This window comes from Calothrix anomala FACHB-343 (assembly GCF_014696435.1).
Taxonomy (GTDB): Bacteria; Cyanobacteriota; Cyanobacteriia; order Cyanobacteriales; family Nostocaceae; genus Aulosira; species Aulosira anomala_A.
In genome coordinates this window covers 1-48,286 of the sequence record NZ_JACJQG010000074.1, presented here as the reverse complement: position 1 = coordinate 48,286, position 48,286 = coordinate 1, and the positions used below count along the sequence as shown (strand labels likewise).

Annotated in this window: 41 protein-coding genes; 18 read left to right on the top strand and 23 right to left on the bottom strand. The window is 39.5% G+C overall.

The genetic code is table 11. The annotated features are described in order from the left end of the window. Positions 1-449: 449 nt before the first annotated feature. The 3 genes from H6G08_RS30560 to H6G08_RS30550 all read right to left on the bottom strand — a co-directional run bounded on the left by H6G08_RS30560 (position 450) and on the right by H6G08_RS30550 (position 4,209). Positions 450-830 (bottom strand): nuclear transport factor 2 family protein, encoded by a 381-nt coding sequence (locus H6G08_RS30560; RefSeq protein WP_190550007.1) that lies wholly within the window; start codon positions 828-830, stop codon positions 450-452. A 12-nt stretch (positions 831-842) separates the two neighbouring features. After that, positions 843-3,662 (bottom strand): hybrid sensor histidine kinase/response regulator, encoded by a 2,820-nt coding sequence (locus H6G08_RS30555; RefSeq protein ID WP_190550005.1) that lies wholly within the window; start codon positions 3,660-3,662, stop codon positions 843-845. A 367-nt stretch (positions 3,663-4,029) separates the two neighbouring features. Then, positions 4,030-4,209: a hypothetical protein gene (locus H6G08_RS30550; RefSeq protein ID WP_190550003.1), complete on the bottom strand. Its 180-nt coding sequence runs from the start codon at positions 4,207-4,209 to the stop codon at positions 4,030-4,032. Between the two features lie 57 nt (positions 4,210-4,266). Between H6G08_RS30550 and H6G08_RS30545 the strand changes: the two genes are divergently transcribed. The 6 genes from H6G08_RS30545 (at position 4,267) to H6G08_RS30520 (ending at position 13,001) form a co-directional block, all read left to right on the top strand. Next, positions 4,267-4,752 carry a molybdenum cofactor biosynthesis protein MoaE gene (locus H6G08_RS30545; protein WP_199322800.1) on the top strand — a complete coding sequence of 162 codons (486 nt, stop codon included), beginning with the start codon at positions 4,267-4,269 and terminating at the stop codon, positions 4,750-4,752. Between the two features lie 349 nt (positions 4,753-5,101). Beyond that, entirely contained in the window at positions 5,102-5,836 is a 735-nt protein-coding gene (locus tag H6G08_RS30540; protein ID WP_190549999.1) for a hypothetical protein, read from the top strand. Between the two features lie 34 nt (positions 5,837-5,870). Then, a complete protein-coding gene (locus tag H6G08_RS30535) occupies positions 5,871-7,097 on the top strand; it encodes a DUF1822 family protein (RefSeq protein ID WP_190549997.1) in 1,227 nt (408 codons plus the stop codon). A gap of 36 nt (positions 7,098-7,133) precedes the next feature. Beyond that, positions 7,134-10,019 carry a CHAT domain-containing tetratricopeptide repeat protein gene (locus tag H6G08_RS30530; protein WP_190549995.1) on the top strand — a complete coding sequence of 962 codons (2,886 nt, stop codon included), beginning with the start codon at positions 7,134-7,136 and terminating at the stop codon, positions 10,017-10,019. A gap of 50 nt (positions 10,020-10,069) precedes the next feature. Next, complete coding sequence (locus H6G08_RS30525) at positions 10,070-11,191, top strand: PIN domain-containing protein (RefSeq protein WP_190549993.1); 1,122 nt, start codon at positions 10,070-10,072, stop codon at positions 11,189-11,191. A 238-nt stretch (positions 11,192-11,429) separates the two neighbouring features. Beyond that, positions 11,430-13,001 carry a serine/threonine protein kinase gene (locus H6G08_RS30520; RefSeq protein WP_190549991.1) on the top strand — a complete coding sequence of 524 codons (1,572 nt, stop codon included), beginning with the start codon at positions 11,430-11,432 and terminating at the stop codon, positions 12,999-13,001. Positions 13,002-13,652: 651 nt separating this feature from the next. Here H6G08_RS30520 and H6G08_RS30515 read toward each other — a convergent pair. From H6G08_RS30515 to H6G08_RS30485, 7 genes are all read right to left on the bottom strand, one after another. Further along, positions 13,653-13,850: an NblA/ycf18 family protein gene (locus H6G08_RS30515; protein ID WP_190549989.1), complete on the bottom strand. Its 198-nt coding sequence runs from the start codon at positions 13,848-13,850 to the stop codon at positions 13,653-13,655. 660 nt (positions 13,851-14,510) lie between these two features. Continuing rightward, complete coding sequence (locus H6G08_RS30510) at positions 14,511-15,239, bottom strand: Stp1/IreP family PP2C-type Ser/Thr phosphatase (RefSeq protein ID WP_190549987.1); 729 nt, start codon at positions 15,237-15,239, stop codon at positions 14,511-14,513. Positions 15,240-15,269: 30 nt separating this feature from the next. Continuing rightward, complete coding sequence (locus H6G08_RS30505) at positions 15,270-16,955, bottom strand: ABC1 kinase family protein (protein WP_190549985.1); 1,686 nt, start codon at positions 16,953-16,955, stop codon at positions 15,270-15,272. 178 nt (positions 16,956-17,133) lie between these two features. After that, complete coding sequence (locus tag H6G08_RS30500; protein WP_096642677.1) at positions 17,134-17,460, bottom strand: DUF6825 family protein; 327 nt, start codon at positions 17,458-17,460, stop codon at positions 17,134-17,136. A gap of 281 nt (positions 17,461-17,741) precedes the next feature. Next, positions 17,742-19,352 (bottom strand): ribosomal protection-like ABC-F family protein, encoded by a 1,611-nt coding sequence (gene abc-f / locus H6G08_RS30495; RefSeq protein ID WP_242046339.1) that lies wholly within the window; start codon positions 19,350-19,352, stop codon positions 17,742-17,744. 649 nt (positions 19,353-20,001) lie between these two features. Further along, positions 20,002-20,466, bottom strand: coding sequence for an EVE domain-containing protein (locus H6G08_RS30490; protein WP_190549983.1), 465 nt, complete (start codon positions 20,464-20,466; stop codon positions 20,002-20,004). 125 nt (positions 20,467-20,591) lie between these two features. Beyond that, positions 20,592-22,244, bottom strand: coding sequence for a Ppx/GppA phosphatase family protein (locus H6G08_RS30485; RefSeq protein ID WP_190549974.1), 1,653 nt, complete (start codon positions 22,242-22,244; stop codon positions 20,592-20,594). A 251-nt stretch (positions 22,245-22,495) separates the two neighbouring features. Between H6G08_RS30485 and H6G08_RS30480 the strand changes: the two genes are divergently transcribed. From H6G08_RS30480 to H6G08_RS30470, 3 genes are all read left to right on the top strand, one after another. Beyond that, a complete protein-coding gene (locus tag H6G08_RS30480) occupies positions 22,496-23,377 on the top strand; it encodes a 4-hydroxybenzoate solanesyltransferase (protein WP_190549972.1) in 882 nt (293 codons plus the stop codon). A 489-nt stretch (positions 23,378-23,866) separates the two neighbouring features. Further along, positions 23,867-24,460: a hypothetical protein gene (locus tag H6G08_RS30475; protein WP_190549971.1), complete on the top strand. Its 594-nt coding sequence runs from the start codon at positions 23,867-23,869 to the stop codon at positions 24,458-24,460. Between the two features lie 77 nt (positions 24,461-24,537). Beyond that, positions 24,538-25,026, top strand: a complete 489-nt coding sequence (locus H6G08_RS30470) for a TIGR00725 family protein (RefSeq protein ID WP_190549969.1) — start codon at positions 24,538-24,540, stop codon at positions 25,024-25,026. A 230-nt stretch (positions 25,027-25,256) separates the two neighbouring features. Here the strand turns inward: H6G08_RS30470 and H6G08_RS30465 are convergent, their stop codons facing one another. From H6G08_RS30465 to H6G08_RS30455, 3 genes are all read right to left on the bottom strand, one after another. Next, positions 25,257-26,552, bottom strand: coding sequence for a methyl-accepting chemotaxis protein (locus H6G08_RS30465; protein ID WP_190549966.1), 1,296 nt, complete (start codon positions 26,550-26,552; stop codon positions 25,257-25,259). A gap of 128 nt (positions 26,553-26,680) precedes the next feature. After that, positions 26,681-27,154, bottom strand: a complete 474-nt coding sequence (locus H6G08_RS30460; RefSeq protein ID WP_190549964.1) for a chemotaxis protein CheW — start codon at positions 27,152-27,154, stop codon at positions 26,681-26,683. Continuing rightward, positions 27,144-29,279: a chemotaxis protein CheA gene (locus tag H6G08_RS30455; protein WP_190549962.1), complete on the bottom strand. Its 2,136-nt coding sequence runs from the start codon at positions 29,277-29,279 to the stop codon at positions 27,144-27,146. The genes H6G08_RS30460 and H6G08_RS30455 overlap by 11 nt, the downstream gene beginning before the upstream one ends. Positions 29,280-30,043: 764 nt before the next feature. Here H6G08_RS30455 and H6G08_RS30450 point away from each other — a divergent pair. The 4 genes from H6G08_RS30450 (at position 30,044) to H6G08_RS30435 (ending at position 34,080) form a co-directional block, all read left to right on the top strand. After that, positions 30,044-30,418 carry a response regulator gene (locus H6G08_RS30450; protein WP_190549961.1) on the top strand — a complete coding sequence of 125 codons (375 nt, stop codon included), beginning with the start codon at positions 30,044-30,046 and terminating at the stop codon, positions 30,416-30,418. Beyond that, entirely contained in the window at positions 30,415-31,023 is a 609-nt protein-coding gene (locus H6G08_RS30445; RefSeq protein WP_199322798.1) for a chemotaxis protein CheC, read from the top strand. Before H6G08_RS30450 ends, H6G08_RS30445 begins: the two co-directional genes overlap by 4 nt. A 61-nt stretch (positions 31,024-31,084) precedes the next feature. After that, positions 31,085-32,698 (top strand): hybrid sensor histidine kinase/response regulator, encoded by a 1,614-nt coding sequence (locus H6G08_RS30440; protein WP_190549959.1) that lies wholly within the window; start codon positions 31,085-31,087, stop codon positions 32,696-32,698. A 185-nt stretch (positions 32,699-32,883) separates the two neighbouring features. Continuing rightward, on the top strand, positions 32,884-34,080 hold the full coding sequence (locus tag H6G08_RS30435; RefSeq protein ID WP_242046338.1) for a M48 family peptidase: 1,197 nt from the start codon (positions 32,884-32,886) through the stop codon (positions 34,078-34,080). Between the two features lie 150 nt (positions 34,081-34,230). On the opposite strand, the gene H6G08_RS30430 is transcribed toward H6G08_RS30435, so the two are convergent. The 3 genes from H6G08_RS30430 to H6G08_RS30420 form a co-directional block, all read right to left on the bottom strand. Beyond that, the gene (locus tag H6G08_RS30430; RefSeq protein WP_190549957.1) at positions 34,231-36,267 is read right to left on the bottom strand and encodes an FAD-dependent oxidoreductase; all 2,037 of its coding nucleotides are present in this window, start codon (positions 36,265-36,267) and stop codon (positions 34,231-34,233) included. Positions 36,268-36,455: 188 nt separating this feature from the next. Beyond that, positions 36,456-36,674 carry a hypothetical protein gene (locus H6G08_RS30425; protein WP_190549955.1) on the bottom strand — a complete coding sequence of 73 codons (219 nt, stop codon included), beginning with the start codon at positions 36,672-36,674 and terminating at the stop codon, positions 36,456-36,458. A 294-nt stretch (positions 36,675-36,968) separates the two neighbouring features. Then, entirely contained in the window at positions 36,969-37,859 is an 891-nt protein-coding gene (locus H6G08_RS30420) for a 2OG-Fe(II) oxygenase (protein WP_190549953.1), read from the bottom strand. 1,206 nt (positions 37,860-39,065) lie between these two features. On the opposite strand from H6G08_RS30420, the gene H6G08_RS30415 reads away from it, so the two are divergent. From H6G08_RS30415 to H6G08_RS30395, 5 genes are all read left to right on the top strand, one after another. Continuing rightward, positions 39,066-40,769: a fasciclin domain-containing protein gene (locus H6G08_RS30415; RefSeq protein WP_190549951.1), complete on the top strand. Its 1,704-nt coding sequence runs from the start codon at positions 39,066-39,068 to the stop codon at positions 40,767-40,769. A 523-nt stretch (positions 40,770-41,292) separates the two neighbouring features. After that, positions 41,293-41,682 (top strand): hypothetical protein, encoded by a 390-nt coding sequence (locus tag H6G08_RS30410; RefSeq protein ID WP_190550011.1) that lies wholly within the window; start codon positions 41,293-41,295, stop codon positions 41,680-41,682. A gap of 206 nt (positions 41,683-41,888) precedes the next feature. Further along, entirely contained in the window at positions 41,889-42,662 is a 774-nt protein-coding gene (locus H6G08_RS30405; protein WP_190549949.1) for a hypothetical protein, read from the top strand. 134 nt (positions 42,663-42,796) lie between these two features. Then, the gene (locus tag H6G08_RS30400; protein WP_190549947.1) at positions 42,797-43,402 is read left to right on the top strand and encodes a hypothetical protein; all 606 of its coding nucleotides are present in this window, start codon (positions 42,797-42,799) and stop codon (positions 43,400-43,402) included. A gap of 273 nt (positions 43,403-43,675) precedes the next feature. Further along, positions 43,676-44,161, top strand: coding sequence for a hypothetical protein (locus tag H6G08_RS30395; RefSeq protein ID WP_242046337.1), 486 nt, complete (start codon positions 43,676-43,678; stop codon positions 44,159-44,161). 125 nt (positions 44,162-44,286) lie between these two features. On the opposite strand, the gene H6G08_RS30390 is transcribed toward H6G08_RS30395, so the two are convergent. The 7 genes from H6G08_RS30390 to H6G08_RS30360 all read right to left on the bottom strand — a co-directional run bounded on the left by H6G08_RS30390 (position 44,287) and on the right by H6G08_RS30360 (position 48,218). After that, positions 44,287-44,865, bottom strand: a complete 579-nt coding sequence (locus H6G08_RS30390; RefSeq protein ID WP_190549945.1) for a hypothetical protein — start codon at positions 44,863-44,865, stop codon at positions 44,287-44,289. A gap of 418 nt (positions 44,866-45,283) precedes the next feature. Next, positions 45,284-45,961 (bottom strand): dual OB domain-containing protein, encoded by a 678-nt coding sequence (locus H6G08_RS30385; protein ID WP_190549943.1) that lies wholly within the window; start codon positions 45,959-45,961, stop codon positions 45,284-45,286. A gap of 9 nt (positions 45,962-45,970) precedes the next feature. Beyond that, positions 45,971-46,417, bottom strand: a complete 447-nt coding sequence (locus H6G08_RS30380; protein WP_190549941.1) for a DUF488 domain-containing protein — start codon at positions 46,415-46,417, stop codon at positions 45,971-45,973. Beyond that, complete coding sequence (locus H6G08_RS30375; protein WP_190549939.1) at positions 46,410-47,063, bottom strand: DUF488 domain-containing protein; 654 nt, start codon at positions 47,061-47,063, stop codon at positions 46,410-46,412. Before H6G08_RS30375 ends, H6G08_RS30380 begins: the two co-directional genes overlap by 8 nt. 228 nt (positions 47,064-47,291) lie before the next feature. Further along, entirely contained in the window at positions 47,292-47,678 is a 387-nt protein-coding gene (locus H6G08_RS30370) for a type II toxin-antitoxin system VapC family toxin (RefSeq protein WP_190549937.1), read from the bottom strand. Next, a complete protein-coding gene (locus tag H6G08_RS30365; protein ID WP_190549935.1) occupies positions 47,675-47,911 on the bottom strand; it encodes a type II toxin-antitoxin system Phd/YefM family antitoxin in 237 nt (78 codons plus the stop codon). The genes H6G08_RS30370 and H6G08_RS30365 overlap by 4 nt, the downstream gene beginning before the upstream one ends. 76 nt (positions 47,912-47,987) lie before the next feature. Beyond that, entirely contained in the window at positions 47,988-48,218 is a 231-nt protein-coding gene (locus H6G08_RS30360; protein ID WP_190549933.1) for an alpha-2-macroglobulin family protein, read from the bottom strand. Between the last annotated feature and the right edge of the window lie 68 nt (positions 48,219-48,286).

Sequence of the window (48,286 nt, the reverse complement as noted above, 5' to 3'; positions counted from 1 at the left end):
CTGCCCGGTTGGCAGACCTTATGGCGAGGCTGGTTGCGATTACAGGATATGTGTTGGGCTGCTGATTTGATTACCCAATCACTTTAAAAGATGTTGGTAATGACAAGCCCTATAAGGGTGGGGCTAGAAATACGAAGCCTGCCTTCGCAGGCTAAAAGTTTGATAGCCTGCGAAGGCAGGCTTTGTTGGTATAGCAATACCCTTCTAGGGTATTGCGTCAAAATTGGGATGCTCCCTTTTATTTTAAATTACAAAATTCAATAAAATATGTCTTTTGACAAATGATACCAATTTCAATAATGTTTGCGACACATCAATATATTCTAGAGGGCATGGCATTGCCATGCCCCTACCATTTGTCGTATTCTTTTTTTAATTGGTAAGACAAATGACCATTGACCATTGACTATTGACCATTGACTATTGACCATTCACTTCCAAAACAACAGTTAACGCATAATCGGACTACCATGATGATGCACTAAATACCATTTTCCCCCAAACAGTTGAAATACATTTGTTGCTATTGATTGCGCTTCTAACCTTCTACCATTCACCACTTGCAAAATATTTTCTACCAGCACCACATAAGCGATATTATCAGCTACTTCTGTAGCCATAATATCTAGGTTAATTTCGATGTAGGCAGTACTTCTAAATATCTGTTCCCAAGAGATGCGAACTTGTTTCCAACCCCTTAGTATACTGCGTCCGGGATGAACGCAAGTACTACCAATTCCTTGTGACCAAACTGCGCTCATGGCGTCAATGTCTTTTTTTTCAAAAGCTCGGTAAAATGCTGTATTAACGGCTAAAATTTCAGATGTCATGGGGAGGGTAAATTATTTTTGTGTCAACAGTAGGTGCAGAGTTTTTAATAGTTCCTGCACTGTATATGGTTTAGACAAAAATGCTGTATGCTGGAGTGTTTTATTGATCGGTACTTGTTCGCTTGTTGCTAATCCACTGACAGCTATCATAGGTAATTCTGGATTTATGCCATGCAAAGTTGCAATGGTGGTTGCACCATCCATTTTTGGCATCATCATATCGATAATTGCCACTTTAATTTTATCTTGATTGCGCGCATAAAGTGCGATCGCATCAATGCCATCGCTAGCAGAGATAATTTTGTAATTATAGCTTTCTAAAGATGCTTTTGTTACTTCGCGAATTGCTGCTTCATCATCCACTACTAACAGCCATTCTCCATTGCCGTTAGGCATTTCGCTATCTTCTGGTATGGGAATTTCTACTGTATTTACCGCAGGTAAGTACACTTTAAATGTTGTCCCTTTTCCTAGCGAACTGGATACGTTAATAAATCCACCATGTCCTTTAATAATACCGATCGCTGTAGATAAACCTAATCCTGTACCGTAACCAAATTCTTTCGTGGTAAAAAATGGTTCAAAGATTTTATCTAATAGTTCGCTAGGTATACCAAATCCAGTATCCGTAATTGTTAAAACTAGGTAATGACCTACTTGGGCTTCAAAATGTACCTGACTATAGATTTCATCAATGTAAATATTATTCGCGGCTATTGTAATTGTCCCGCCATCTGGCATGGCATCGCGGGCATTTAAACATAAATTAATCAAGACTTGATGTAATTGGGTGCTATCACCATAAACTGGGAATAAATCTGCGGCTAATTCTGTAGTTAAGGTAATGGTTTTGGGGAATGTTTCTTGAATAATTTGTTGCAGTTCATCGATAATCTGCTTAATTTGCAGTACGCGGCGATCGCCTTCAATTCCCCGGACAAAAGATAGGACTTGTTTAACTAAATTTGCGCCTCGTTTGACGTTGGTTTCTACTATCGATAACATTTGCTCAATTTGCTGTCCAGAGGCTTTCATTTTCAGCAGCTGTACTGACATTAATATCGGCGATAATACATTATTTAAATCATGGGCGATTCCACTGGCGAGAGTGCCGATACTTTCCATTCTTTGGGCACGTAAAAATTTCTTTTCTAGTTGTTTTTTTTTGGTAATATCAGTATCTACAATCAAAATTGATTTCGGTTCTAAATGCTCGTCTCGGACTAACATCCAGCGACTAGCAACGATGATTTCTCTGCCGAATTTACTAATTTTTTCTAATTCTCCTTCCCAAGAACCTTGTTGAATTACAGTCTGACAAATTTCTAAATATTGTGCTAAAGGTTCATTGCTAAAAATTTCATGGGCAGTTTTATCGATCGCTTCTGCTGCTGTCCAACCATAAAGCTTTTCGGCGCTTTTATTCCAGAGCAGAATATTATTAGATAAATCTCGCAGAACAATTGCATCTGTAGAGATATCTAACAATGCAGCTTGTTCGCGTATTTGTTGTTCTACTTGTTTGCGCGTGGTAATATCTTCAAAAATATATAACCGCCCAAAATATTGATCTAAGCGATCGCGAACTTGACTAGAGAATCGCCGAATCGTCCTGCCATCGTTAAATGCAATCTCATCTTCGATGACGCAACGGTATTCTTCGCTTTGTAAGGGAGTGCAGGAAGCAGCAAAAGCGGGTATATCTTGAATTAATTGCAGACAATCGGGGATAATATCCTGATTCTTCAATTTTCGCTCTGTCATCTGCGATTGAAGATGTTCAATCCCCCAAATTTCACAAAAGCGATCGTTAAAATACAGTATCTCATCAGTGCGGTTATCTACCACATAAAATGCTAAAGGGGAAACACTAGTCATAGAACGTAACAGTGCTTCTGTCCAGCGTAATTCGTCTTCGGCTTGTTTGCGATTGCTGATATCTTCAATTACATAGGCAAATTGTAGCGGCTTGGTGTGACTGTGAGCGATCGCGCTCACTGTTGCAGATAACCATGTTTTACCTTGGGGAGTATCTACAGCATATTCAAACTTCACAGGTGATTGACTAACTGCTGCTTGCTGATAATAATCCAGCCACTTGACTATCTGCTCATCTGCTACACCCATTTCTCGCTCGCGGCGATTTTGCATAGCATTGGGGGTGAGTCCTAAAAATTTCGCTGCGGCTAGGTTGTCAGAAATATGGCGGATATCATTATCTAACAATTCCACAATTCCCATCATCATCGGTGCGCTATCAAAAAAACTGCGCAGAGTGCTTTCACTTTGATATTGTGCTTGCTGTGCTTGTTTAAATTCTGCTTTAATACTGGCTAATTCCAACAAGTTCCGTCGTAGTTCTAGTTCTCTAATTGCCAATTGGCTCAAAGCTTGTAATGATGCAATTTGGCGATCGCTAATTTGACGGGGTACGCGATCGACTACACAGATAGTCCCAATTGCTTCTCCTCCCGGTGCAATTAAAGGTACACCAGCGTAAAATCTGACATAAGGTTCAGCGATAACAACTAAAGAATTAGCATACTGTTCATCTACCAAAGTATCAGGAATAATCAGAGGTTGAGATTGCTGGATACATATCGGACAAAAACCTAATTCTCTGGGCATTTGTTCGATATTTAACCCTACTTTCGCCTTAAACCGCTGTCGATGACTATCAATCAAATTAATTACGGCGATGGGTGTCTGACAAATCTCTGCTGCTAAAAACGCTAGATCGTCAAATGCTTTTTCTGGAACAGTGTCGAGAATTTGATATTTAAACAGAGCCTCAAGTCTTTGTCTTTCAGGGTTACACAATGCAAAGTTCATTCAACTTTCCTACTACTATTGAATTACATAACTTCGTGCGATTCACGATTTGCTCAATTCATCCAGCAGAGAAAACGTCAATCTGACGGTATTTGACTAATGCTTACTATGATTCTGCTTGTTAGTAAAATCTATACATTTGTTAATTTTTAGGATTAATTAGTAAATTTTTTGTGCAAAACATTAATCAAGCTGACATTGACTCGCAATACAGCCGTTGAATCTGAGATTGTCTAATCAATTTTGTCACAAACTATAATTACCCTTAATTATAGTAATGTATCTAAAGAAAGATGACTGAGAACTGTAAATTTGACATAAATTTACTTTAATCATCCTATTGCTTTTCTATTAGTAATCCCCTAGATTAAGACAAATTTAAACAATGGTGGCAAAAGTATGGATTAGCGCCAAAAACATCCAGCAGGCTATGTCCTGGGAATGACTGTTGACTGTTGACTGTTGACTGTTGACTCTTCAGAGAGATTTTTATGTTTGGGTGTGCAATTTTCTCGTGAATGGCTAATTTGTAGAAGTCATGAGTCATTGGTGATGGTTCAAGCGATAGGATGAACAAAGTATATAGATGTATATGAACTTTTTTATGACAAATACAATAAACTTGCGTATTCCCCAAAGAACTGAAGATAGCTTTGCTATTACTTTTGCACCATTGTCTATAGAAGAAATCTATAGTAAGGCAGACGATCCAGCTAATGGTGCGATTGTCGTGATGAGTGGGATGGTTCGCAATCAAACTGATGGTAAACCTGTAGTTGCTTTAGAATATCAAGCCTATGAACCGATGGCGTTACGGGTATTTGCACAAATCGCTGCTGAGATTCGTTCTTTGTGGAATGATGTGAATCGAGTAGTCATCCACCATCGCATTGGACGTTTACAAGTAGGGGAAATTAGCGTGTTAGTTGCTGTAGGTTGCCCCCATCGCAGCGAAGCTTTTGAAGCTTGTCGCTATGCTATTGATACCTTAAAACATAATGCCCCAATTTGGAAGAAAGAACACTGGCAAGATGGTTCTAGTAGTTGGGTGAGTATTGGTGCTTGCGAACAGTCACCAGACAACTGTTAAAATTTCTTCATTGCAGAATCTGCGATCGCACTTTTGATTCGTTTTGCGATCGCCTCCACCACCATCATCTTATAAGTCTGCGCCTGTGATTTTCAATCAAACTGAATACTTGTAAATAAATATACCCACCATTCCGTAAATAAATTTTAACCTTTCGTATATATAGAAATCCGTAATCATTTATGAGAGAATAGTAAAAATCAGTAAATCTACTGCCAAATTAGGCTGTAATTAGCGATTATACCCTAACCGCTAACTTAATTTTATCTATGCATTTATATGCTAAATTCCTGTGACTCAGTAGGTTGGAGTTATAAATTATAGCCCTTGCCAATAATCATAGATAATTATGACACAAACTCATTCAGAAGCTGATAAATTAAAACAAAAACTTCAGGAATTAATCGCCATAGCCTCTCAGGTAGAAATCAAACTAGCAGATAGATTAAAAGCTATTGCCAGTCCTTTAGAAAAGATGCCAAGTGGGACAATGATGAGTCGCAAGCATCTTCTACTTGGTTTAAAAGAGATTCTTGCAGATGCAGAATTTTGGCTATGTTATCGTCTAGCTAATCCAGAGGAAAAACAGCAGATAAAAGACGCTATATTACAAATTCATAGATATTGGCATTTAGAGATATTCCCCACTTGGTTCAACAAACACGATAAAGATTTTCCCAGGTGGAAGGAAAGTTTAATCAAGAATGAACCACCACCTGATGATGCCAAGATAATTAACGAAATTAGTAGAAGTATTAGAAGTCAACAAAGGCAAAAAAAAGATTATCAAACTGCTAAATTTATTAGTAAATTGATTGCCGATAAAGCTATAGATACAGATTTAATCGCGACTGCTAACCAAGATAATCCCTTGTGCGTACAATTAACCCAAAGCGCCAAGGAACATACAGATAATAAAATCAGAGAATGGAAAGAGACTTACAATTATTATGCAATAAAACGAGGGTTATTTGCTGGCTATAATCCGCAACATCCACAATATATCACCTGGCTGACAAAACATATAGTATCAGGTGCTGATGACATTCCCAAAGAAGACTATAAAGACGTATTTCTTAAATAAAAAAGCATAAATATTTTGATATAATTAATTATATATGAGTCCAGTTGAAGAAAATTCACATCAAAATAGTATTGTTGCCAAAGCAATGAATGCATTGTTAGTGGCTCAGAGATTGCAGAGAAATAAATTATCTCTGGGTGCAGATTATGTGAATCTTGATTCTCAAAATGCAGATGATGAATGGTTCCAAAATGGACTGAGTGAAGCAGATGTACCAGCAGAATCAGACAATCAATCCTCACCAATAACCAGCGAAGGTATTATTCTCACACCACAACAGCAACAAACAGCGATCGCCAGAATTGCGAATTTACTGCAAACCCAGCCAGACAGCGCCGGAATTCGCGTACAGTACCTCACCTTAGTAGCAGATCGAGGTACTTTAGAACAGCAACAAACAGCAATTCAGCAAACAGCTACATGGCTACAATCCCATATTGAAGCAGCAGCAGTTTGGGAAAAATACCTCATCTTAGTCAGTAGAGTAGGAACAACTCAACAACAGCAAGCAGCACTAGTAGAAACCCTACAGTGGTTAGCATCCCATCCTGAAGATATATATGTACGGGAACAATACTTAGTACTGATGGAAATTGCGGGAACCACTCAACAGCAGCAAGCAGCCATAACTCAAACTTCTGCTTGGTTAAAAACTCACACAGAAGATAGATATGTGCGCCAGCAATACCTATATTTAGTAGCTACAGTAGGAAGCCAACAACAGCAACAGCAAGCTGTAGGTGACACCACAACTTGGTTGCGATCGCATCCCCAAGATCAATATGTCCGCGAACAGTATTTAGAATTAATCAATAGCGAACCCACAAACCGGATCAATCTCCGGCGATTACATCAAATTTTAAACTTACTCGGCGATAGTTTTGATAACTTATTAGCTAATACAACAGAACCAAGATTAGCTTTTCGTTCCAGCACTGGTATCTGGCAAGAACGCTATCTCGAACAATTTACCTTAGATAAACAAATAATCCAATTAAATATTGCCATCAGATTAGAAACAGACACAAAAATTAGCGTCAGATTGCAGTTACAACCAATCGATAATAATAATTATTATTATTTACCAGAAACTTTACAGCTAATTTTACTGTCTCCATCAGGAGATATTATTTACCAAGACCAAGCTGGAAGTAATCGAGAACTAATAGAAGTTATAATTCCCGATGGTGAACCTGGAGATAGTTTCATCGCTCAAATTATATTAGGCGATACCAGCATGATCAAAGATATTGGAGTTTAACTAAAGTAAAAAAGTAAAGTTGCTAGGAGAGAAAGAGTGGTAAAGGTAGTAGTTCTCAAACTTAGAACCGAAGGAACTCAACAGGATTTTGCGGTTAACTTAGAAATAGCCAATAATGGTGAGTATCCCTTTGCTCAAGTTTTGGGTACTTTGCCTAAATCCCTAGAAGTTGACACCCACCATGATAACTGGCAAAATGCCTACCGAGATTTAGATATACAACGTCGATTTGGTACCCCCCAAGCTGGGAGAACTAGCAAAGATCCCCAACAATGTAGCATCTCAGCTACAGAGTTAAAAAATAGCATGAAGCAATGGTTTGACCATCCGCAGTTTAGCAGAGTTCGCGAAACAATATATAGAGAACTCAACCGCAGCGATGAAATTCGCCTGCTGATTCAAACCGAAGATAGTAAATTACGTCAATTACCTTGGCATTTATTTTTTGATAGTTTTCTCGATTTATATCGCCAAGCCGAAATTGCTCTATCCTCATCTGAGTATTATAAACCAAATATTTCATCAGCCAATAAAAGAAGCAGAATTAGAATTTTAGCAATTTTGGGAGATAGAACAGGCATTGATTTAGAAGCCGATATCAAAGAATTGAGGAATTTACCAGATAATCCCGAAATAGTCTTTTTAGCAGAACCACAACGTCCCCAATTAGATGATTATCTGCGGGATGAAACAGGCTGGGATATTCTATTTTTTGCCGGACATAGTTCCAGCGATAAAGAAGTAAAAACAGGTTATATTAATCTCAATCAAACAACAAAATTACAAATTAGTGAATTAAAATATGGCTTAGTTAGAGCCTTAGAAAGAGGTTTGCAACTAGCAATTTTTAACTCCTGCGACGGTTTAGGATTAGCGCAAGAACTAGCCGAACTGCATATTCCTCAAATTATCGTCATGCGGGAACCTGTCCCCGATAAAGTTGCACAAGCATTTTTAAAGTATTTTCTCCAAGATTTTTCTCGTAGTAAACCGCTATATTTAGCAGTCAGAGAAGCCAGAGAAAGACTAACTGCTTTAGAATCTGACACGCCTAATGCTAGTTGGTTACCAGTTATCTATCAATTACCAAATAAATTACCTCCCACTTGGGGTGATTTATGTCCCAAAATCAGCAATTCACCACATCAAGAAACCACCCAATCTCCCCCAACAAAACCATCTCCTAAACCAGCGACAACCAGCCAGCAGGATAACATTAATAAAAAATCTCCTGTACAACCGCCAATAAATACCGCTACACCCAAAACCACAGCATCACAACCATTAAATACTAAAAATCTAACTGATTATATTAAAAGTTTACCGAAAACTAAAGAATATCCAGTTTATCAAGTTTTTGGAGTCATTTGCAGCTTTTATCAATATGAAATCGCCACACCTCCAGAAATTCTCCCCCTATGTTTACCGGAATATTCTTCAGCAGCAGTTCAAAAAGTAGTTGATATTGCTATTAATCACGAATTAAAAAATCTCGTGCTGGCTAGCGTACAAGGAAGATTTCAACGCTTACAAGTAATTGATAATGTAACACTGCAAAAAGCTATTGCAATTTATCCCCCCAAATCTGCAGAAAAATATTTAACCACAGCAATTCCCGCTCTAGCACCAACTCAAGAAATCCATCAACGCTGGATCTCCCATTGCTTGAGAGGTTTAGCTACTAATGGTGAAGATAATTTAGTTTTAAAAATTCTCCAAGATTATCCAGATAAAATCTCCGCACTTCAACCCCAGGAAAATTCTTCAGAATGGCCAGTTTGGATTAAAATGTATGCTGCATTGCGACAAAAACACCCAGAAGATAGCAAAATCCGCAGCAAGCATCTAGGGTTAATTTCACGCTACGGTACAGAGGAACAGAAACGTAGCGTCATTGAAGAAACTAAATCTTGGCTCTTGAAGCATCCACAGGAGAGAGTTCTGCAGCGCCTATACTTAGCCTTGGTAGCTCAAAGTGGCAGTCAACAACAACAACAACAAGCGATCGCACAAACTACCACTTGGTTGCAAAATAATTACTCCAGTCTGCAGAATGCCCTACCTCAAGATAAAACCATCAGAGACGAGTTAATTCCCTTATTACAAAAATTCATTAATCTAGCCCTCGATAATTATCCCCAAAATCGCGACATTTACCAAATATTATTTAAAACTTTTGGCTGGTTTAGAGATTACTTAAATGAAAAGCATTGTGACTTATTAGCTACCTTTATTGTTCATCACCCCTTAAATATTCCCATCACTGATTGGGTACAATTTATTAACGCCGCCAATATCCTGCGAGATTTTCATAATGACTTTAAACAAGCGCAAAAGACATATTTACAAGTTTTAAATGCAGCAAAATCTCAAACAAGTAAACCAGGTGTCAGTCAAGAAATTAAACGAATCATCCGCTATACACAATTAAATTATGCTCGTCTGTTAATTATCCAACCTGCACCCAAACCTGATGAAGCATTGCAATATTTAAAAGATGTAATTGCAGATAATCCTAAACATGGTTTGGCGCACTTATATATAGCTCAGTGTTATCAACTTAAAGGTGCAAATTTTGCTGCCAAAGTGCGAGAGTACTATCAAAAAGCTATTGAATTAGATAGAGAGAAAAATGGGTATTTTTGGTATGAGTTCGGTTGTTTTTATCGCTACATCTTTAAGAATAGCGCCCAAGCTCGTAACTGTTTTGACGAATCTCTCAAGCAAAAGCCAAATCTCGGTGCATACGTGGAACTAGCAGATTTAGAAGCAGGAAGTAATAACTTTTCTCGTGCTAGAGAATTACTGCAACAAGGATGTAACCTAGAACGTTTAATTCGTCGGGAAAAATATCAGTGGCGACAATTAACCCCACGTATCCAAAACATTGAAACTCGCATTAATAATCATTTCAAAAAATAATTTTTTTAGTTTTTGTAATCTTTAAATAACAGCTAAATAGGAGAATATCTATGAGCGACTATCCAATTAAAAAACCAGAATTTGCCTATCCCCATTTATTAGTATTTGATACTCTAGCTTTATTGAGTGCAGATAAATCCAAGAGACTCCAAGTCTGGAGAAATAACGAACAACTGGGAGAATGTTATATACCTGGAGCTACCTACGCCGAAATTAGTCGCATATCTCAAGATAGAAAAAATTCAGATTTTGAATCAGCCAAAGAATTTTTGGAGTTTGTTGGTAAAGGTAGTCGCTACAAAATTCAACCAAAGGAAGATAATCGTCAAATTCCCCTAGATAACGAGAAAGATAGACAAATTCTCGCTTGCGCTCATCGTTTAGCTAGAGAAAATCCCAATAGTGTAGTTATCCTAGTTACCTACGATCGGACGATGAAAGGTTTAACTGGACAATCTGGCTTACCAAATTTCTGCACTCTAGCAGCCAAAGACTTATCAGATTGGTTTTTTCTCGATTATTACCGAGGTAAAGTACCACAAGCTGTTGACGATGCTTACCAAAGAATGAAACGGTTACAGCCTGCTAATAGTAATAATCATAAATCAGCAAATGATTTTCCTAAACCCAATCTTCAACCCCATAACAAAAAAAATAAACCAAAGCTCAAAGGTAATAGCCAATCATGGCATAAAAATCAAAGTCCTCAACATACATCCAAACCAACAAAAAAACCGGGTTTAAATCCTCTGATTATTGCTGTCGCTGCTGCTTGTGCTGCGATAATTGCACTGCCAGCAATTAACAACTTTATAGGCAATAATTCAGGAACCATCGTTGCGCAAGCTGTTACTGACAGTAAACCTGTGGAACCAACCCCGGCTAACCTGATTTCTCAAGCTGAATCATCGATTATTCAATTTCAAAGTACTAAAGAACCATCGATTTTGAGACAGGCTTTAAATGAACTGCAAAGTCTCAAAAATCAACAAGGATTGCGCTTAGATAAAGAAGGAGAACAGCGCCTAAGTAGACTTAAGCATAAGTATGCTATTGAAGTCCTAGCTTCATCAGGACAAAAAGCAGAAGCAGTAAAAATGCTGGGAGAAATTCCCTCAAGTTATAGCGATTATAAAAGTATGACAAAATCCCTGAACAAGTTAAAAAGATAATATACCTATAGTTTGTCTAACAAACAGAGTACACCTATATAGGTGTAGATAGGAAAAACATGATCTCAGCGCCTAAAGTACCATCAGACAGTACTTTAGGTAGCATATTGAACCACAGATTAAGAAGAATTTTTTACTGGTAATTTAGATATATTCTTCATAAAACTGGGCATCATTAACATAACTACACCAATTGGGAATTGGAAGTTATACTGTTTCAACTTATACCAAAATTTCTATGTCAGATCCCAACATTGGTCGCTTACTTAGCAAACGCTACCAGCTTCAAGAATTAATCGGTACCGGCGCAATGGGCCGAGTTTACCGTGCTAAGGATGTGTTGTTGGGAGGAGTACCGGTAGCAGTGAAATTTCTGGCGTTGTCCATCCAGAATGAAAAAATGCGCTTGCAAGAACGTTTTGAGCGTGAAGCTAAAACCTGCGCCTTACTTGGACAAAAAAGCATTCACATTGTCAGAGTGATGGACTATGGTGTTGATGAAAAGAATACGCCCTTCTACGTCATGGAATATTTGCAAGGGCAAAGTTTGAGTCAAATTATTCGCTTGCAAAATTTGACTGTACCTAGATTTTTGAGTATGGTACGGCAAATTTGCTTAGGGTTACAGTGTGCCCATAATGGTATCCCTGTTGATGTTGATGGCTCAGTTTACCCAATTATTCATCGCGATATCAAGCCGAGCAATATGCTGGTAATTCAAGATCCCAGCTTTGGCGAATTAGTCAAGGTTCTCGATTTTGGGATTGCGAAGTTACTTCAATCAGATGGTAATGTAACTAACTATTATCTCGGTACTCTTGCTTATTCTTCGCCAGAACAAATGGAGGGTAAAGAACTAGACAACCGCTCTGATATTTATAGTCTGGGCGTGATGATGTATGAGATGCTGACAGGGACAATGCCATTAATTCCGGCGACTTCTTCTTTTGGAGCCTGGTATAAATTACATCGCTATCAAGCGCCAACTCCTCTTGCTGAAGCTGCGCCTAATTTGGTAATACCTAAGCAATTAGAAAATTTAGTGCTGAATTGTCTTGCGAAAGACTCAGGCGATCGCCCCCAAAATATCGGTGAAATCCTCACTACTTTAGCTGATATAGAACAACATTTACACACACGTTTAGTTGTATCAGAAAAGAATGTAGTCAATCCCGAGCAAAATAGCGATCGCGCTGTTAAAGCTGAGTTAGCACTAAAGCCACAGTTAGATTCAAAACCATCTGATTCCCAGGCAAAAATCACTACTAGCTATACTTGGCCTGCTAGTAAACCCATTGCGGATATTGTTTTTCCCCAAATCATCACTACCAATGCGGGAACTTTACCATCTCTGTGGATTATGCTACCCCAAGAGGAAATTGAAAAGCGCTTAGTCTGTAAACGCTATAACCAATTTATGTTTATTCCTATTCCTCACCCTATGCTGTTGTGGATTACTGTCATCTATAACCGTAAATATGGCCCTAAATGGTTACCTTACTACTTAGATCTTAAAACCAGTTTCGGTCAAGAAATCACCAATCTCTTAGGAAAAACCGGTCAATATCGTCTGTTACTATTTTCTCGAGAAACACCTACTAGCTGTTCTCATGTTTTAACTTCTACTATTGCCCCTGCTCAATGCGAAAAATTACAAGAATGGGCAAAAAATAGCCAAATTCTCGTTTCTGCGGCTGAACCCCAAATGAGTAAAGGTTTGCTTAAGCGCGAGTATGAAAAAATTAAACCCAAGATTTTAGCCAAATTGGAAAGTGTGAATACTAATTCTCAGTTTGACCTTTCTGGGTAAGTTGGCGCAATTAAAGATAACTAGTTAGGGTTGTCATTGGTCATTTGTCATTTGTCATTGGTCATTTGTCATTGGTAAGGGTTTCAAGGCTTGTTTATTTTCGTAATATAATGATGTGCGATCGCCTACTTACTTACATGACAGATTGAGTAAATATTAATACAATTAATTCTCAGTGAATGGTTTACCGTTACGCTGATCTGTCTAGATTAAGTCGAAGTTTACATTACTTATGGATTCTTAAGAGTAGTTACGGCAATAAAGTTAAGTTTTATTAATAAAGATCTATATCTAGTTGTAAGTTGTATTTATAAAAAATATAATTAGCAACGGTAAGACTTATAGAAGCTGCGACAGTTGAAACTTCTACAAGAATTACTCTGTACAGAGTACAGTAGCCTCATTGATTGTGCATATACATGACTATTCAGATAGTTAACAGTCATTTGTTTGCTAGGGTAAATGGTCAGTTTTAAATGCGCACTGCGAATTTAGCCTCATGGCTATGAAGCAATAGATTATTTGGTTGTTTGATTTGTTGTCAGTTTTAGGGAAGTGCCTATCGAAGTTGACGCCCCAGCATCCCCAGCTCCTTTCCTCCTTGGAACCGAGCAAGAGAAGGAGGTCGCCCACTGCGACAATAGAAGAAATCTATGCCCAAGTGGAGCCGGAATCTAAGCCCCATTGGTGCTTAAGTAGTTCTTGATAAGTTGCTTCGCGCACGACCATTTGCTCATATAGCTTGACTAAAAAGTCTTTGGCTTGGTCATGGCTCATGTGCTGTACTTGAGTAGCGAAGGAGCGAATGCTAAATTGTTGCTCCAAGGACAGTTCAATTGGTCCGTTCATAGTTAACTCCAGAAAAAACAACGTGTAAAGGTTATCTTGGTGCGGGTGAATGAGGTGTCAAAGGATAGTATTGGGATTGCTATTCGTTCAACCTTTGTTCCTCTGTTATTAAGAAAGATAACAATAGTTTGACGAATTTGACTACATCCTTATGGATTAATTTTCCCTACTTACTTATGGGTTATTTTTCAGTTGGGTTAGTTGACCGCTAACTCTACTGACATACAACTGAAGTCTGTCCGCCAAGACAGATTTCGTTAATTTGCTTGTTTGGCTAAACCAGGAGGGTTGAGGCCTGGTTTCCGTTTGCCATCTCCTTTAAGATTTTCTTAAGAAGAGATGCTCAAATAAGTGGGTAAATTATTATATTCTCTATACCTCATTAACCGCAATAAGTCAATCTAACAAAATAGATAAAACTAGCCTCCTGCGGGTAAATAGGAGGCTAGCAATATTTCTATCAAGTTGTCAATTGAAAAAATGCTCAGATTGAACAAATTGCTGAGTATATTTACTAAAAAGTAGTCTGAGTATAGATATTTTGCGATCGCTCAAGGTATTTTTTAACGAGGGGAGACATCAAGTCAATAGTCAATAGTCAATAGTCAACAGTCAATAGTCAACACTATTTCCAAGTTAGCCCCTAGCCCCTAGCCCCTGTTAATTCTCAGCAACAGCGACGAGGGCGACTGTGATGTTATCATGCCCACCGTGGGCTTTAGCAGCCTCAACTAGAGATTCGGCGGCTTTTTCTAACATGGAGTCTTGAAGACAGTCAGCGATTTTTGGCTCGATGAGTTCTTCTGTTAAACCGTCACTACATAAAAGTAAGCGATCGCCTATTTTCACATCTAAAGACTGAACATCGACTTGATGTAAGTCTTCTCGTCCCAAACAGCGCGATAAAACATGACGGAAGGGATGATTTCTGGCTTCTTCAAAGGTAATATCACCCAGTTTAATGGCTCTGGCGACCCAGGTATGGTCTTCGGTGATTTGTTCTAATTCTTCTCCCCGTAGGCGATAAAGGCGGGAGTCACCCACATGGGCGCACCAGGGACTCTCAGGTTCGCGAAAAATCAGCACGACTACCGTTGTACCCATGTCAGCACGTTCGGGGTGATTTTGCTGATCTTGCAAAATCGCTTCATTAGCTTGCCATAAAGCTTGGACTAGTAATTCCTGAGAAGATTGGGAAGATTCCCAATTAGCTGTTAAATAGGCTTGAATTTCCTCAGTTGCAATCCGGCTAGCTTCCTCTCCGCCAGCATGTCCACCCATACCATCAGCAACGATGCAAAATCGCTTCTCTGGGTCAATATAGTAAGCATCCTGGTTATTAGATCGAATAAGTCCGGGATCGCTAAGACCCGCGAAGTTAAGTTCCATAAATTTATACTGCGATTTATACTGGCAAGATTAATACATACGGTCAGAACGTTCAAGACGTAAAAGTAAGCGGATGAGTAAAAAGGCGATCGCGGCGGCGATTAAACCAGCGAAAACAGCTAACCAGACAAATTTATTCACCAATAAAATTGTGGCTGAAAGCGTAAATCCACTGATTAGTAAAGCATAGCTGATACCAATTTGTATATTGCTTTGCCGTCTCAGTAAACGTTCTGTTTCTAGAGAACGGACGCGCATCCGCATATCGCCCCGCTCTAATTTTTCTAGCGTGTCTTCTAATCTCCGTGGTAGCCCAAAAGCAGTAGTACTTACTTGTACTGCTTGGCGACTTAATTCATTGAGGAAGCTATTGCTTTCAGCACCATTCATATTGGTCATTAGCTGCATTGCATAGGGTTTGGCAACTTCCATAAAATTAAATTCTGGATCTAAGCCTTTGCCGACTCCCTCAAGAGTGGAAAAAGCTCGCATCACAAAAGTGAAGGTTGCGGGAAATCTAAATGGTTGATTATACGCTATTTCGTACAGGTCGTCACTGATGGCGGCCACTGATTGATTTTCAAAGGGCTTATCCATGAAATTGTCCAGCATGTACTGAACAGAACGCCGCACGGGCCCCATGTCATCGACGGGAGCGATCGCGCCTAAATCGATCAGGGATTGGACTACGCGATCGCCATCTTTTTGGGCGATCCCAAACAGCGTTTGCATCAAGCCTTCCCGGACGTTCGATTTAATCCGCCCCATCATCCCGAAATCGTAAAATATCAAATCGCCATTAGGGCCGACAGCAATATTTCCGGGGTGGGGATCGGCGTGGAAAAAGCCATTATTTAGGAGTTGAATTAAGTAAGCTTGGGCACCATAACGAGCGATGAGCTTGCGATCTAAACCCGCAGCTTCTAATGCTTCGTATTGGCTAATTTTAATACCAGGGACGTATTCTAATGTCAGTACTCGCGATGAAGCGTAACGCCAATATACTCTCGGTACTTTCACCCAATCATGGCCGCGAAAGTTCCGCCGAAATGTATCGGCGTTACGTCCTTCATTTAAGTAATCAATTTCTTCCCAAAGAATCCGACAACATTCTTCGTAAATGCCAATCCAATCTCTTCCCTTCCCCCATTTGGGATGGTTTTGGAAATAACGGGCGATTCCCTTAAGAATTTGTAAATCTATTTCAAATAATTTTTTTAGTCCCGGACGCTGTACTTTGACAACTACAGCTTCGCCACTATACAGCACAGCTTTGTGGACTTGTCCCAAACTCGCAGCCGCTAGAGGAATTGGGTCAAAATTCTGGAAAAGTTCCGGAATTTTCTTACCTAATTCTTGCTCAATAGTTTTTTCTACTTGTTCATAGCTAAAAGCCGGGACTCTATCTTGTAACTTTGCCAGTTCTTCTACATACTCAACCGGAAATATATCAGCACGAGTAGAAAATAACTGCCCGACTTTAATAAAGGTAGGCCCTAAGTCGAGTAAGGTATTGCGAATCCAGATAGCTTGTGCTTTCCGCCTTGCAGCTTGTTTAGCCTCAGTTATACCGCCAGGATAACTCCAAGCTTTGTTATAACGCCAAAGCTTGAACATTAAGGTCAAAACGAAAGACCAAATATCTACAAAGCGCCGTCTACTAGAATAATTTTCCCGATTCCAACGGTATGCCTTGTCCGAATAACCTTTTTCCATATTGTTTGCGTACCGTTGGTTTTTAGCCGAATCACTTGGAAGAAAAGACACTCTGATTCCTAAACTGTTTGCGATCGAATGTCATTCGTCTTGTGTCATTTGTACATAAATCTTGACGAATGACCAATGACCAATGACCAATGACTAAATATGCTTCCTAGCGGATTTTACTCAACTCTTAGACTGAAGTACTACGATACTTTTGCAATTCGGTACGTAATAAGGCGATTTCTGCCCGTAGTTCATCAATCATTGCTTGCAAGTCTACAGACTCAGATCCACTGGGGCCCCGTACTGTGGTAGTTTGACCAGTACCAGCAGCCTCGGCAGCTCGATTTGCTCTTTCGATAACTTCATCTGTAAACTGGCGTAACTGTTCTCTAGCTTCGGCGTCAAATTTGCCCAGTTCGCTTAAAGCATCTGTCAAAGCGACTTCTAAGCGTTCGTTGACTACTTCAGCTACAGCTCTACCAACAAAAAAGGCTTGCAAAATTGGGTTACTCATAAATTTTTGTTACGTCTGTCCGCAAGAGAATTATAACTTGCTCCAATGCTTTGCGGCTTCTACTGTGGAGATATAAATTGGCTGGGTGGTTTTAGGTTGATAGCAATCCTATTTGATATGGGGATGAGGGAAGGGGACAAGGGGGACAAGGAGGACAAGGAGGACAAGAAGGACAAGGAAGATAGGTGTTTGTAATTTCTAAAGTGCTATTTTTAGCAACAATTAAATTTGTTGATTCGTAGTGAGGACTTTAGTCCTCAAAATCAGGACTGAAGTCCTCACTACAGCGTCAGTAATTCTTGATAATAAGGTTCTGGGTTCCTGGGTAAATAATTTGTCATTTGCAATGCTTGGTTGCTCAACTTGAAACTTTGAGTAATGTTGATGCGGCTGAGGAAATCTAGATCGTGGGAAATTACCCAAAGGGCACCTTGGTAATTATTGATACCTGTGACCATTTGGTCAACGGTTTGAATATCCAAGTTATTGGTGGGTTCATCGAGAATTAACAGGTCGATTTCACAGATACTAATAATGGCGATCGCTAATCTGGCTAATTCACCGCCACTCAATACAGATGCGCTTTTGTGAACTTCATCATATTTAAATAGAAAGTGTCCTAGCTGTTGACGCAGCAATTGATAGGTGAGGCTAGGATTTGCAGCTTGCATATTTTCCAGAATCGTCTGCTGGCGGTTGACGATTTCATAGGTTTGGTCGAGGTAGACAGCTTTCATGGCTGGTGCGAGTAAAATCTCACCAGAATCTAAAATTGCTGTTTGCGGTTTCATTCCTAAGATGGCTTTGGCGAGAGTCGATTTACCTGAACCATTCGCGCCCACAATGGCAATGCGATCGCCTGATGTCACATGCAGTTGTATATTTTGTAGTAGTAGCCTTTCTGATACCCAAAGATTTGCATTTTGAATATCAATTAAATTACGCCGCTTTTGACCTTTTTCGGCTAATTGGATGCTGGTTGCTTTCGTGGTTTTTACTTTAGTTTCTAATACTTTGTCAGTTGCTTTTGCTACAGCTATTTCATGTTTCTTTTTCGCATTCCCTGCTGAAGCTTCGGCTTTAGTTTTAATCAAGCCTGCTGACATGCGGTCAATACTACCATTAAGGAATTTATCACGCCCACTGCGCTGGGATTGAGCGGCGCGTTGCTGTTCTTGCATCGCTGTGGTTTGAGTGCGCTTGAGTTCTTTTCTGGCTACTTCATGCGATCGCACTGCTGCTTCTAACTCTATCTGTTTTTGCTGGCGATATGCAGAATAATTACCCCCATATACCTTTACACCCTCAGGCGTAAGTTCCCAGGTAATATTTGTCACCCGATCCAAGAAAAATGGCTTGTGGGAGACGATGACATAAGCACCAACGAAATTTTGCAGAAACAGACTTAAACTTTCTAGCGCTAACAAATCCATGTGGTTTGTTGGTTCATCAAGTAAGAGTAAATTTGGTTCTTGCGCTAAACCAATCGCGACAAATAGTTTTGTCAGTTCGCCTCCACTTAATTGATTTATGGGTAAAGATAAATCGAGGTTAGTCTGAAATTGCGTCTGTAAAATTTCCTCAATATTCCACCATTCATCTGAAGTAGAACTCAAAAAATCGAGTACTGTCTCTGCATTAATAGATTGTTTGATTGTACTAATTTGAGGTAAATAATAAACAACACCATGACGCGAAACTGAACCTTGATGAGGAATGATTTGTCCTGCAAGTATCTTCAACAAAGTGGATTTACCTACACCATTACAACCGACTAAAGCAATCTGTTCTCCCATGCAGATATTGAGATGAACTCCCTGAAATAGAGTTCTATCTAAGCCGAGTTTATAACCAACATTCTCAGCGAATAAAATTGAATTTTTATGCATCATAAATTGAAATTTTAGTAATTTGATATTTAATCCAATGCACAATGAAATACTAGGGATATAAAACTGCTGATAACACACGGGAAAATTATCAGCTATCCCCAGATAAAATAAACAAAGTTTTGCTGAGTTTTGTTAAATCATTGGTTTTTATTATACTTAAAGCTGAGAATAAGGTGCGTTACACTACCCTTTGGGAAGCCACTACATGTCTACGTGATAACACACCCTACTGGATTGACATGCCTAATTTGGTGCAAAAAAATTTGTAGAGAGCAAGAAAGCATAACAGCCAACACTCTGATATTGGGCTAACTTGCTAATTTCTTGATGAATGTTTTGGCAAGGTTGCGTTTCGGCAACACTTTTTGTTACTACTTCATGTCAGCTAGATTAATTGAGGCGTTTTTAGATTTAACTTTATCTACATCTGACAATAACACATTTCCTGAAAAATACTCAAGATGATTCTCAACTTAGTACACAATTTCATGAATTCATAGCAAATTGGCTTGGGAAATACTCTGCGAAACTTTGCGCTAACCTCCGCGTTCCTTTGCGTTTAAATAGTACGCGCTTTGGGGCATGGCAGTGCCAGTGCCCCTACAATCAACGATAATCTGAATTTTGCTGCGCTACCAGATACCCGATTTTATGCAGAAGTCGGGTATTTGATTGCTAAAATTTTTTGAGCTACTTCTTCTGGAACCGGCATTACTGATAAGCGATTTCCGTTTCTGACTAAAAGTAATTCTTCAGGCGTAAACTTTTCTTTCAGGATTGCTAGAGATATCGGCTGGATGAAACTTTCTACAAATTCTACATTAACTGTTTGCCATCGAGGAGATTCAGGGGTTGACTTTGAGTCATAGTATTTGCTGGTTGGTTCAAACTGTGTCGGATCGGCAATATCTGTTTTACTAATACGCATTAACCCAAAAATACCTGGCGGATTACTATTTGAATGATAGAAAAATGCTAAATCTCCTATTTTCATTTGACGGAGAAAGTTACGCGCTTGATAATTACGAACGCCATCCCAGATAGTCTCTGTTTGTTTTTCTAGATCGCTGATGCTATAAACTTCTGGTTCGGACTTCATTAGCCAATAATTCATCGATTTTATGGTCTTTACTTGGTCTATGGAGGATTATTGTAATATACGCTAAAGAGAGTGCATTAATCTGGTTAACGCACTCTTTGATAAAATTCACATTTTGCTGTTAATATCAACTGACTAATCTATGAGCTAACGGCAACTGCAAAAGGCTCTAAAATGGTAATTAATTTGACATTAAATTCTGCATCAAATACAGGCTTTTTGTAATCTAAGCTCCAGAGTTCTAAGGCACAATCATCGTCAGGATGAGCGGGGAAAATACGCAATTGTACTTCCTGAATATGGGGATAATATTCGCACTGTATACGTTGAATTGCGCCAATTTGTCTTCGGTCGAGAGCTACTGCTAATCGTAATATTGCACTCAATTGGCTAACGATTTGACGTTGTTGTTTAGTCAGGAGGTTGCGGAAATTTTCGTGCTTTTTCTTGGGTGGAGATTTGCGATGATATCTAGCTAAATTAGCGATGATTTCAATTTCGGTTTCAGTATAACCGAGTAATTCACTATTACGAATTAGATAGTAAGAGTGTTTATGGTGAGATGAATGGCTAACATAGTGACCGCAATTATGTAAAATTGCTGCTGCCCATAGTAATTGTCGTTCTTCTGTACCCCAGAAATGTAATTTATTTTGCGTTTGGTCAAATATACTGAGGGCGAATTTGGCGATGCGATCGCAATGTTCTAAATTAATTTGGTATTTATTTGCTTGTTTGAGTACACTTCTCTGGCGAACTGAACTTTGAAACCGCAGTTTATCTTCAATTAAACCGTGGGCTAGCATCCAGTCTACAATTACACCTTCACGCAGCGCCCGTTCGCAAATTGTCACTGATTCTACACCCAAAAGCGTCATAGCTTCCTGTAATATTACTGCGCCAGCTAGTATAACTTCTGACCGTTTCTCTGGCATACCTGGTATCACACTGCGTTCGATGTTACTTAGTCTCCGCAAGCGGTTTACCCAATCTCGTAAATCTTTGAGGGTTAATTGGTAACCGTTGAGTGTGGAAGGAACAAAACCTAATTTTTCTCTAGCATTAATTAGGGCTAAGGTTTCAATGGTTCCGGATGTACCAACTAAACGCGGTGTTTCGCCAAATTTGAGGTTTGCTAATACTTCTTCTACGGAACGTTCTAGCATTCCCCTAGCATAAGCTTGGAGGTACTGAAACTCTGTGTTACTGATAGGATCGGTTTTAATTAACTCGGTAGTTAAGCGCACTGCACCGATTTTTGTGCTGGTGAGGGTGCGGGGTTCGTTGCTATCCCCTAAAATTAATTCTGTGGAACCACCGCCAATATCAACAATCATGTGCGGTTGGTTGTGAAATTCCATCCCCGACAGTACACCCAGGTAGATGCGTCGCGCTTCTTCTTGTCCAGAAATTAAGTCAACGCTTAAACCTAAATCAACTGCGATTTTCTGGAGAAAGTCTTTACCATTGGGCGCTTCGCGGACGGCGCTAGTAGCTACAGCTACTATAGTTTCGGCGTTAAAGGTTTTAGCAACTTTCTGAAACCGTCCTAAAGCCGCGATCGCTTTTTCTATGATCTCTGGTTTGAGATCGCCGGTGACTAAATTGCGATCGCCTAATCTCACCGTTTCTTTTTCTCTGGCAATAATACTAAAAGCCGGTAGTGTAGCGTCAATTTTGACTACTACCATGTGCAGAGAATTTGTCCCTAAGTCAATAGCCGCAATAATCCGGTTTTGCTTCACAGTCTGAGTCGGAAGGCTCACACAGTTAGCGGAAACTAAACTGAGCATCTTATTTTCTCTCTTTTAAAGAAAAATTTTAAAAACTGGTGCTTGAGGAAAATAAAAGTTACTTGGTTAGCAACTTTACCTAAGTTCAGAAGATTTACTCTGTTACTCACAACTCAATTGACCTTTTAGAAGTATCTAAAGATGCAAGTTTAGGTTGTGTTTTTACAAATAGCAAATAAAGATATTCTATAGATGTAAAGATGTGTAAATTCATCGACTGTAGGCAATTTCTTTATTTCTTCTTCACTTCTATGCTAAAAACGCCCCTAAGCAACCAAGAACCGATATGGCTGGTGATTATTCGGCTTTTGCGGTGGCATAAACCAGAAGGACGGTTAATTTTGATGATTCCTGCCCTTTGGGCTGTGTTTTTAGCAGCCGCAGGTAAACCACCTCTACCTTTGGTGGGGGTAATTATCTTAGGAACTCTCGCCACCAGTGCAGCTGGATGTGTTGTCAATGATTTGTGGGATAGGGATATCGATCCAGAGGTGGAAAGAACGCGCGATCGCCCCCTAGCAGCCCGTACACTGTCAATTAAAGTCGGGATTGCGGTGGGGATAGTAGCGCTAGCTTGTGCGGCTGTTCTGGCGTTTTACCTCAATCCCTTAACTTTTTGGTTATCTGCTGCGGCTGTACCAGTAATTTTATTATATCCAGGGGCGAAACGAGTGTTTCCCGTACCCCAATTAGTATTATCTATTGCTTGGGGTTTTGCGGTCTTAATTAGTTGGAGTGCAGTTACCCAAAATATTTCTCAACCTACATGGTTGCTTTGGGGTGCAACTGTATTATGGACTTTGGGATTTGATACTGTTTATGCCATGAGCGACAAGGAAGACGATCGACGCATTGGGGTTAATTCTAGCGCCTTGTTTTTTGGTAATTACGCTCCTTTAGCCATTGGTATCTTCTTTGCTGGCACAATTGCTTTACTAGGTTATTTAGGTATTGTCATCCATTTACACATTACCTTTTGGATTACCCTCGCGATCGCCACAATTGGTTGGATTTGGCAATCAGTACGTTTAAGTCAGCCAGATTTACCTAACCCTGTTTATGGTGAAATGTTCAGACAAAATGTTTGGATTGGTTTTATTTTACTTGCGGGGATGATTGCCGGCTGTTTCTAATTTTCCAGGTGCTACTGGTAATTATTAGCTAATAAATTTGCGGGTTGAGCATTGCTCAACCCTTTTTTTTGCTGATATTTGGTTTGTGCATTCACTCTATTGCAGTCTCAAACGTAATATTGAAATCCTCACAAGGCGGGGAAACCTTCGCAAGGGCGGGGAAACCCCGCCCCTACGATTTTAAATTGGTATTTTTCATGATTAAATGTCATGACAAAATTTTATGAATCATAAATTATTTTTTAATAATGCAGATTTAAATTTATATCCTGTGCGCCTTTAATAATTACGAATTAATAACTAGAAATTACGAATTATTAATTGCTTTACTGGTGATATTTTTACTATTTACGGTGAATAACTTCATGGAAATTTCATATACACAAAGTTTTTACAGAAAATAGATAAAGATTTCATCAAGTTTGGGTAGTGATATCCGAAATTCTACGGCTTTAGTTTAGTAGTTGGATATATAACGATGAATGTCTTATGTACCCGACACTGACGAAGCGATCGCATTTTGTAAAAATCGCCATGATAGTTTTATTCTCCCTTGGTAGCCTTGGTGTAGTTGGAGGGAGTTTTCTACTCAGAAAAGCTTTTAGCAGTTCTAATTTTCCGGAGATAGTCACCGATACATCACGTTATGCAGCAATACGTAATGAACTCATAGGTTATAGCTACCCAATCAAACATTTTCCGGCTACCATTCCTAATAATTCAAAAGATGTAAAAATTGCTTATTCTCCAGGGTTTTTACAGGGTGGGAGTTTTTTTCAAGTCAGGTTGAAAGAGTCGCCAGACAAGGTAAAACAATTACTGTCGCAATATAAAGGTGTGGCTAAATACCGATATATTGGCGGTGATACAAATGACCATACCAACCAACCAAACGGAGTACCTACGACGTTTTTTTATACAAGCGAAACATCAACAGATTCTTTTCCCCCCAGCTACGAAATCTTAGTATTGGATGCCCAAGATAAGGGTAAACCTGGCTTTAAATGGAATCATGGTTATAGCTATGGAGTAGCTATTGATAGTTCCACCTCAGATATTGTTTATTGGAGTGAGCAGTGGTAAAAAATATGGGCATAGGGCATAGGGCATGGGGCATAGGAAATATTCACCGATGACTAATGACCAATAACAAATGACTAATGACCAAAACAATTATTTGCGTCATGGGGCCGGGAGAGCAAGCAAAAGCGCGAGATTTGCAGAATGCTTATGAATTAGGCTGTTTAATTGCTCAAGAAGGCTGGATTTTATTGACTGGCGGGCGAAATGCGGGAGTGATGGATGCAGCCAATCAAGGTGCAAAATCAGCAGATGGGTTAACGCTGGGTATTCTTCCGGGATGCGATCGCAATAACATTTCCAACTATGTAGATATTGCCATCTTCACCGATATGGGAAGCGCACGCAATAATATTAATGTTCTCTCCAGTAATGTGGTTATTGCTTGCGGTATGGGTGCGGGAACGGCTTCGGAGATTGCTTTGGCTATCAAGGGAAATAAGCCTGTAATTTTATTAACTGACGATAGAGAAAGCCAAGCCTTCTTTAAAAAGCTGTCGCCGGATAATGTGTATATAGTTGAGAGTGCGGTGGATGCGATCGCAATTGCTAAATCATTAGTCAAATAGTCAATAGTCAATAGTCAATAGTCAATAGTCAATAGTCAATTGTTAGAGACGCGATGAATCGCGTCTGTACAATAGTCAATGCTCTACTGACAACTGACACCAATTTAAATAATGTTTGCGGCATATCAATATATTCTAGAGGTCATGGCATTGCCATGCCCCTACAATCCATTCTTTTTTTAATTGGTATGACAAATGACAAATGACAAATGACAAATGACAAATGACCATTAATATTTAAACTGATTGACGACTTTTTGCAAGTCTACAGCCATACGAGCTAGTTCTGTGGCGGCTTGGGAGGTGTTATTGGCTCCAATGGTTGTGGTTTGGGCATTGATGGCGACTATGCCGATGTTTTTGGCGATACCTGAGGTTCCTTGGGCGGCTTCGGCGATATTTCGGGCAATTTCGCTGGTGGTGACTGATTGTTCTTCTACGGCGCTGGCGATGGTGCTTTGTAAATCGTTGATTTGGTTGATAATGTCTGTAATTTGAGTGATGGCGGTTACAGCACCTTTGGTATCAGTTTGAATGGCTTCAATGCGCTGGCTAATATCTTCGGTAGCGTTGGCGGTTTGTTTGGCGAGTTCTTTGACTTCATTGGCGACGACTGCAAATCCTCTGCCTGCGTCTCCGGCTCTGGCGGCTTCGATGGTAGCATTTAAAGCTAGGAGGTTGGTTTGTTGCGCGATCGCAGTAATTACTTTAATGACTTTACCAATTTCTACGCTGCTTTGACCGAGTTTTGCAATATTTTGGTTGGTGCTTTCGGCTGTTTTTACGGCTTTGGCGGCTACGGTGGCGCTATTGGCGACGGTTTTAGCAATTTCGCGGATGCTGGCGTTCATTTCTTCCACCGCAGTTACTACTGTACTGCTATTTTGATTGACTTGTTCTGCTGAGGCGGATGCAGAGGTGGCTTGTTCTGCAGTTTGTTCGGCGTTGGCGCTCATTTCTTGGCTAACTGCGGTAAGCTCTTCAGCAGAAGATGCAACTGCGATCGCAACATCAGCCATTTGTTTGATGGAAGATTTCAAGCTACTAATCATCTGATTAGCATTATCGCTGAGTTGTTGAAATTCGCCGGCGTTGCGGGCTTTAATTTGTTTGGCTAAATTTCCTTGGGCGACTGCTAGGGTAACTTCGTTAATACTTTTAATTTGCTGGGCTAAGTTAGCAGACATTTGGTTTAAATTATCTAATAATTCTTGCCAAGCACCTGCTGCGGCTTTCACCTTGATTTTTACACCTAATTTTCCTTCTTTACCGACTTCATTAGCGAAACTGTTAACTTCATTGGCGAAGTTTTGATTTAAATTTACCCATTCATTAAAAACTGTGGCGATTTCACCTAAGCCATTATTTTCTACTGGGAGACGCACAGTAAAATCACCGTTTTTGGCGGCTATCATGGCTGCTAGTAATGGTTGCAATTGGGGTTCTGTTGTTCCATAATTAATTTCTCCTGTCTCTGGATTGTTATCTATATTATTGGGTTTTTTTCTGGTTCGATTTGTCGCCATTATCTAGCACTCCTAAAATTATGGATAAAATAGGACTTACGCAATAACTCTCCCAAACTCTCTTTACTTCGTGTTCTTTGCGTACTTCGTGGTTCGTTTTTTCATGATTTTGCGTAAGTCCTGTAAAATTAGTGAATAAAAGAGTTTTTCAAATTAAAATTCAGCACTTTGGCTGTATCTAAAACTAACAAAAATCCTGTGGCTATTGGGTAAGCACCTGCTAGCAACTGACGCATTCTTCCTGTGAGCGTGGCGGGTGGAGGTTGAAATGTCTCTGCTGGTAATGTTAGAACATCACCAACATCATCAACTAATAAACTAACTATTTGCTCATCTACACAAACAACTATATAAAATCCTGGGGGATCTTCTATGAGTTTAGCGGGTAAACCCATCGCCGATTTACCCATATCTAATCTTTGCTGTAAATCGATAACAGTTAAAATTTGTCCTCTGAGGTTAATTAAGCCACAAATATCTGGCGGTGCTAAAGGTACGGGTGTTAATGTGTGGGGACGAATCACTTCTTGGACATCATGTACGTTAATTCCAAATAAAATTTCCTGAATAAAAAAGGTGCAAAGTTGTTGTTCAGCTACCATAACTCGCTGACAATAAATAGGGGTTGGCAATTTGAATTACTGCATCAATGTCAATAATTTCTGTAATTTTACCTTGAATTACTGTACAAAAAAGTATGCCTGGTCTGCTAGGAATACCTGTAATTGTTAATGGTTCGGCAACAATGTCAACAATTCTATCAACTACTAAACCGACAGTTACATTTGGGTGAGGCGCAACAATGGCAATTTCTAATGTTTCGGTTGTTAATTCTAACTCTCGATGATGGCGATCGCTAAATATATTGTGTAAATCTATTAAGGGTAAAATTTGGCTGTGATGGCGAAAAACATATTGATTTGCTACTTTCTCTACAGCCGTGGCGGGAATTTTTTCTAACCGCAAGGCTTTGGTTAAGGGAATGCCCATCGGTGCAGCTTCCGGCCCGGTAAATAGTAAGATCATTTGGCGATCGCTTTCTGCATCGGGAATCTCTCCACCCGATTTACTGACTAATTGCTGCTGTTTTTGGCTGACACCTGCTTGTTTTGCTAACCCGACGACATCAATAATTAATCCCACTTTACCATCACCTAAAATTGTAGCGCCAGCAAATAAACATATCATATTTAGTTGCTGTCCTAGCGGTTTGACAACTATATCGAGGATATCTTCGATGGTGTCTACTACTAACCCAAAGCGATAGTTATCTACTTGCAAAATTACAATACTCAATGTTTCTAAATTGCTGCTGTTTTCTTGAGTTTGTAATACTTGATGCAAATAAACTAAAGGAATTAAATCTCCCCGCAAGCGATATACAGGTACATCGTAAATTCTCTCAATTTGCTGAGTTGCTGATTCTACTTCTAAACGAATTAATTCTTGTAAATTTACTTGAGGAATTGCATAGCGCTCGCCACTACTAGTAACAATTAATGCAGGAATAATTGTTAATGTCAAAGGCATTTTAATTTTAAATTTGGTGCCTTTTCCCGACTGACTCTCAATTTCAATAATCCCGTTAATTTTTTCAATATTTGTCTTGACAACATCCATTCCTACCCCTCTTCCCGACAAGCTGGTAACTTGTTCGCTAGTGGAGAAACCGGGTAAGAAAATTAAATCTATGGCTTGGGAATCGCTCATAGTTTGAGCTTGATTAGCGGTAATTAACCCTAGCTGTTGGGCGCGTTGTTTCAGTCTTTCTAGATTAATTCCTCTCCCATCATCGCTAATTTCAATATTGACTTTACCGCTTTCATGAAAGGCGCGCAGAGATATTTTGGCGAGGCTGGGTTTACCTTGAGCAGTACGTTCTGCTGGTGATTCAATGCCATGATCGATACAGTTGCGGATTAAGTGAGTTAAGGGATCTTTAATGGCTGCTATCATACTTTTATCGATTTCTGTATCTACCCCTAACATTTCTACTTCCACTTGTTTACCAGATGCGATCGCTAAATCGCGAATTAAGCGCGGAAATTTTTGCCAAATACTATTAATTGGTTGGAGACGAGTTTTCATGACTTGTTCTTGTAACTCGCCTGTAATTAAATTTAAGCGCTGACAAGCTGTATTTAAGCTATTGTCTTTGAGTTTGGCAGATAATCCCATCACTTGGTTGCGAGCTAACACCAGTTCCCCTACCAAGTTCATTACCCGCTCTAACAATCCCACATGAACGCGGATATGAGATTCGGAGGCGATATCGCTATCTAATGACTCTACAGACTCTCCAATTGGCGCTGATGGCGATGTAACTGTATCTGGTTGCGGCTGTTGCAATGCTGTTAAGGTTTGCGTCAGTGCTGTATAATCGCGATCGCTTTCTTGTCTGGTAGCTGCAATGACAGACAACATTTCCCGGATACTGTCGATGGTTTGCAGTAAAGTGCTGATGATTTGGGGAGTAATTGCTAAATTGCGATCGCGCAGACTCGAAAGCAAACTTTCCGCGCTATGAGCCAATGCTTCTAACTTCGGAAACGGTAAAAATCCACAGTTACCTTTAATGGTATGGAGCGAACGATAAATTCTGACTAATTCCTCGCCATTTCCCCCGTCTTTCTCTAATTGAATAATGTCTCGTTCAATGCGATCTAAATTCTCGTAGCTGTCAACGAGAAATGCTTCTATATCATCATCAATTTCGGCTAACTCCATCGGATTGCTAAATTGTAAACTCTTTATTCTAATATTAATAAGTCGCAAAAATCAATATATATCTCTCTAATGAGAGATGTTTATCTGACTAAATGCTGAAAATATAATGCTACACTTAAAAACGAAAGTAAAGATATACAATGTTCTTTTCGCTTTCAAATCAAGACATGAAGAATGGTTAGTGTCAAAATAGACAATGTTACAAATTTAAACGATGAAGCGATCGCTTGCTCAAATCCTATCGCCTTGAGATTTACATAAATTATATCCAACAAGTGTGTGCAAATGTATCTTGAGCAACTGAGTTTGTCAAAGAACCAGCAACTAATTAAACATTCACTGCCACAACTATTTGATATAGGCTACTAAAAGCTAAAAAAAGGAGATTAAACAGCCATTAACAATTCAAAATTCAAAATTCAAAATTCTCTCTTGGAAAGTTCTGATCGGAGGAAACCTCCGCTCAGACTTTCCGCAAAATTAAAGACATTTTCAGACGGGGATTTAAACCCCGACTGAAAATGATACTACGTATAGACGTAGGGGTCTTAAACCCTTTTATTTACGATAAATAGGTTAAAAAACTATAAATTTATGAAAAAATAATTATGTTTATTTGTAAACTTAATTATTCTTGAGGCTAAGTATAACCTGCAGATTATCAGAAAATAAATTTTTAGAGAAATGCCTAATTTTCCGTAATAATTTAGGCAGAGCCTAATTGGGCGATGTTGACAAGTGATAGATCAAAAGGGTAAAAGCTGATGACATTGGTGTTAATTATCGATGATGCAGCCTTTTCTCGCAGAATGATTCGCAAATTTCTGCAAGTAGATGGCTATGAAATCCTCGAAGCTAGTAATGGGCGTGAAGGATTAGACATGGTACACAAACATCAGCCAAATTGCGTCTTAGCTGATATTTTAATGCCGGATATGAATGGGTTTGAATTTTTACAAGCTATGCAAAATGAACAATTAAAAATTCCTACCATTATTATATCAGCTGATATTCAAGAAGGCGCACGCAATCAAAGTTATGAGTTAGGAGCAGTTAACTTTATTAATAAACCGCCGAAAGAAAATGAATTACGCGCAGCCGTCCAGGAAGTTGTGAATAAGGAATCAAGCAACAGATGAATGTGAATGTAACAGCAGAACAACTGGACGCTTTGCAAGAATTAATTAATATAGGAGTTGGACGAGCCGCAAGTTTATTAAATGAAATGGTAAATTCGCACATTCGGTTAGAAATTCCGTTTGTGAAAGTATTGACAGCTGCAGATGCTTATGAAGAATTAGCCGCGAGATTTCATGAGGATAGTTTAGCAGCTGTCAGACTCGGTTTCACTGGCCCCTTTTATGGCACAGCCGGCTTAATTTTTCCCACAGAAAGCGCTTCTACATTAGTTGCAGTGTTAACAGGAGAAGAAGCAGATTCAACAGATTTAGACGCGGTCAAAATTGGTACATTAAGTGAAATTGGCAATATTGTGATTAATGGGGTAATGGGTTCGATTGGTAACGTACTGAAGCAGCACATGAATTATACGTTACCTGTGTATCTAGAAGACAGAATCGAAAATTTACTAGCATCTGCCAATGTCAGTGAATCAAAAATATTGCTAGCTCAAGCGAGATTTACGGTGGAACAATTAGAATTAATTGGCGATATTATTTTAATCTTTGAGTTAGATACCTTTGATGCCTTGATTAATATTATTAATCAAGAAATGGAAATTTAAAAAATTAAAAAAGATAACCAAATACCAATTAGGAAAATATTCACAGTGGTCTGATGGAAATATGAACAAAATCGAACAAGCTCAAGAAAAATTTGCCCTACTCGATAAAATTACTTTAGGAGCTTTTGTTCTACAGTCAGACTACAGTGTTTTATTTTGGAATTGTAGTTTAGAAGAATGGACACAAATTCCCCGCAGTCGCATTTTAGGCGATTCAATTCTCGAGTATTATTCTCATCTAAATCAGCCGCGTTACCTCAGCCGCATTGAGCCAATTTTTCAAGGTGGCCCCCCAACAATTTTTTCTTCCCAACTACATAAATTTATTATTCCCGTACCTTTACCCCAAGAAAAATACCGCATTCAACACACAACAGTTACAGCCGTACGAGCTGAGGAGGATGAATTTTATGCTTTATTTTCCATTCACGATGTAACTGATTTAACCTTCCGCGTTCACGAATATAAACACCTGCGCGATCAAGCTTTAGCCGAAGCCGAAGCGCGCCAGCGATCGCAAGAAGCCGCCGAAGCCGCTAACCGCATCAAAGATGAATTTTTGGCGATAGTTTCTCACGAATTGCGATCGCCTTTAAACCCCATTTTAGGTTGGGCAAAATTACTCAAAAAACGCACCTTAAATGAAGCCGCTACCTTACGCGCTGTGGAAACTATTGAACGCAACGCCGAATTACAAGCGCAATTAATTGATGATTTATTAGATATCTCGCGCATCCTCCGAGGTAAATTAGGGCTAAATTTAGAAACAGTCAATTTAGCGACAACTATTGAATCCGCTTTAGAAACAGTACGTTTAGCCGCCGAAGCCAAATCAATTCAAATTCAGCTAAATTTAGATCGCCAAGTTGCCCCAGTTAAAGGTGATAGTAGCCGTTTGCAACAAGTTATCTGGAATTTGCTGTCTAACGCCATTAAATTCACCCCCAATGGTGGAGAAGTCGCAGTCAATTTACAACAGGTGAATTCTCAGGTAGAAATTCAAGTCAAAGATACAGGTAAAGGTATTAGTCCAGATTTTTTACCATTCGTCTTTGAATATTTTCGCCAAGCCGATAGTACAATTACCCGCAGATCGGGGGGTTTAGGATTAGGTTTAGCAATTGTCCGCCAACTTGTAGAATTACATGGCGGTAGAGTTTGGGCAGAAAGTCCCGGAGAAAATCAAGGTGCGACATTTACAGTTTCGCTTCCAGGAATACCGAAAACGCGGAAATTAGCCGATAGAGATAGCGATTTATCAGAAAATTCCTATACCTTATCTGTACCTTACGCACCTTTAGAAGGAATTAAGGTGTTAATTGTTGATGATGATGTTGATACCAGGGAATTTCTCGCCTTTTTATTAGAACAGCATGGTGCGAAGATTACCAGCGCCGCCTCAGCCGAAGAAGCACTAAAAGCGATCGCTCAATCCATACCAGATTTATTATTAAGCGATTTAGGTATGCCAGATGTCGATGGCTACGCCCTAATCCGTAAAATCCGCAGTTTACCAAGCGATCGCGGCGGCGAAATTCCCGCGATCGCCCTGACAGCCTACGCCGCCGAAACCACCCAACAACAGGTATTTGCGGCGGGATTTCAACTGCACATCGCCAAACCAGCCGATCCCGCAAAATTAGTAGCCGCGATCGCCGCAATTGTTAAACGTTGACAGGGGCTAGTACCGCAGGGCGGAATTCAAAATTCAAAATTCAAAATTCAAAATTAAGACAGAGTAATACCAATCCGCCTTCTAATACGTAATTAAGATTTTGGTAGGGGCGGAGAAACCCCGCCCTTATGCGGGTTTCAATGTTACGTTTTAGATTACAGTGCAATATATATATCAAATTATAAATGATAAATATCAAAATTCGCGGGATTCTTAAAACTGCTCAAACAGTAAAAAATGAATTACAAAATGGCTTATCTACTCAAAAAGTGACTGAATTCAAAAAATTAATTATCACCTCAGTCGCAACTATTGAAAAGTTATGTGCTGAAGCGAAGACAACACCTCATCATCTCCCAAAACGTTCTCGCGATGCTTATTACTTTCTGAAAAGTATTGATTTAGATAATTTACCTATTAATACTAATCATCTACCTGCAAAAGAAGTAGCAAATATCAGTATTAAAAATATCAAAATTCAACAAGATATTATTTTAAATAATATTTTCAATTTAGCTGCTAACCCCAACCCTGCTGCAATTGCAGTAGAAAAAATAACTCAAAATCTAATCAAAACAGTCACCACAATTGAACAATTCTGTTCTCATCATCAAGCCACACCAGCTAACTTAAATCGGACATCTCGGCAAATTTACTCTTGGATGAAGTTTTTAAGCGAGCCGCAAAATTTACAACTTCATATCGCCAGTACCTATAAAGTGCGACAAATCACCGAACAACTGCTGAAAAAGCATCAACAAGATTCAATAGAATTAAAAATTGAATTTACCAATTTAGCCGGATTATATAAAGGTAAAAAATCTCGTACTTTTGCCCATCTCATAATTAGTGAAGGGTTTATTAATGCGCCAGATGAAGTTTTACAAGCAGTCGTTAAATCTGCACTTTTTGCAAAAACTCCAGAACATACACAACTAATTCGTGCCTTTGCTGGAAGCGAAGAATATAGCAGCGTACTCTTGATGATAGATTTAATTGCGGAAGTTATTTCCGAAAATCCCCAAGGAAATGTTTATAATTTAGATAATTTATTCCACAAAATAAATCAAGAATATTTTGCTGCTAATCTCATTAAACCTCGTCTAGCATGGAGCCAAATTAATACTTACCGTAAGTTTGGACATTATGAACCAGCTAGAGATAGAGTAGTCATGAGTTTAACTTTAGATAATAGTAATATACCTGAATTTGTTACCGAGTTTGTCTTATTTCATGAATTACTCCACAAATACCACGGGACAAAATGGGTAAATGGCAAAAGAATGGTGCATACTCCAGAATTTCGTGCTGATGAAAGCCGATTCAAATTATATGCAGAAGCGCAAACATGGTTGCAAAAGTTAGCATCTGGCAGTTATTAAAAAGGCGTCGGTAAAACCCATTTTTTTCAATCAAATGCAATAACAACCGACGCCCTTACCAGTCAACAGTCAACAGTCAACAATCAACAGTCAACAGTCAACAGTCAACAGTCAACAGTCAACAGTCAACAGTCAACAGTCAACAATAACTTACTTCCAATCTTCCCACTTTTGGTTAAAAATGGAAGTATCAGGAAAAGCAGTAGGATTGCCATTTTCCTTTAATAGCCGTTTGAGTGCTTCTAATTGCGGTTCATATTTGGGTAAATCATCCACTAATTCATAGGGTGCGATCGCATTTTTTAACGCAAACGCCGCCACAGTTCCCGCAGCCGCACCAGCAGACCATTCAAAGGAATGGACGCGATAAGCTGCTGCTGCAATGTGGCTAGTGGCTATACTTTTACCGCCGACGATTAAATTGTCAATTTTTTGGGGAATCATGGCTCTCAGGGCAATTTGGAAGGGATAAGCTTGACCTGCGCCCCTTCTTTCCCCCGCACGTTCTGTATTACCAGGTTTCTCCGGTGGAGTTTCTGTCATACAGGGGTGGAAGTCAATGGCGTAGTGACCGATACCTACAGAATCAGGGAAAATAGTTGAACGAGTCCGCCTTAAAGCTTTATCTGGGTCAATTTGCCCCGTAATTACCGAAGTAGCTTCTAAACCTGCTAGTGCTGCTCTTAACTGCCGATACATATCTGCGGGCAATGTATTGCGGTAATATTCATCGTTGTAGTTACGGCGAGAAATATCAATTTCCCAAATTCCAAAGCCCGAAGCCTGTCCCCAACTGGGGCGTCCAATAATCCGCCGTCCTTCCCGCATATAAGGGTATTTCGACAAGCCAGATGCAGTTCCCATTGGGGAATTTAACCCTGATAATAAGCGGTGATTGGGTTGTGGCTGCTTCACCCCATCCCCTAATTGGGAATCTGTGGTTCCCGCCACTAACCAATAGTAATAGGAAAGAGATTTTTCTTCACCTTTGCGTAATGCTTCGGTTCTCAGTCCCCCCATCCAGCCACCAGGCTGTAATTGTCCTGTACTTTGCAACTGTTGGCGAGAATAAATTAAATTATCAGCCGCAGTTCCCGGACGGTAATCATTACCCCAAGTCCAGTTTTGCATGGAGATATCCCCAGGCTGAGAAGCTGTAAAATTCACACCACCAAACTTTGTGGGTTGTCCTTTTTTGGGACTCCAAATGCGACGGTAGGTAAAAACCAAGTCAAAATTCGCCAATCTTTGCAATTCATAGCTGAAATATGGCGCATATTGCGGATAATAGGGAGGCATGGTTTGGGGTTGCGGATCTTTAGTTGCCTCCATTGCAAAGGTATAGGTAAAACCTTGGGGACAATAGGGATCGTTTTCTGTACTAGATGCTGAAGGTTCTAGGTAAGAAAGTGCATCAATCCCTAAACGATAGGGAACATCAGCCAAACCTATAATTTCCCCGGTTTCGCTAGCATCGACAACATACCAATTTTTTGTAGCGGTTTTAGGGTTTTGTTGCGGTACAAGCCGGATAATACTTTTCGTTAGGCGCGATGAATCTGCATAGGTATAAGCATCTTCAATGGTTTGGGATAAAGTATAACTATTGAGGGGTGCTGCACCTTTAGCTGGTTGATGTTGAATAGCGATCGCACTATTAATGATTTTGCCATCAGCGCTAATTTCTAAATCTTTAATTACGGTATTGGGGAACCAATTTAATTTACCCTTACCCCTTTTCTCCGCATCTTTGAGAATTTCCGACAGAATATTATGTGCATCGCGGGGCAGAAAACAGGAATCGCTTACCCAGCAATCCCCAGGATTCAGTTCGCCATACTTGCGCTCAATGCGGTTGCGTAATTCCAAATAACCGCGAGAATAGAATTGAAGCGCCCGTTGGGTAGGGCGTTCGTCTAATGCAGAGGTTCCCTGTGAAGAAATTTGTCCCCCCAGCCAATCGGTAATTTCTGTTAAACAAACAGTCCTCCCAGCTAGCAAACCCTCGTAAGCTGTAGCTGCACCAGATAATCCCCCACCGACAACCAAAATTTCGCAATTTACAGTTTTATCTGGCGTTCGCGGTGGTGTGGCGAATATCGCCGCATTCGGTACCATCACAGCCGATATCAAGCTGAAACTAATTAATGATTTCCTTCCATAAGCTAGTTTTCGTCTACACTTCATTTTGGAGAATCCCTTCAAATCCAATATCACCTGTAGACGGTAGCACTTGATAAATGTTTAGCCAAGTATTTTTCTTAACATGTACCGATAACATGTGCGGACTGTTGGTATAGGATAGGGACTAGCTAGATGTAGGTTGGGTTGAGGAACGTAGACGCGGAGCGGCTTCCCGTAGGGTAACCCAACATTTAGTCGATGTAGTCGATGTAGGTTGGGTTGAGGAACGAAACCCAACATTTAGTCACTTCGTTGGGTTGCGCGTCGCTTAACCCATCTGTTGGTATAGGATAGGGGCTAGAAAAGAGAGACAGGTTTGGTGATGAATAACGACGTTGTAATTTTTCTTGTGAGTGCTGGGTTGCTGGTGGTTTATCTGGTTTTCTCCGCTTGGACAGAGATGGGAACAAAGCTACCCTGGAAGAGGTAATATCAATTATCTAAAATCATTGTGAGGACTGTTGACTGTTGACTGTTGACTGTTGACAGCCCTGATTAGTAGTTATGCAATTGAGATGTTAAGTAAGTCGGTGGAAAAAAACCAAACTATATTACGAAACGTAAATAGGCTAGAAACCCTTACCAATGACGCCACTTGCTTCAAGCCGGGGAACCCGTCCAACGCAGTGGCTCACAAATGACAAATGACAAATGACAGCCCTCGCCAGTTATGTTTAATTGCACCGCCCTACTTATCAGCCATTTTAGAGTTTGTGCTGCCAAAATATGCAATCTCTTTGTGGTTGTGAAAGATGTTGGGATAACAGCAATAAATCCTGATGTGATAAGGATAAATTACCATAGAATGACTGTGTTTGTATTCTCGAAGTGTAATCATAAAAGAGGGCAAATCTATCACCAGCTACAGGGACTTTTCCCCGATGAAAAATACTCCCAGTAGCCGCAATAATCACTGTACCCGCAGCACCTAGACAGGATTTATATTCAGTTGGCGAGATAATTTTTTGCATGGTTGCATCTTGGATGTAACCATGATGATATTTCAATGATTGGCTTAATGATGATGTCAACGAGAGGGGAATATATTGAAATGGCCCCCTATCTTCAGACATATCTTGCAAATAAACAATAATTTTCAGGACTTTTCTATCTTCTTTATCTATATGCCATAGCCGAGATTTTTGTTCTACCTGATTAGCAATATCTCGCCGCAGGTATGCCCCGTGATAGGCTACTGGTAAGCCGAGATAGGTTTCTACTAAATTAATTAATCGTTGTTCTAATCCCCATAAAAAAATCTCTGGGTATGCCATAATTTGCTGCGGGTTAGCATGAACTACGAATTCATTGCTATTATCTTCGCTAGGGCTGGGTATTTGATGCATCAAGCTTTTTGCTGACTCAAACATGCTTGTAGTTGATGCAAATCCCAAAGCTTCAAGGGAGGTAATTGCTACTCCTTCATTGTTGATAGTTTCGATGAGATTCATCTCATCAGGAGAAATGATAGGTAAATTTACAATATGTTTAGCTAAGGCTTCCTGATATTCAAGTTCAGCTTGATATTGTAAGAATGGCAAATTATAAAAATTTCTAATTAAGCGATTTTGTATCTTTTGCAAAAGGATACTCATATTGTTTTTGGTCAGCCGATATATCAGCTATATAAGGATGAGATATGTAGTTTTAATCTATTTATCTTGATTTGTCCAAGCACTTCTTGATGAATTGGCAAAAATTTATTCTAGCTTCATAAACTTTTGATTACTCAAAAGTTGTCTTCATGTTAATAAAAGTTACTTTGTTGTTGGTTTTGCAAGTTCTGATATTGGGTAGATCGACAATAATTAATTGCTAAATATGCTACTTGATCGCTAGTAAAATTATTGAACAAGTTTACTGTTTATCAATACAAATATCACATTAAATTGTTACAATAACTAGCATTAAATTACTGTGATGATCATCTTTATTTATTGCTTGTCAATATTCTCAAGTAATATAGCTGACTGAAGATTCTACCCTAGCTCGGATATTGGCAATAAATTTTACCAATCTCTAGTAGGATGGCAAATTAATCTCATAGTGATTACCTAAGAATAGGTTTTTTACGTAAATTTTTTCTACAGAGAATAATCAGGACAAGAATTAACTAGAAATATGAGATTTGAGTATCTACATCAGTCCTAAATCATTTGCGAGCATTCACTCCCCCAACTGCTGCAAGAAGTTGGGGAGGTAAATGCTGGGAATTTTGTCTCCCAGTCTGAGAGATTAATTATCCTGGAACTAAGGAAATGCGATCGCGCGTTGCTAGTCTAAGCTTGTCCATTCGCTTGCTTGCTCAAAGAATGACTGCTGTTGTCAACTACCTAAAGAAATAAAAGAAATTCTAAATATTTAGTCTTTAGCTAGTTGTTGGATTTATGTAACAGATTAAAAATATTAACTATGGCAATCCGCTACTTTCTTGTATGTTAATAACAGGCTCATGCAACTCAAAATAGATGTAATTAGGCTGGCTAAAGGCGGAAGACAGCCCATAAATCGCTACTTTCTCCTAGACCACATTAATAAAACTGATAAAGTGATGAATTTATACTAAAATTCTCTTGGCCGTTGCCCAGTCTCAGATATCTTGAGTAGCTTTTTTAGCTAAATTTTATCTGTAGCGATCGCCAAGGCGAAATTTCACAATTTACACAGGAGTGAGGAATTTTCAGGAAGGTGGCTAGATTGGTAAATTTTTAGACTTCTCGATGTCAACCAAATCGTTAGCACTTTCCTAAATTGCATTCAACATTGAGAACCAACTCGATTAATTTTTGGAGGAGACTTTCATGTTTACTTGGTTTCGGGGTTCAGTTGTCAAAAGCAGTTTGTTAGCTTTGAGTGTATTATTTGCTAGCTTAAGTCCGATTGCGATCGCGCGTCCGGGATTGGCGCAAAATACTGTAATCTCGCAAGATACAACTACGCCAGGCGCAACCACAACTAACTTATCTGACGTTGGTTCTAATTACTGGGCGAGTCCTTTTATTGTCGCCTTAGCGCAAAGAAACATCATAGCTGGGTTTCCTGATGGTACCTTTAAACCCGATCAGGCTGTGACTCGCGCCCAATTCGCCGCCATGATCCAAAAAGCTTTCAACCAGAACCCAGTACGACAATTAGCCGCAGGCGGATTTACAGATGTTCCCGCTAATTATTGGGCTGCGGATGCGATTCGGGAAGCCTACGAAACTGGCTTTATGTCAGGTTATCCAGGAAACAGATTTTTACCTAACGAACAAATTCCTAAAGTACAGGCGATCGTTGCTATAAGTAGTGGTTTAGCTTTAACTAGTAGCACCGATGCAGCTACTGTGTTGAACACTTACTACACAGATGCGTCAGCCACTCCCAATTATGCGGTGAATGCTGTTGCAGCTGCGACACAAAGCAATATAGTAGTTAACTATCCCGAAGTTAGACAACTCAATCCCCAACGGACTTTAACCAGAGCGGAAGCCGCAGCTATATTGTATCAAGCTTTGGTAAGACAGGGACAGTTACAACCCATTGCCAGCAATCTTCCAGCTGCGGGTTATATTGTTGCTGCTTCTTCTACCCCTACTCAACCTGGTAGTACAGATATTGTGGGATTGGCTGCATCTAGCGGTTCCTTTACCACTTTAACTTCTTTATTAAAAACCGCAGGGTTAACAGATATCCTCCAACAACCAGGCCCTTATACTGTCTTTGCTCCTACCGATCAAGCATTTGCAGCGTTACCAGCCGGGACTCTACAGCAATTACAACTACCAGAAAATCGCGAAACATTAATTAAGCTGTTGAGATATCACGTAGTTTCTGGACAATTAACTTCTAATCAACTCTCCACCGGGGAACTCAATACCATTGAAAACCAATCTGTCAATGTTAAAGTTGATACAGCTAATAATCAAATTGCAGTTAATGATGCCCAAGTAATTCAGGCGAATGTCCAAGCTAGTAATGGTGTCATCCACGCGATTAACCAAGTCTTAATTCCCCCAAATTTGACTGGACAGCAACCTGGACAGCAACCGGGTACAGGTACTACCGATCCAGGCGGAACTCCTACTACTGGTGAAGTCTCTCCTGGTAGAACTACCCTTGGCGGCCCTAGCTATATCGGTGTGGGTGGTAACATTGGTTTAACTGGCGCTAATGCTCTGAGTGTGGGTAACTTCTCAGTTATCAGTAAAATCGGCTTGACACGTAATATATCCGTGCGTCCATCGGCTGTGTTTGGCGATAACACCTTAGTTCTGGTTCCCGTAACTTTAGATTTTGCACAACAACCAGATACAGTCACCGGACAACGCCGCTTCCCGATCGCGCCTTTTGTGGGTGCTGGTGTGGCTATTGATACGTCAGGCGATACAGATATAGCGTTTATGGCAACTGGTGGTGTGGATATTCCTATCGCCAATCGCTTTACCCTCACTGGTTCTGTGAATGCAGCCTTTTTTGATGAAACTAGTGTTGGGTTAATACTAGGTGTTGGTTATAACTTCTAGTGTTTGTCATTGGTCAATAGTCATTGGTAAGCAACTCGTAGCGATGGGGTTACCATTGGTGTCAACTTAACGCGAAATTCTTTTGGTTGACAAGGTTTTGTCCTCATCCCCAACCTCTCGCTTACCCAATAAACCGCCGTCACCCTCGAAGGGTGCGGCTAATTGAACATGAGCTTACCTGCGTGGGCTAAGAAAATTTAGCCCACGCAGGTGGGCTTTGTAACGTTAGCCCCAGGCTTACAGCCTGTGGGCGATCTGTTGGGTAAGCCAGAGATACTTAAGTTGACACCAATGTGGGGTAACCCCGTCCCTACAATTTGATTGGGGAATGGGAGAAGTTGAGGCAACAACGGCTATACTATCGCTGGAGAGTATTGTGTAAGAAAGTAAGATGCTAGAAGGTAGAGAACATACCCGTAGGGGCAAGGCAATGCCTTGCCCCCACACCTCGCGATATAATGTTGTACCGCATCTGAATGAGAAACGCCATCATAGCTATCTTCGTCAAGCTAAATTATTGTTGATAGCTGGTTTATTAATACTTTTGAGTGCTTGCGGTACGATTGGGTTACTACCAACTAATCAGTTAGTGCAAAAAGCGATCGCTCTCCAACTAGAACAAACACAAAAACAACTCAGCCAAAAGCTAGATTTAGATTTGCAAGGCTTTGAAATTCAAAAGCTAGCGATTACCGAGCAAAAACCCCTCACCATCGACAATTTACCAGCTTTCCGGGTGCGGGGAAAGTATGATTTAACAATTAAGTTACCTAAAAGACGCTTGACGCAACTGCAACAACCCTTTGATATTTATCTGCAAATTCAGCAAGAGGGTAAAACTTGGCGATTGCTGCTACCAGAGAGGGTGGGGAAAAATACTGAACCTATTTGGCATAGCTATTTAATTCTATAGTTGCTGTGCAGCTAAAAAAACTATCACATTATACCCGTATAATTGCCCAGGTATCGCCATCATCAAGGTAAGCTAATCTGCTTTTAAGTTGCACAATCGATTGTGAAGGCTGTTGACGGTTGACTGTTGACTGTTGACTGTCCTTATTAGTAGTTATGCAATTTAGATAGGCATTAGCTTAATAGTTTGATGGAGGGTAAGGGAAGATGTATATTAATTTTTTCGTCAGTTCCATTGCGGGAATTGTTGTATTAGTGCTGGTGGCTTTTGGCTTGTTGCAATGGTTGCATATACCAGCAGGTAGCTTTCTTGACTGGATAATTGGCGGTGCAAGTTTTTGGTGGTTGTTGGTAATTGTTACCGTCCCCTGGAATGTGCATTTTCAGGCGAAGGAAGTGTTAGCAGAAGCAGCACGTTCGATAGAAAAAGGCATTCCTGTAGATAATAAACAAGTACAGTATGTCAAATTGTTAGCGAAGCGATCGCTTTGGGTGGCTTTAGCTTTACATTTATTTTCGGCTATTGGTCTTTATACCCTAGCGGCGACGGGAATTAGTACTGTAGGTTATATTAGCTCCGGTGCAGCTTTGCTATTAACTATTCTGCGTCCCTCTATCCGCGCCTATGAATATTTATATGCCAGATTAGCGATGATTCGCCAAGAATGGCAATATCCCCGTGAAGACATTATGGAATTGCGCGATCGCTTTTCTGCATTGGAATATAAAGTACAGCGCCTAGAAGAACAACTGGATGCAGAAGAAGCTGACTCGATTGTGGCGAAGCAAAAACGCTTTAGCGATGAAACCCGCCGGGAAATAGCCAGAATTAGCGCCAATTTAGAAGAATTACGCGCTACCAATCAAACCGAACATGAACGGTTATCTAGAGAAGCCAGAAATGCGATCGCGCAACTTTCTACCGATGGACAATTTCTCGATCATGTCCGCGAAATTATCCGCTTCTTTAAAACAGCATAGTCTTATTGGGGATGGATAATTCTTAAAAAAGATGGATAAAATGCCGATGTTGAGGATGGTTGTATATACTCTATACGTCTATACGGCAAGCGCGTAAATCAATCAGCCATTCTCAAATTTATCGGAGTGCATCTATGAATCAAAAATTATTGTTTATTTTAACTTGCAGTTTCATCTTATTACCTAATATTCAGTTATCTGTATTTGCACAAGTCAATAAAGGTAATAATAATTTACCCATTGTATCTCAATCTTTATCTCAAAATAATATTAAATTTAAAATTTGCAGTGAATCAGAAACTTGGGTACGTCCCACAGCAGCAGAACAAAAAAACCATCTTGCTAGTTTCAATGGTAGATATTCTCCCGAAGAAATTGCCGCATTAGGAGGAGATTACTGGAAATACAAGATTTTTGCCTTTAGTAGCTTTCCTGGTGGTAGCGGTACTTTTGATATCGGTCACCTTTCTGGACTCTGGAAATCCCAAGATACTAAAAAGCCTGCAAACTGTGATGATTATGTATCTCAATTAGACGCAGCTAAAAGCGGAGCAGCATTAATTTTAAATTATAAAATAGTCGGTATTAAATGGATTAATAATCGTTATATTGTGCAGGTAAAATCTATAAAACGATGTTGGCAACAGGTACAATTTTATCGTCGAGATAATTCCTCATCTCTACCCTTAATAGTAGTTGATGAAAAGGGTAGAAAAGTGCCAGTACTATTTTATAAATAGAAATATTTTGACGCTCATATTACAATTCAAGAAATAGAATTTTATATTAATACTTAATGCGTCGATGTACCGTGAATGCTCGACGCCTTTTAAGTAGGGAGATATAATTATTTGTAGGATGGGTTAGCGATAGCGTAACCCATGAGAGTGTTGGGTTTCGTTCCTCAACCCAACCTACGTCCATCTTATATTTAATTCCAACTACCTACTTATATAAATGTTAAAATAAGCAATTTCAACTATGCAGTATCCATCTCCAACATGGAGGAGAAAATGAAATTGCGTTCTGTGGCTGTTGCTTTGAGTTTCACTATAGCAGCGTTAGCTATATTTATAGATATTCAACCCAGCACTAGCAATGTATCCCAGAAAAGTAACCAACAAGCTGAGAATCATACATTGGAAATAGTAAAAAACCGTGCTGATTTAATTCGTCTCCATAATCAAAGAGTGAAAATCATTGGAAATTACACATCCACCAGCAGGAAACCTAACCCCCAATTAACGGGAATCCCCGGTTTTGCTGGACTTTATATCAAGGCGCAAATTGTGCTTGAGGATGGTACAAAAGTTAGTATTTTTCCTTCTTGGAATAAACAATCATTGCGATCGCCTGAAGAAGTTGAAAAATATAACGATAAAATTGTTGAAGCCATTGGCGTAGTCCAATTTGAAGCTAAAATCTTTCCTAACTCCAGTACCAGCGAATCTTTTATTGAATTAACTCAGTTGAATTTGTATTCACAAATGCAGCCTTAGTTAGGGGTGATACCCCTTGGGGGATAGACATACTAGCGCATCATCCACACTTTTCGTAAGATTATGCTTCCACAAATACCGATAACACCAGCGCCAGCTTTACACCGTATTCACTGGCGCTTTTATTATTGCTTAAAAGCAAAGCTAGAAACCACCCGATTGAATACGCCTTGATTAAAGACAGTTGTCGGTCGTCCTTGGTTAAAATTATAGGGAGTGGAGATAGTAATTAAATATTTGCGATCGCGACTTAATAACGCCACCTTTTTCTCTACCCCTAAGGTGTTGGAAATGTAACTAATAGCAGCTTGATTGGCTACTTTAATATTAGTCAATTTATCGGCTGTGGGGTCATTTTGCTTGATAATCTCTGTTAAACTACGATTTGGTGAATTGATGGGTGTTTGATAAATAGAAATGTTTTTGGGATATTCTGTAGGTGCTTTGTTTTTCAGCAAACATTGTGCAAGTTGAAAACTATTAGGGTCAAATACCAGAATTCCATTCTCGCGCACTGCTAAAGTTCTGTAATTTTTGGGAATATTAAATTGATAGCCAAATCTTGCTTGACGAATTACTCTGCTTTGATTTGCAGGGGACACTACATTATTTTGCGGACAAACTTGAGCCTGTACTAAATGCGGGTGACTAGTAAAGGTTACGCCTGTTAAGACAGTTGTAAGGAAGATATGCTGGAATTTCATAATTTGTCTATACATCTATATTGCTGAGTTAAACAAACTGAGCAGTTAGAATTAATTAATCTTAAGCTTTGCAGCCGATTTAGATATATTGACGATATGAGAAGATAGAAAGTGCCAAATACTTTCACCAAAATATTCGAGAAGCGATCGCATTTAATCTCTTCCGCCTAAAGATTTTTGAGATAATGCAAAAATTGAGTAATTTCATTATTATAGGACTTACGCACAAACTACGGAAGAATCGAACCGCGAAGACACGTTCGGCGAAGCCGTTCCCGAAGGGTAGGACACGAAGAAATAGGAGTCTCAAAGGTATTTTGCGTAAGTCCTGTATTAGTCAATTGCTGACGCTATCGCTTATTGTAGATTTGCTGTATCTGATAAAATATTTGATATATATTCTAGTCTAAGTCGTTTATTAAACGAAAATCAAATCATAATCTGACAATTCAATAATGCCAGCAATTAATTTCCAGCAGGGCGGGTCTCCTTCCCAATTATTCGATGGTAAATAGGGTAGGCTCAAGCTAACTGTTACCATACAAGGATTTTTAGGAAGGTAACCAGATTCTAATCTTTTGACAAAAATAGGATCTGTAATCCTAGCATTAGTTAGGGGCTGACCTTTATTTGTCAGCAAAGTAGCTTGCCATTTTTGACTACCTTGTGCATTTGATACAACCAACTCTTGAGCGTACACTAATTGCAGGGTGCGTCTTTGATAAAATGGGAGAGACTGTAGATAAGTTACAGTCACATACTTGTTAGAGTTATGAAGAACATAAGGGTACTTACCGCAGTATTGCAAGATATCTTTGCATTGAGCTTGTCCGACTCGTTTCCAGGTTCCAGTAGCAATAGTCAAGTTCTCAGACTCAAAACCAAAATCGGGGCCATTATTTTCTAGTGGGATTTCCAAAATGTCCAACAGTGCAGGCTCTTTGCCTTGTATAATTCTCATGTTTCTAGGAACTCGACCATCTTCTGGATACAAACTAGAGACTGGACGCACCCACTGGCCTGTAGCAAGATTAATTCCTGCAATACAACGCTCCCCAAGTTTCCAAGAATTAGCAAGGCAGATAATTTGAGCCATAGAGGTTGTTCATAGGTGACTTATGGTTATATTTCCCCATTTGTCACGCAAATATTCAGCTACTAAGCGACGATGGCAATGATGAGGCTTGGGTTCGCTACAAAGTAAACAGCTACCATCTAGAAGTTGTGGTGACACTTTGTTTTCAATTTGGCGATCGCGCATTAATGCTAAAAACTTGCTTTCATAGGTATCCCAATCACCTTTATTTTTTTTGTAATCATCTAAAATATCTTTTGTTGGTGCCAGATCTAAAATATGTACATACTCTATATCACCAATTTTTCGTAAGAAATATTCTAAATCTCCTCTTTTGGTAAACCCTGCCAGTTGGGAGATATTATTCAATCTGGTATCAACTACTTTTTTAACTCCAGATTTAACTAAAGTATCAAAAAACTGTTGAGCAGTCTTTTGGGTAAAACCAATTGTAAATAAATTAATTGACTTACTCATGTTTATTTTCCGTTTTTTCTACATAGGCAATTTGTTCGCCTTGTTGATGATAGGCTTTTTGCAGTGATTCTTCCCGCGAATACGGCATTGTTGATGGTTCAGGAAGTGCAATATTATCGAATAAAGATAATTGAATTTGTTTAGGTAATTCTGGTGGTTGCAGCTGATGTAATCCTAATAGTCTTTCTTCTAAAACTTCATGAGGTTCTAGTTGTCCATTGGTTAAAATATGATTAATTCTTAGATTAAAGTTGCGTAATTCATGACAGATCAGAATTGCTCGATGACAGGTAATGGGGTCTTTTTCTGCACACATCAGTGCAATTTTATAATTTTCTGCACCTTTTAATATTCGTTGAATTCCATCTGCAAACTGTGGCGTAGATGCAATTTTTGCATACACAGCCTTACCATCAACATAGCAAGTCAGATCGCTAGGTCTTGCTCCCAATTCTCGTCCTAAAAATACATAAGAAATTCCTGCATTCACTAAGGCTGATTTGAGTGGTGATTGACTAAAGTGTGGTAAATAGCGGCTGTAAGGATGCGATCGCACATCTGCTAAAGCTGTTACCCCATGCTGTTGCAGCAATGTAATAAATGTTTCAATGCTGTGATTGGAATGTCCAATAGTAAAAATTTCCATCGCAAAGGCTGAGTAGCTGTGACTGTTTCACTGCCACTCAATTATAAGCATCATTTTGAGAAATAATTAGAGGTAATAGAATTGGCTAAATATCCCGTTGAAACTGGCATATCCAAAAAACACTAAAATTTATAAGATAGCCAAATACATGCTGATTCCTGCGAAGCACTTGATGACTGGTTTCAGACAGCCTCTAAAGCAGACTCATTTTCTCAAATAAATTATCGCTTACCAAATAACGTTGACATCATACTGAGAAATTAACGGATCTAGCGTCAGAATCGGTAGATTTTCAAATCTGCTTTGAGAAATTAAGATTCTATCAAATGGATCTTTATGATGATTGGGAAGATGATAAACTCCAACAGCATGATTAAGTTGAATTGGTAAACTCTCAATCGAGTTAGTTAACAATTGCTCGAAAATAAACTGCTCTGGAATTTTTGGTAGCACCAACTTACCTAATTGCGCTTTAATAGCTATTTCCCAAGCGCTAGCTGCACTGAAAAATAACTTATTATTCCCATCACTAATAATTGCTCTGACTCTAGATGATAACTGTGAGCTATCAGTAATCCACCAAAGAAAAGTATGGGTATCAAAAAGTACATTCATCCTTCAAAGCTCGCAAGAATATCATCAGGTAAAGGTTCGTCAAAATCTGGAGCAATGGTGATTAAACCTTTAGCGCTTCCTGGTATTCGCTTTGGGAAATTTTGATTCACAGGTACTAAACGAGCGATCGCAACTCCATCTTGAATAATTGTAACTTCTTCACCCTGAATTACCCGATTGAGAATTTCAGAAAATGTGGCTTCTGCTTCTTGAATATTAATATTTACAGTCATAGCAAAGCCTCTCCTCAAAGCTATAGCTTGCTTTATTCTCATTCTACAGATGAGTAAACAAGCAGGTGATGAATCTTCAGGATTGCTCCTCCACTATCAGCGTAGAATCAGCCGCACGCCCAAATTCTTCTAGTGTATATTGTAGATGCGCTTGGGCACCAGGCCAGAGGAATTTACTGGGGGTAACGGAACGGACTAAATAATGCAAGCTGTAAACCCCTGGATCGAGGTGGTCGGCATAGGCGATAATGCGATCGCTTGAAAGTGCTTGACACTCCCCCGACTGTTTAAATTTCGCTTCGCTCATTTAAACAAAAAGTCGGGGGATTCTTAAGAGTCCACAAATGAACTCGTAATGGCGTAGTCAATGAGCCT

Bases quoted from the DNA above. Each gene is read 5' to 3' on its own strand.
- H6G08_RS30560 (WP_190550007.1), bottom strand. From the start codon at position 830: ATGACATCTGAAATTTTAGCCGTTAATACAGCATTTTACCGAGCTTTT.
- H6G08_RS30555 (WP_190550005.1), bottom strand. From the start codon at position 3,662: ATGAACTTTGCATTGTGTAACCCTGAAAGACAAAGACTTGAGGCTCTG.
- H6G08_RS30550 (WP_190550003.1), bottom strand. From the start codon at position 4,209: ATGACTCATGACTTCTACAAATTAGCCATTCACGAGAAAATTGCACAC.
- H6G08_RS30545 (WP_199322800.1), top strand. From the start codon at position 4,267: ATGACAAATACAATAAACTTGCGTATTCCCCAAAGAACTGAAGATAGC.
- H6G08_RS30540 (WP_190549999.1), top strand. From the start codon at position 5,102: ATGACACAAACTCATTCAGAAGCTGATAAATTAAAACAAAAACTTCAG.
- H6G08_RS30535 (WP_190549997.1), top strand. From the start codon at position 5,871: ATGAGTCCAGTTGAAGAAAATTCACATCAAAATAGTATTGTTGCCAAA.
- H6G08_RS30525 (WP_190549993.1), top strand. From the start codon at position 10,070: ATGAGCGACTATCCAATTAAAAAACCAGAATTTGCCTATCCCCATTTA.
- H6G08_RS30520 (WP_190549991.1), top strand. From the start codon at position 11,430: ATGTCAGATCCCAACATTGGTCGCTTACTTAGCAAACGCTACCAGCTT.
- H6G08_RS30515 (WP_190549989.1), bottom strand. From the start codon at position 13,850: ATGAACGGACCAATTGAACTGTCCTTGGAGCAACAATTTAGCATTCGC.
- H6G08_RS30510 (WP_190549987.1), bottom strand. From the start codon at position 15,239: ATGGAACTTAACTTCGCGGGTCTTAGCGATCCCGGACTTATTCGATCT.
- H6G08_RS30505 (WP_190549985.1), bottom strand. From the start codon at position 16,955: ATGGAAAAAGGTTATTCGGACAAGGCATACCGTTGGAATCGGGAAAAT.
- H6G08_RS30500 (WP_096642677.1), bottom strand. From the start codon at position 17,460: ATGAGTAACCCAATTTTGCAAGCCTTTTTTGTTGGTAGAGCTGTAGCT.
- abc-f (WP_242046339.1), bottom strand. From the start codon at position 19,352: ATGATGCATAAAAATTCAATTTTATTCGCTGAGAATGTTGGTTATAAA.
- H6G08_RS30490 (WP_190549983.1), bottom strand. From the start codon at position 20,466: ATGAATTATTGGCTAATGAAGTCCGAACCAGAAGTTTATAGCATCAGC.
- H6G08_RS30485 (WP_190549974.1), bottom strand. From the start codon at position 22,244: ATGCTCAGTTTAGTTTCCGCTAACTGTGTGAGCCTTCCGACTCAGACT.
- H6G08_RS30480 (WP_190549972.1), top strand. From the start codon at position 22,496: ATGCTAAAAACGCCCCTAAGCAACCAAGAACCGATATGGCTGGTGATT.
- H6G08_RS30475 (WP_190549971.1), top strand. From the start codon at position 23,867: ATGTACCCGACACTGACGAAGCGATCGCATTTTGTAAAAATCGCCATG.
- H6G08_RS30470 (WP_190549969.1), top strand. From the start codon at position 24,538: ATGACCAAAACAATTATTTGCGTCATGGGGCCGGGAGAGCAAGCAAAA.
- H6G08_RS30465 (WP_190549966.1), bottom strand. From the start codon at position 26,552: ATGGCGACAAATCGAACCAGAAAAAAACCCAATAATATAGATAACAAT.
- H6G08_RS30460 (WP_190549964.1), bottom strand. From the start codon at position 27,154: ATGGTAGCTGAACAACAACTTTGCACCTTTTTTATTCAGGAAATTTTA.
- H6G08_RS30455 (WP_190549962.1), bottom strand. From the start codon at position 29,279: ATGGAGTTAGCCGAAATTGATGATGATATAGAAGCATTTCTCGTTGAC.
- H6G08_RS30450 (WP_190549961.1), top strand. From the start codon at position 30,044: ATGACATTGGTGTTAATTATCGATGATGCAGCCTTTTCTCGCAGAATG.
- H6G08_RS30445 (WP_199322798.1), top strand. From the start codon at position 30,415: ATGAATGTGAATGTAACAGCAGAACAACTGGACGCTTTGCAAGAATTA.
- H6G08_RS30440 (WP_190549959.1), top strand. From the start codon at position 31,085: ATGAACAAAATCGAACAAGCTCAAGAAAAATTTGCCCTACTCGATAAA.
- H6G08_RS30435 (WP_242046338.1), top strand. From the start codon at position 32,884: ATGATAAATATCAAAATTCGCGGGATTCTTAAAACTGCTCAAACAGTA.
- H6G08_RS30430 (WP_190549957.1), bottom strand. From the start codon at position 36,267: ATGAAGTGTAGACGAAAACTAGCTTATGGAAGGAAATCATTAATTAGT.
- H6G08_RS30420 (WP_190549953.1), bottom strand. From the start codon at position 37,859: ATGAGTATCCTTTTGCAAAAGATACAAAATCGCTTAATTAGAAATTTT.
- H6G08_RS30415 (WP_190549951.1), top strand. From the start codon at position 39,066: ATGTTTACTTGGTTTCGGGGTTCAGTTGTCAAAAGCAGTTTGTTAGCT.
- H6G08_RS30405 (WP_190549949.1), top strand. From the start codon at position 41,889: ATGTATATTAATTTTTTCGTCAGTTCCATTGCGGGAATTGTTGTATTA.
- H6G08_RS30400 (WP_190549947.1), top strand. From the start codon at position 42,797: ATGAATCAAAAATTATTGTTTATTTTAACTTGCAGTTTCATCTTATTA.
- H6G08_RS30395 (WP_242046337.1), top strand. From the start codon at position 43,676: ATGAAATTGCGTTCTGTGGCTGTTGCTTTGAGTTTCACTATAGCAGCG.
- H6G08_RS30390 (WP_190549945.1), bottom strand. From the start codon at position 44,865: ATGAAATTCCAGCATATCTTCCTTACAACTGTCTTAACAGGCGTAACC.
- H6G08_RS30385 (WP_190549943.1), bottom strand. From the start codon at position 45,961: ATGGCTCAAATTATCTGCCTTGCTAATTCTTGGAAACTTGGGGAGCGT.
- H6G08_RS30380 (WP_190549941.1), bottom strand. From the start codon at position 46,417: ATGAGTAAGTCAATTAATTTATTTACAATTGGTTTTACCCAAAAGACT.
- H6G08_RS30375 (WP_190549939.1), bottom strand. From the start codon at position 47,063: ATGGAAATTTTTACTATTGGACATTCCAATCACAGCATTGAAACATTT.
- H6G08_RS30370 (WP_190549937.1), bottom strand. From the start codon at position 47,678: ATGAATGTACTTTTTGATACCCATACTTTTCTTTGGTGGATTACTGAT.
- H6G08_RS30365 (WP_190549935.1), bottom strand. From the start codon at position 47,911: ATGACTGTAAATATTAATATTCAAGAAGCAGAAGCCACATTTTCTGAA.
- H6G08_RS30360 (WP_190549933.1), bottom strand. From the start codon at position 48,218: ATGAGCGAAGCGAAATTTAAACAGTCGGGGGAGTGTCAAGCACTTTCA.